Below are 57,671 nucleotides of genomic sequence, written 5' to 3'. Positions count from 1 at the left end.
ATAAAATGTTAAGTTTGTATTAAAAATTAGTTAATTTATTAAAACAAATATATTTTATTAAAACGATTTACAAAAACGTTTTAGTAATTTTTTTTGAAAAATATTTTTATAAATTAACATTATGAGTAAATAATTCTCACTCATTTTTAAAATACAACGCAAAATTCCCAGTAATTATTGCAGTTCTTTTATTTTACCGAATGTTAAATTTGTATTTCCTTTAACATAACAGTCACGCCTGGATTGTAGTTTTCTAATTGTTAAATTATCGGCTTTAAATTCAAAATCTATTTTTTGAGAAAATAAATAAAACCAAAAGCGGTGATTAAATAGTAGCATCACCGCTTGATTAATGACGTATGTTTTTTAAGTACTATTTCACTTAATCAGGTAATTCATCTATTGAAGAGGGTTCAATTCTTTGCTGAGCATTCATTAAATGCCTGAATTTACTCGAAGTTTCATAAGCCAGTTTTCTCACGCGCATGATATTTCCTAAAGGTCGATGTTCCGGCAGACAATGAAACGGGTTAAAACTCAGAACATCATCGGCATAAACACGTCGTTGCGGACTAAAAGTTTCCTGAGGAAAAAATACCAGCTTCGCAATAGGCTGATAAGGACTTATCTCCTCCGGCCATTGAACAGAAGCGTCTTCAACAGGCATTTTTTCAAGATCTGTACAAAGCTGTGCGCTCATTTCATATTCTGCTGTGTTTAACCGAAAAAAATCTGATATGATGGAAGTTAAAAAGGCGTTTTCATCAGCGTCAATAATTTCGTCATCAATTTTCTTTCCTGATAATTCCTTTACATTTCGACATAACGGTTTTACATTAATTTTAGCAACATAATCTCCGTAACGAAGTGCAGCCATACTAAAATAAGTATCACCTAAAATATGTGGGCCCGGAGCTCCTAACTCATTAGTATCATCTGCAAGTCCCACTTTTGCTAATACATTTTGCACCCCAACAGCGGCTTTTTGTGCTATCTTTTGAACAAATAATGTACTATCAGCCTGACTTTCTACCTTTTCCTGCGCTTTTAAATATTCATTTATTGTACCGGTTGGGATAATGGGATAATTAACCAGTAAAAAATCCTGTGTTACCGCCTGAGATAAATCTTCCAGAAATTTTTCGCCTTCAACTCCAATAATTTTTATTGCCATTCCTCTAAATGCCGACATTGTATCCGGAACTATTGAACCCTGCGCTGTTGAAAACCTTACAATTACAGGATATTTTTTTGGCTTACTAAATAATCCCTGCGCAAGATGTTCAGGCAAATTATCATAAATCTGTAATTCACCTTTCAAAATTCCGTGGCTTTTTGAGTGCGCGTCCCTTATTGCATGACGGTGTTTTTCGTACATCAGGCGGTTTACCCGCGCCATTGAATACACAATTTTTTTATTGATTTCTTCCTCGTCGGGTTGTATAACTTCTATAGAATTATTGTATCGAATATAATTGTGGGATTCTGTCATATTGAAATGATTTATTTTGTTCTAAAAATTAAAATAGAAAATATCTTATTCTGAATTTACTTTTTTACAGGATTAAAAATGGCCTGTTGCAGTGAGAATTTTTTCGAAGGCACGTTATTTCCTTCGGTTATTTCACTAAAATTAGCATTCATAATCCAGGTTTCATTACCGGACATTGCAGCAGTTGAAGGAAATGCAAATCTATCTTCAAACGATGTCGATTCAGCAACCTGAGCCCAAGTCCAGTTATCTGATGTTTTTAACTTAAAGATTTTATTTATTCCGCCGTTTTGAACCAATGTCAGCGTATTATTGTCGTTTAAAAGAAGTCCGTCAGCACTTGGGAAAAATTGGTCTATTTTTACTTTCGAAGTTTTCTCCGGATTTTTAATATCAATTTTTACAAGTGCGCCAGATCCATTATTGGCAACAATCAAAAAGCCTTGCGGATGAAATACAATCCCATTAGGACCAACTCCGGCGGATTTCAAAAGTTCACTTTTACTAAATACAGTTGCTTTTCCTGATGCATCAACTTTGTAAACCACATCTGCAAAACTATCCGTAACATAAACATTTCCATCCTTTTCAAAAGCAAGATCATTAGGAAAATGTTCTCCGGGAACCAATTGTGATAAATCAACATCCATTAATTTTTTACCAGATTTAATATCGATTGCAATCAATCTTGCCATCTTCTTTTTTGTATCCGGCGTACTAAATTTGCTGTAATTAGCATCGCCCGCGCACACAAAAATTCTTTTTCCGTCAGGATGAACTTTTACACCATAAGTCGATTTCAAGGTTTTATCAGTATAAAGTTCCGTATATTTTCCTTCTTTAGTCACTTTTCCTACTGTGCCAAGTCTTGCAGATGATACATAAAAAACATTTGCAGCCTGATCAAAAGTTACGCCTTCCGGATAAGCTTCCGGTGCTTCAAATTCAATTCGTTTAGTCGGTTCCTGCGCCCAGATTGTTTGAGCTAATAATAGGAGAATAATTATATTTTTCATTTTTTTTTATTTTTGTTTAAGGGCATAAATAATACCGTTTGCATCATCTGAAATGTAAACTACATCCTTGCCAATTGCTACACCGGCTGGTCGTCCAAATCGTTGATCACCAATTAAAAAACCGGTTAAAAAATCATCTGATCCGGTTGGGTTTCCTTTACTGTCAAATTTGATACGTTCTACTTTATAACCACTTGGGTTTTGCCTGTTCCATGATCCGTGCCAGCACACTAACGCATCGCCTTTATTAGCGCCGCTGTCAAAAAAAGCAAAAGCAATTGGCGCGCTGTGCGCAGTAAATTCCATCATAGAAGGCTGCGTTGTTTTTGCCCATCCTTCTTTAGTATTTCCAACAGGATCTTCCCTGCTTTGATCGACCACACGTTTACCATAAGCAAATGGAAAACCATAATTGCCGCCCATAACAATATGGTTTAGTTCTTCCGGCGGCCAATCATCTCCTTTTGTATCTCCTCCATTGTCAACTCCCCACATTTCTTTGGTTTGGGGCTGCCAGTCAAAACCTATCATATTTCGAAGTCCTGAAGCATAAAGAGTTCGTTTCCAGGTTTGCGGATCAACTTGTAGCATTGTAGCAGTTTCCTTATCGCTTTCCTTGCAATCATTACAAACGCTTCCCACAGAAATATATAATTTTCCGTCAGGACCAAAATCCATTGTACGATTGGCGTGTTGCCCTCCACTTGGTAAATCTTTTATTAATGTATCGGCAACTTTTCCTAAAGTTCCGTCAGCATTTAGAGCATATCGAAGCACTTTATTGTTGTTGCACAAAAACATATAATCATCCTTAGACGTGATTCCGTGTACGCCCGGAAAATCTGCGACCCGAATCATATCGTCAAATTTGCCGTCATTATTAGTATCTGTCAGCATTAATACATCGCCGGCATCTCTTCTGGTGACATACAATTGTCCTTTTTTGCCTATGTAAAGCATTCTTGGTTTACCAAGTCCTGTCGCTGCAACCGAAGCCTGCCAGCCATTTGCAGTTTTAAGACCCGAAGCCAGTGAAGAACTAAATTCTAAATGCGTAGGATAATTTGTAATGGTAACTTTTTTGGTATCTTCTTTGGGAGGAATTCCTTTCTGGCTATAGGACAGCATTGCTATCAAGCCAAATAGTGTTGCGAGAGTAGATTTACTTTTCATGAGTTATAAGTTGACAAAATAAAGTCGGTTTTAGATTAAAAATAACTCAAATCTATAAATCTATACTGAAAATATCTTACAAAATCTAAATTCCATTTTACAGGATTAACAGGTGATTTTTATTATTATCAATTCGATTTCTATGATAAAAAGCAATAGGTGTCCTGAGCGGAATTGAATGCGTATCAATTGGAGAGCGGGCTTCTCCCGAAGTCTCGGGACGCTCAGCCTGACATAGGATATAACAACTAAATTCAGCCTAAATAAATCCGTTTAGATCCGCGTTTTTGCGATAGCGAATCAGTATCATCCGTGGTGCATTAAAAAGCAACCATAATATTGTCATTTCGGCGCAGGAGAAATCACATTACAAGCTCGACAAAGATTGAATTTACGTTGCGGAGTTTCTAGTGTCATTTCGGCGCAGGAGAAATCATATTACAAGCTCGACAAAGATTGGATTTACGTTGCGGAGTTTCTAGTGTGATTTCTCCTCTCGTCGAAATGACAAATCTTCGATTTTGCGCGAGATTTATTCTGCATAATATCGTGCCTGCGATAAAAAAAAAGCGTAAATGTGATAATTTAATAACAAAAGCCAATTTTCTTATAAGAAAAAATTCTTCTATCGAATTAATTTTGAGGTTATTAATCAATATAAATATAAAACCATGGAAAATTTAAACAATTATAGTGCTGAAGATCTTCAGAAATGTCCTTATCACAGCCAGGCAAATAATTCAGATAAAGACAATGAACCTCGTGAAAATGCCAATACAGGAGATTGGGGAGATTTTGACGAAGATGATGAAGCAGGAACTGATCCAAATCGAAATGAAGGCGGAAATAATAATTCCGGAGGTGCCGGAAGTACAGGAAGTGCGGCAACCAACAGTTAAAAATTAAAAACTTTACTAACTACAAATTCAAATTATTATGAGTGATGATTTAAGCAACAGAGGTTCTCAGGACAGATCCAGAATTAATATGAACGAGCCGCATGAAGTTTACTACTGGACAGAAAAATTTGGTGTTACCAAAGAAGATCTACAGGCAGCAATTGACAAAGCCGGAACTAATTCAGTTCAGGCGGTTGAAGAAGTATTAAAAAGCAAATTTTAGTGCAAGAGTACATTTATTATAGTGCAGGATAATTTCCTGCACTTTTTTATAACCAAACTTTTCAATTATGCCTTGGTACAACGGTGATTTTCCTCCTTCGTATAAAAATCTGCCGGAGGAACTTAGAAAAAAAGCAGTAGAAATTGCAAACGCTCTACTCAAGAATGGCGTTGAAGAAGGTACGGCTATTGCTACAGGACTTAAACGCGCCCGTGAATTTTTTAATAGCCATAAATAATTTTTTATCAAAGAGATAGTAGACTATCTAAAATTCAAAAACCTGTAACGAAAAATCGCTACAGGTTTTTTTAAAACATCAAAAAATCAACAAATGGAGACCCTTATCTGCCACTTGTACCGGTCGAATCTGTTTTCACAGTCGTATTTCCTTTTTGTGTTGTTCCGGCAGAACCAGATCCGGTAGTACCTTCGCCAGTAGCGCCTGTAGTTCCTTCACCCACGCTGGTTGTATCTGAATTTGGCCCAACACTATCAATTTGTGTCTCTGTAGAATCTGCTTCATTGCCATAATTATCAGCTGGAGCGGTTTCGTTTTTTTTACATGAAAAAGCTATACTTATTAAAATAATGGCTAAGAATGTTTTTAGTTGTACTATTTTCATAACGAGTTTATTTGTAGTTATAGTTTCAAATATATTACCCTTGTCAATTCTTTATTTACATAATTTTCAAAAAAAATTACACAATTTCATGCCTCTAATATTATTATTCCTGATTTTATTTTTATGGGGATTAATATATTTTGTAATAGGAATTTTACAATATTTATTCAAAATACTATAACATATTGTTGCTAACTAGATTTAATTTCAGTACCAAATAATCATAATTTAAGAAAATGTACGAGATTAGAAATCTTATAGTTATAGGCGCTTCTGCCGGAGGTATTAGAGCAGTTTCAAAAGTATTAGCAGGATTTTCAAAAAATACTGATGCTGCAATTATTATTGTAGTTCATGTTTCGAAAAGTTCTAATGCTCAAAATATTGCCGACATATTACAACGAAATACTTCAGTAGAATGTCTGGTTGCAGCAAACTTGCTGGAAATCGAACAAGGAAAGGCATATATTGCCCAGCCAGATCATCATTTAATGGTCGATGGTCCGGTTATGATGCTTAATCAGGGACCGCATGAAAATAGATATCGTCCATCGATTGATGTTCTATTTCGTTCTGCTGCTGTACATTACACGAATCAGGTTATAGGCATCATCCTTACGGGAATGCTGGATGACGGAACTTCTGGAATGCACGCAATTAAAAGTTGTGGAGGACTTTGTATTATTCAGGATCCTCTGGAAGCAGAATTTTCAGATATGCCGCAAAGCGTTCTTAATAAAGTCGAGGTTGATTATATGGCGAACCTAAAAGATATCCCGTTTATTGTTGAGGATTTGATGTCGAAACCACTTCCATCAAAAGTAGACGTTCCCGAAGAATTAAAATTAGAGGCTGAAATAACAGAAAGGCTTATGAGCAATATAGACGACCTTAAAAAAATTGGCGACCGCAGTGATTTTGTTTGTCCGGATTGTGGCGGCGGACTTTGGGAAGTTAAAAACGATCCGTCACATCGTTATCGATGTTATACCGGACATGTATATTCTGAAAAAATATTGCAGGAATTACAGGATCAAAAAATTGAGGAATCTTTATGGGTTTCTATTCGAATGCTTGAAGAAAAACAAAATATGCTCCGTCTTGCTTCCGGAAGAAAAAATCTGAATGGCAATCCGGCACTTTCATCTTCTTTTAACCGAAGAATTGAAGATACAGAGCAACATATCTCACGATTAAAATCTTTGCTTAAAAGCATATAATTTCCGGAAATATCTTAAAAAATTCGGATTTCAATATTTACCAAAAAAAATAAAGCTGCTATTTAAGCAGCTTTATTAATAAGATGATTTATGTATCATCTTTGCTTGTAAATTCTCTTTTTGCAAGTCTTTCAACCTGTTTGTAACATCATTTATAATTTTTGATGTTCTATTAACTTTTCTTTTTTTAATACAAAGATTTACATCAGGATAATAATCCTCTATCATGTATTTCCGGTATTAATAATTTTGAGATGTTTGCGAGTTGCTTTTATCCTCAGCATCGTGTCCGCTTTGTTTTACAAGTTTATTATAAATACCAAGCAGTAAAAATGGTGCAGCCCATTGTCCTACAAATAAGGCGTTATGCTTTCTGCCCAGGCATTTTAACGTTAATGATGTTCCCATTGCTGCCAGTGATGCATATAAATATACATCTGACGGAATTTTTGATGTTTGCTCTTCAATAGCTTTTGCCGTAGCACCTTCTGTGTTTTCGTTGTCTAGTAACATAATATTTTTATTTAAAATTAATATTGGAAAATTAAAATATTCAACTGAGGAGTTTTTACAGAATTTACTTTAGGTTTTATAACATTATAAGAACATAAAAATCTGAATATCAATTAACAACATCATATTCATTTTAAATTATCAGTAAATGAATTTCAATAATAATAATAATAATAATAGATCTTTAAACAAAAAATGTGCGCAACTATTAATTGCACACATTTGTTATAAATTGAAAATTATTAAATAATTTGCAACAAAGGTCTTATTTGCATGCTTACAATATCACATCTTTTAGGCTGGGATAACGTATATAATATGCTCATTGCAATATCATCGGCGTCAAGCATTTCCATTTTTTCTATTTTTTCCCTTTGTTCTTCTTTCGTTCCGGGTTGCATGTCAGACATTACGGCTCCGGGTTCAATAAGGCTTACTTTTATCCCAAACGGATTTATTTCTTTTCGAAGTGCAGCCGTAAAACCGTTAATAGCCGTTTTTGTAGTTACATATATTGTACTTTCGGGATTACGGACTTCAGCGCTCATAGATCCTACATTAATAATATGTCCTGATTTTTGCGATTTCATTCTCGAAACCGCTTGTTGTGCAAAATCAATGTAGCCTTTAATATTAGTGTCAATTACATATTTCCAATCATCACTGTCCGTTATTCCTTGTGCAGATAATGCGGCGTTATTGATTAAAATGTCGATTCCGCCCATTTCAAGATCTACAATATCCAGAATCTTTTTAATATCATCTTCATTTGTAACATCGGCAGGAGCACCATATAATTCAGCATCAGGATAATTTGTAGTGATTTCTTCTAATGCCGCATTAAAATCTTCGTGATCACGTCCAAAAATAAGAACTTTTGCGCCAAGCGAAACTAACAATTCAGCAGTAGCTTTTCCTATTCCTGTTGTACCACCCGTTACAACGATATTTTTATCCCTGATATTCGATCCAAAGTATTCATTTAAATTTTTCATAAGTATTATTTTAGTCAATTAATAAAAACACTTTTTTAAAGTGCAATTTCTTGTGTATGTTCTATAACTGTTTTAGAATCTTGTTTTATTCTTTTTATTAATACAATCATTATTAGTGCAAGAGCCGTAATTATTCCAAAGGCAACTCTGATACTTGCCGCTTCAGAAATAAAACCAATAATGGGCGGAACAACCAAAAATCCCAAATAACTAATACTTGAAATTGAAGCTAATGTTCGCGCACTACCCTCTTTTGCTGATTTTCCCGCAAGACTTAAAATCAAAGGCGAAATACAGGAAATCCCAAAACCTGTCATTAAAAACCCAATAAATCCAAATATTGGATAAGGAACTAACACAACTAACAGAAAACCTGCCGTGAGCAAAATGGAATTATAATAAAGCATATTTTTTACCCCAATTCGATTCACTGTGCGGTCTCCGGCAAAACGCCCAATAGTCATTGCGACCATATAAATAGCAAAAGCACCTGTAGCCATCGCTTGTGAAGCGTGCATGGTTTTCTGGAAATAAACACCGCTCCAGTCATACATTGTATTTTCGCAAGCCATGCATATAAATACAATTATGGCGTAATGCAAAACTGATTTTTCGGGCAGGGAAAATAATGTTTTACTTTTTTTAGGCTGAGGCGGATCATCAATTGTATATTGATATTGATACAGCGTTAAAGCAATCATAGCAAGCCCAACCAACGGAAAATGCCATTTTATACCAATATCCATACTGACCAAAAAATAACCAAGCGCTGCGCCGGAAAATCCTGCAATACTCCAAATACCGTGAAATCTTGTAATAATAGATTCTGTATAATGGCGCTGAACACTTACAGCCTGTGCATTCATGCTAATATTTAAAAGATTTCTGGCTGATCCAAAACAGAATAAAATGATAAAAAGCTGCCAGACCTGAGATACAAATCCTGTAAAAAATAATACGCCGTTGAATGCCACAGATCCTAAAAGCATTATTTTTTTACTGCTAAATTTCCCTAACAGATAATTGGTAAGCGGCAAAGTACAAATGAGTCCAATAGGCATGGCAAATAATATGGTTCCCAGCATACTATCGCTTAAATCAAAAGTGGTGCGAATGGTTGGTATTCTGGATGCCCAGGCAGCATATCCAAATCCTGATATAAAAAAGAATATCGCATTTGCCGTTCGGTTTTTTTCCCGTGTTATATACTTGCCGTTTATTTGCATGCGTAAAATTTTTAAAAGATATCTTCCTGTAAATAAATATTTACATTCAATTACTTAAAATTAAATATTTGAATATCAGAGCTATTATAGTTTACAGATTAACTTTTATAATATTTTCAGTTTAGAGCTATAGAAAATTTTCTCATCAGGAAATGCTTTTTACCAGACAATTTTCACCATAGTATCGCCTTTTATATTATAATGCAAAACTGTTGCGCCCGAAAATGAAGGTTCGATTTCTTCTTTATTTTGGGTGACTTTTACATTTTTCGGAATTTTCTTTGGATAAATAATCTTGACATTACAGGAGAATTCCCCGCTTCCTAAAGTTTTGAATGTGATGGCGTTTTTAACCTTTCTAAAACCTTTTATCGGATAATCTGAAAATATTAAAAAGTCCTCTTCTTTGACTTTGCAATATTGTCTAGGAACCACGCCAAAAGCCACACCACCGCCATAAACTTCCTGACCAACCTGACCGCTTTTTTCCCAGCCTGTATAAAGATCTTCAAGCGGTATCCATAATTTTGGCTGGATTTCTCCTGTTTTCACTTCTTCAGACAGCATATTTTCCGGCAGTTTTGACGGATAATAATACGACATTCTGCTTAGGGAATATTTTACAAACTCAGGAATCAAGATTTTTAAAGATGGTAATATTTCAACATCTTCAGCTTTGATCATGTATTCCCTTAATTTAGCATATACCTCATGTTCCTCATATACGGCGCTATAAGGCGCATCATTAAGTGGAAAAACAGAAAAATAATTGGGATAATTTTTTCCGAAACCATATTCACAATTCCAAATTTGCATGTTTTTAAATAATCCCGCCAGACAGGCAAAACTCAAATCGAGATACATTTTTTCGCCCGTTATTTTATAAAGATCCAATAATGCTCCGGCAGAAAATGCGGTGTTATTTGCCTGATAAAAAATATCAAAACCACGGCCAATCAGTTTTTTTACTGCTTTTTTAGCCTCGCGCAAATAAAGTTCGTCTTTTGTTAATTCATAAACCAGAAGCATTAAGTGCGCATAAGAACCGGGCACATCTTTTTCACCTCCTTTACCTTCTGCGGTTTCTTTTTTAATCACTTCTAATGTGTCCATTTTATAAAAAACAGGCCATTCATAGTCAAAATGGTGCGCGACATTTATAGCAAACGGAATAGAATCAAGCAATAATTTTTTGGCAATTTTTTCCCCTTTTAAAGCAAGTCTGCTAAGATTCATTAACGGATGATGCAGGTACCAGGAATCCATTACCATTTTCTCTTTTTGCTCCTCTGATCCGTCCAGTTTATCATATAAAGCGGGTAACCAGCGATTAATTGTTTTAATATTAGGATCATAAAATGCCGAAATTCCTTTTTGCAGATCATCATAAAGCGGATGTTTTTCTCCGGTCCAGTCCATATATTCCTTCAATGGCATTAACACAGCAAGCTGAACCATGATTTCTGATGGTGTTTTGTAATCACACAAATAAGCATTCAAATACGGAACGCCATTTGTTTGCGTCCAGCATCCTTTGTTATGATATAAATCTTCCTGACATTTTTCGGCAATTTCCGTCCACTTATGATATTCAGTATCCGGATGAGGAAGCGATTTGTAAACTTCGCCTAAATTATTTAAAAATTGATGTGTAACCTGAATATCATCTTCGGCAATTTGGTCAGAAAATAATACATAAGCATCAGATAAAATAAAATCCTTATCAGCCGGCAAAGGCAAATTTTCTGTCAGCGGTAATTGAAAACCAATTTCCGGCCAGTCTCCTCCCACAGTTTCACCAACCGAAGTTCCCGTAGCTTCACAATATGCACTCATAGAACCCAAATCCTGAAAGTAAAATACAGATCCGGTTTTAGGTTTTGTCATACTCAGAAAAAGAAGTCCGGAACGCGCTCCTATTTGATGCGCGTGGATGTTTCCAAAGGTATTTTCTACGTTTCCATTTTCTGTTAAAGGCAAAATATCGCGTGGCCAAAACGGAATCATTATCGGAAAATCAGCTTTGAACGATGTTTTATAATGTAATAATGGAGATAAACCATTAGGGAAATCAATTGTTACCTCGTATTTCCCAATTCTGGTTGTCATGTTAATTACTACTGTCTGACCGTCATCAAATAAATTGGTCACTTCAAAACAGCTGTTTAAACCAAAAGCTGCCCTGAAAGCCATTTTTCCCTGATTGGGCCATAAAGTAACAATCCATAAAGAATCGCCGGTGTTGTATAATTGAAAGGTATAATCACGGAATTTTTTCTCCCACAAAACCGTGCTGTTTTCAAGATCTGACTGCGCGGTAGCGGTCCATGGTGAAATTGATTGCATGTGTTTTATAATTTTAATGGATTAATTTTTAACTAATTTTCTTTATAATCAATTCTGCTGCACGATCAGCAGCTTTGAGCACAATTTGTTCAGGATTACCTGAAAATACTTGCTTATGGCTAATATTGCCAACAGGTGTTATGATATATAAAAATATTGTGCCAACGGGTTTTTCCTTGGTTTCACTGCCTCCGGGAGTGGTTAAACCTGTAATTGCCACAGTTATTTTTGCATTAAAAAACTGAGCTGTTTGTTGCGCAAGAGCTTTTGTAACTTCCATAGATTCCGGCGTAAATTCCTTAATGAGATAATGAGGAACGTGCAGAATCTGTTCTTTTACAAAAACTTCATAACAAACAATTCCACCTCTTAATATGTCTCCGGAATTTTGCGTCAGGGAAAATTCTGCGCTTAATCTTCCTGCCGATGCACTTTCTGCAAAGGCAATATTCAATCCTTTTTCTGCAATAATTTTACTGCATTCTTTAATAATTTCTGATGGCATAATTTCGCTTTTTAAATCAATATTATTCTCCAGTTTCCATATGTGGCGCATCGACAGGCTTTGATTGCGATGAACCTATTTGTCGGAAATAAATAGACAGCATAATAATGGCAAAAACAGATAGAAATTCGCTTTGCCAGTTTTGAAATGATTCAAACCAAAATCTCGAATCTCCAATATAGTCTGAAGCTGTTTCTAAGGGAAGCCCTTTTAAGGAAAGTTGTTCGTTTTCATCTTTCAGACTTCCACAAAAATGTAAAATGAATGAGATAAAAAATAATAAAAACAAAATGATGGTTAGCGAATGTTTGTATATCGCTAAAATAAATCCGCCTTTTTTTACGGGCCACGGCGCATCCTTTCGATTTGGCGATGGTTCTCTGTCTACTTCTTCCTCTTTATCAAAATCCTTAGATTCTGATGAGCCTTTTTGTTGTAAAAAAATGGTAAGCACAACAAATAAAGCCATTTGCAAAAATTCACTTTCCCAGTTCTCAAAAGTTGACTGAACAAAATGTCCGGAAGTTAAATAAGGAAATAACGAAATGGCAGATGAACCTTCATCAATAAGTTCCTTATTATGTTCTTCAAATCCAAAAATTATCTGTCCAAATAATGTTGCTATAAAGAGCAAAAAAAAAGTAATAGAAAGGCCATTGTTGCGTAAGAATGTTTTCATAATAATATGTTTTGATAACTACAAATTTGTAATCTTATAAAGACATTTCCTTACATCATTAAACATATATTTTATAGAATTATAATTCTGATAAATAATTAGCCCAAGTTTAAAAAAGTCCAAGTATCTATTCCTATTACATTTAATTACAGCAGGTTATAATCTTGTAATATTGATCTTATAATTATGTAAGAATTTTATAAAGGTGAAAAGTAAATTTGAGAACCTTAAAAATCAGCTATTGGGAATTTGAAAATTCTACCATAAGTTTTTAAGTAAAACAATAAAAAAACACAAGACATATGGAAAATTTACAAGATGAAAAACAACGGGATTTGTCCATCAATAAATCTGATGGAACCAACAAATTTTTAACTACTGACCAGGGTGTCAAAATTAATGACGACAATAATTCACTAAAGGCTGGTGAACGTGGTCCATCTTTATTAGAAGACTTTATTTTAAGAGAAAAAATTACGCATTTTGACCATGAAAGAATCCCGGAAAGAATTGTACATGCAAGAGGTTCAGGAGCTCATGGTTTTTTTGAAGTTACAAACCCAATACCTGAATTAACAAAAGCAGGATTTTTGCAGGAAGCAGGACTTAAAACTCCGGTTTTTGCAAGATTTTCGACCGTTGCAGGTTCGCGTGGTTCTACAGATTTAGCACGTGATGTTCGCGGATTTTCAGTAAAATTTTATACTCAGGAAGGAATTTATGATTTAGTAGGAAACAATATTCCCGTGTTTTTTATTCAGGATGCAACAAAATTCCCTGATTTAATTCATGCCGTAAAACCTGAACCACATAACGAAATTCCACAAGCAGCATCGGCACACGATACCTTTTGGGATTTTATTTCGCTAATGCCGGAGTCTATGCACATGATTATGTGGGTAATGTCTGATCGTGCCATTCCCAGAAGTTACCGTATGATGGAAGGATTTGGCGTTCATACTTTCAGATTAATTAATGAAGCCGGAGAATCTACGTTTGTAAAATTTCACTGGAAACCTAAATTAGGAACTCATGCTGTAGCCTGGGATGAAGCTCAAAAAATTTCAGGAAAAAATCCTGATTTCCACAGAGAAGATTTATGGGAAGCTATAGAAATGGGGAATTTCCCTGAATGGGAATTAGGCGTACAAATAATCCCTGCCGAAGATGAAAACAAATATGATTTTGATTTACTGGACCCAACAAAATTAGTTCCTGAAGAATTAGTTCCCGTAACGATCATAGGACGAATGGTTTTAAATAAAAATCCTGATAATTTCTTTGCAGAAACGGAGCAAATTGCTTTTCATCCCGGACATGTTGTACCAGGAATCGATTTCTCAAATGATCCGCTTTTGCAAGGGCGTTTATTTTCATACACAGATACTCAATTATCAAGATTAGGAAGTCCTAATTTTCATGAAATCCCAATTAACCGAAGTGTTGCGCCGGTTCACAACAATCAACGTGACGGACATATGCGTCAGGAAATCAATAAAGGTCGTGTGAGTTATCACCCAAATTCACTTGGCGGCGGATGTCCTTATCAGGCAAAAATTAGCGAAGGCGGTTTTTCAAGTTTTGGAGAACGTATTGATGCACATAAAATCAGAGAAAGAAGCGAAAGTTTTGATGATCACTTTGGTCAGGCCAAATTATTTTTCAACAGCCAGACATCAACAGAAAAAAGCCATATTATAAAAGCACTTCGTTTTGAACTTGGAAAAGTAGAAACTACTGCGATTCGATTAAGAATGCTGGGATTACTTTCACAAGTTGATATGGAGCTGGCAGAAAAAGTTGCAATAGGACTTGGGGCAACCGTTCCGCCAGTATTAGAAACACCGTTAAATCATGGTGTATCGCCAGAGAATCTTACCGAAGGCAAACATGAATCGAAAACTGTAGATCAGTCTGTAGAATCATCAGATGCTTTGACGATGCTTAAAAACCCAACAAATTCACCTACTATCGCATCACGAAAAGTAGCTGTAATATGCGCAGATGGTGTCTCTGAAGCCAGCGTTATGAATATTAAAAATGCACTTTTAAAACAAGATGCAAAAGGCTGTATTATTGCGCCACATCTGGGATCTGTACTTACTGACAGTGACGGAGCTATTCACGTTGATTTTAGTTTTCTTACAGCATCATCAGTATTATTTGATGCAGTTTATGTAGCTGATGGTTTGGGTATTAAAGTACTAATTGACAATGATGATGTAAATGAATTCCTAACAGATGCTTACAAACATTGTAAAGTTATTGGTGCTGATGGTCAGGCAATAAACGTAATCAATGCGGCTCCATTTGCTTCAAAAATTACTAATGATGACGCGGGAATTATATTAACCGGCGATGCAGCTTCTGATGCATTTGCGCAGGAATTTATTGCAGCTATGGGAAAACACCGTATCTGGGATCGTGAAAAAAACTTATATAACTAATAGAAAAAATCAAACCTTATGAAAAATTCAGAAAAACCAAGTGCAACAAAAGCTGGCAATACTAATGGCAGCGTTCCTAATAATGCCAGTGCTATTGTAGAACCTGCCAGCGATGCAGCTACAGAATTAAGAGAATTATTTATTGACAGCCTTAAAGATATTTATTGGGCCGAAAATGCTTTAGTGGGCGCTTTGCCTAAAATGGCTGCCAACGCAACTTCTGCAAGTCTGGCAAGTACTATTAAAGAACATCATGCAGTTACGCAAAACCAAGTGGCTCGTTTAGAGCAGGTATTTGAAATTGTAGGAGAAAAAGCCGAAGGAAAAAAATGCGAAGCTATGGCAGGACTTTTAAAGGAAGGCGATAGTATTCTTGAAGAAACTGTTCCCGGAGCAGTTCGCGATGCAGGTATTATAGCGGCTTCGCAAAAAATTGAACATTATGAAATTGCCACTTATGGTACTCTTGTGGCCTTTGCCAAAACACTTGGTGAAAATGATGCAGCTAAATTGTTGACGCAAACTCTTGCCGAAGAAAAAGAAGCGGACTGTTTACTTAACGATGTGGCGCTAAACGCGATCAATATTGTAGCAGCTGAATAGTGATTTAATCTTTATTAATTTTACTAATTATTAATTCAACAAAAAACATCTGTATCATCTACAGATGTTTTTTCATTTACTAAACAAAAATGTATAAAGAAGCTTTGCCTCCGCTTATAAATAATTCGAGCAGGATATTAATTCTTGGAACAATGCCTGGCGATCAATCGATTGCTAAACAGGAATATTATGGCAATAAAGGCAATCATTTCTGGAGAATTATGTTTACTATTTTCAACCAGGATTATAGTTTGAATTATGAGGATCGCAAGAATTTATTAAAGTCTCATCAAGTTGCTTTATGGAATGTTCTTGCAAATTGTATCAGAATTGGCAGCAGCGATTCTAAAATTAAAAATGAAGAAGTCAATGATTTCGAGAATTTTCATCTTCAATATCCTGATATCAAATACATCTTTTTCGAAAGTAAATCTGCGGCAAAATATTATCAGAAATATGTAAAACCAAAAGAAGGTATTTCATATTATATCATGCCATCAACAAGTGGACTGAATGCGGGAATTCCGCTTTCGGAAAAAATTGATTGCTGGAGAAAATTAGCCGAAATAACGTTTGACTAGTACTTCAGGCAATAAGATGGCTTTAGCCAAATATTGGATTTAGGCTAAAGCCATTCAGATTGATTTTATATAAACTCCAGCTAAAGCTGGAGGCAACTCAAACTAAACTTTACGAGAAAAAATATAGCATCACAATTGTCCCACAGGGAATACACATTTTAATAATTATTATAAAATCAAATCACCATTTCAATTTTTAAAAAACCTTTTTTTCATAAATGACTTTAAAAAAAATACACGCCATGAAACTTAAAACTATGAATATATTCAATAAATGTCTCGCTGTTGGTATCTTTGGAATATCCTATATTGGTTCAGCGCAACAAATACAAACCGACCGTCCTAACGAAACCGAAAATCCCAGTACAATAACGCCAAAACGTTTGCAAGTGGAAAGCGGATTTTCCTTTGAAAAAGAAGACGATGAAAAAACCTTTAACGTTCCTGAAATTGTATTTAGATACGGAATCTTCAAAAATGCCGAAATCCGGGTTGAAACTGCGCTTAAAACTTTTGATAAGGAAAATGAGGATAATAAATTTGGAATTGAACCTGTTAAAATTGGAGCCAAATATCATATTTTAGATCATAAGGGAAAAGCAATTCCAGATGTTTCTTTACTTGCCCGTGTCAGTATTCCCTGGATGGCGGATAACGCTTATCAGGAAGAGAAATACAGTCCCGAAATAAGATTACTTGCCCAAAATACACTTTCAAAAACATGGCGTTTGGGTTATAATTTAGGTGTTAAATGGCTGCCCGAAAATTTACAGCCGGAATATATTTATACCCTTTCTGCAGATCATTCTCTTTCGAAAAAATTTAAGGTGTTTGTTGAAGCTTATGGTTTTACCGAAGCGCATCATCACGCCGATAATAGTGCCGATGCAGGAGTTTTATTTTTGGTTACCCAAAACTTACAATTAGATCTTATGGCAGGAACCGGCATCATGCATTCGCCTTCAAAAAAATTCGCTGAAATTGGCGTCTCATTCCGAATTTAAGTTCGTCACTTCACAATAAATAAAAAAACCAGCGTAATGCTGGTTTTTTTATTTATAAGCTACTTATTTTATATCGGAATTATGACTTTGGCTTAACAGCCATTTCCCATTTATTTTCGCCACAAAAATCACATTTCCCGCTTTCGGTATTTTCATTTTTAGCAGTATTGCCACAACTTAGGCATGCTTTAATGTGGTTATCAAAATCTATTTCTTTTCTAAAATCTTCATCTGTAGCAGGCAAAATGCATAATCCGGGTTCTTCTTTGTTGTTGTATAATACTATCGAAAAAACTCCTTTGGCTTCAAAATAAACACGTTGAACGGTTCCTAAATTTATAATACCTTTTTGCCGAAGGGCTGCAAAAAGACGCTCGCGGGTGATCCTGCTTTTTTTCATTTCAGGAATTATCATCCTCTTATCTTCTACCAAAGTTGATATTTCATCTAAGAGTATTTTTTCTGCCTTAGAACTTCTTGATGTCAAATAAGCCTGAAGTAATTGTAAAGAAATAATTATAATTATAACCAAAATCGACGGCAAAAGTCCTCTTTCCGGTGTATGAATTGCAACCCCAACGGAGGCTCCAAGTGTAACCAGTGTAACCATTTCGCCGCGACTCAGCATGGATTCCATACGCCTGCCTAACAAACGTAATGAAAAAACCAGAATGGCATATATAATGAACATTCTGAAAATCACTTCAAAAATAAATTCAGGCGGCACCTCTCCTAAAAAAATGCGGGTCCAATCGGTAATTTTTATATCTTCCTTATCCATTTTTCACAAATTCTTTTGAAGCTGCAACCCAATGTTCATGCTGACATGTGGGACATTTTTCATTATAATTCTTTTTTACAACAGTCCCGCACCACGCACAGGCAAGATGGTCTTCATCTTTTATACTAATTGTGTCTATATCTTTTAAGGGAATAATGGATAAACCCGGCTTTACCTCTTCATTTTTATAAATACTGAGTGTTCCAGATGATTCACTATAAGCCCTTTTAATCTGACCTAAATGCCGGATTTCTTTTTCCCGCAGAATTTCAAATAATTGCTGTCTTGAAATAAAATGCTTTTCTAATTGCTTTACATTTATTATAGCATCTTTTACCAATATGGTCGCTTTTCCCTGCATTAATTCTTCCCATTTTCTACTTACAAAAAAGCTATAAGTTAAACTTCGCTGTAAAAGTAATACGGTAAATAATACCACCAAACCTAGTACAATTCCGTGTATTGGCCCGTGCATAGGCATTGCAACGATTGCACCAAGCGTAATAAATACTGCTCTTTCTGTAATGGTTAATATTGAATTTGTGCGTTTTCCTAATAATCGAACTACAAACATAAGCGCACAATATAAAATAATGCTCCGGATGGATACTTCTATAAGTATTTCCGGAGGAGCGTTTCCAAATAAAATTCGGTACCAATCTGTAATATCAATATCATCTTTATCCATTGATTATGATTTAGTTAAAAATATAACAAGTATAAATTTGCTAAGTTTTAGAACTTTTATTTTATAAGATCACAATTCATAATTATATAATTTACATTCTTTCAATTACAAAAACGGACTTTTTTTTATATATAATCTGAAGTAAAAAAAATCTCTCCTGCTAACTTCTCCCAAACCTAACAGGTTTTTAAAACCTGTTAGGTTTATCGTTTCAAAGACAAACTGCTTATTTTTTAAATAAAAAAACCTGTAACAAATTGCTACAGGTTTTCAACCAGGAATTAATAAGTAATCAACTAAGTAAAGTATAAAAAAGCAATTGTAAGATGACTGTATAATTATCTGCCTTTTGTCGTTGTAGTATCAGTAGCTGATCCGGCAGATCCATTACTACCTGAAACACCAGTTGTTCCGTCAACGCCCGTTGCTCCGGTTCCCACTGTATCAGTACTTACTGCGGTTGTATCAACGGTTTCTACTGCTGTAGAATCTGCGTATTGATCTGTTGTCGCAGCATCATTTTTTTTGCATGAAAATGCAAGTCCGGCAACTACAACTAAAAGTGCCATTTTGGTTTTGAATAATGTTTTCATAATTTTAATTTTAATAATTTATAATATCTTAAATTCAAAAGTAAAATTACAAGTAATAAAATTATTACATAATTACCGCAAAAGTTTATACTTATAACATTTTTACACTCCAATTATAAGTTTTATTATTCACCCACAATTTAGACGTAACGGTAAGTTAACTGAAGTTGCGATCGAGACTGAAAACAGCGAAGGCATCAAAGTAGAATCTGAACTGATCTCGTTTAAAATTCTTTTTAAATAATCCAAACAAGTTGAAGATCAAAAACTTAAACATGGAAATTATATAAATAAAATTGAAAATTATATAAAAAGATATTTACAGGCATAATTATGTTTGCGAAAAATCGTATAAATTTAATCTGTATTTAATGAAGGCAATTAATATATCTTCAGTTTTTTCGCTCCTTTTCATCTCCATTTTACTTGTTAGTTGCAGTGGGCATTGTGATGACGAAGATTATAAGCAAGAACGGCAGAAAAAAAAAATCGTACAAAACGATTCATTGGCAATCAGGAATTTAGAATAGATAAAACCCGTTCGAGACAAATTCTCCATTTTTAATCCCTTTAAGATTTATCTTATTTATTATTAAAGTACTTGTATATCGTTTTCAGGAAACATTAAAATTTACCCCCAATTCAATCATTTAACTAAATTAAAAATTATGAGATACAGAAACATTTTGCAAATTGACGACGACGATGACGATTGCGAATTCTTTCATGATGCGCTTTTATGTATATCAACAGCAAATTATACTTCGTTGCACAATCCTGTTGACGCATTGAATCAATTAACGGCAAAGCAGATAAATCCTGATATAATTTTTCTGGATTTGAATATGCCAATCATGACAGGTTTTGAATTATTATCAGAATTTAAAAAAAGGGATATTATCCAAAATGTGCCTGTAATTGTATTTTCTACTACTGAAGCAATACAGGATAAAAAGAAAGCAGCAATCTTGGGTGCCGCTGATTTTTTCACGAAACCAACAAGTTTAACTGATCTAAAAAATTTACTTCAGCGAGTCATTTAATTTGCAATTAGTTATTAGAGAATTTATAGTATCGAAAAAAGCCTGCATTCCACAGGCTTTTTTTTTATTTAAAATATATTCCGAATTCAGCAGCATTCTTTTTGAGATTGTTTTATAAGTAGCTGATAATTATATAAATCGCGAATTAAAATGATGCAAACATATATTGCTATAAGATTTTACTTTTGAAATAACTTAAATATATGACATCATGAAAAATAAAATCTCTAACTCAGAAAATGCAGAAAAAAATAACGATAATAAAAAAATTGTCGATAATAACAGTTCAAACGAATCATCAAAAAATACTGAATCACGTGCTATAAAAAAAATTCCGGCAAAAAACAACAATCAGGAATATCCACTTGGTAATTAGGATTTATCTTTCGCAGATTTTTTGTGAACGTTTAAAAACATAAAACATAACTATCTGATAATTATAGAATTATTCGGGATAATAGTATAACCAATCTCTGTTTGACTCGAATAGATTTGTAGTATAATTAAAAAACAATGTTATGGACACTTCCTATCACAAAAATAGTACTGCAACCAGCGCGAGAGCTTCAGACAAAAAATCCGACACGAAAACAACGTCTGCAAGAAGCAATGAAAAATCGCATGATACAACAAAGAAAACAGTGCAAACTCAAAAAAACTAATTTTAAAATATCTTATTATGACAGCAGAAAATAATAAATTTTACGGACAGGAAAATGGCAATTTTCCAAATTCAGACCATCAAAGTATCGATTTAAATGAAAACCCATATGATTCTGAAAACCTTGATAATGAATCAGACAGCGAATTAAAGGATATAACGGAACAAGACATTGAAAATGATCTTAGAAACAATGATCCTTCTGAAGGATTTGAAACCGAAATTGATACTCCGGACAACGATGAGTTTGAAAGTGATAAATTTGAAACGGATGAATTAAATCAGGATAATTCGGTTAACAAAGAATTTGAAATTGGAGAACTTAGTAACGACGAAATCAAAAACGACGAAGTCAACAGGGATGAGATCGATAATGAAGAATTCGATAAGGACGAATTTGGTCAGGGAAATTTCTAAAATTTAATTATCTGATATAAAAAAAACCGTTAATAAAATGACGGTTTTTTTATGGGCAATTTTTAAAATATTTTAAAAAAGTAATCTGTATTTTACACTTCGATTCTTCCCCATAAAAGTACTTTTATGTTACAGCCATAATGTCGCAGATTGGGTGTAAACCAGCTAAATTAATTTTTCCTGCGTTGTAATTTAATTCCTTTATTTTGACAATTGCGTTTTTTAAAACCCACTCGGCAATGCATATTATTTTATCAACGTCATTCATTTGGCAGAGAAAATAGTTTGAGAATAATTTATAAAAAAAAACCTGTGCCATTTGATCTGACACAGGTTATAAAGGCTTATAATTCTTCCTCTTCATCATCGGCAGCATCAAAATTAATCGAATTATAAGCCGTATCAGTTAATAAAGTATCTGCTTGTTTTTCTTCTTCAAGTGTTGCTTTTAATAATTCAACAGCTTCTTGTTCTCCTAATGTTTCGGCAAAAGCTGCTAAAGTTCCGTAAGTGGCTATTTCATAATGCTCAATTTTTTGAGATGCCGCAATAATTCCCGCGTCACGAACTGCGCCGGCTTGCGTTTCTTCCATAATGCCTTCGCCTTCTTTAATAAGTCCTTCCATAGCATCACATTTTTTTGCAGCCGCTTTTTCACCTAGAATTTCAAAAACTTTTTCAAGTCTCGTTACTTGTTCTTCGGTTACAATTAAATGGTCATTAATGGTTGCAATAAGATTTTCTGAAGTTGAATTTTTCGCCATTTTAGGAAGCGCTTTTGTCAGTGCTTTTTCTGCCCAGTAAATATCCTTAAGTGAATCTATAAATAGTTCTCTTAATCCTTCGGCAGCTGATGGTTTTGCTTTTACTTTTCTACTTGTTCCTGATGTACTGCTTTTAGTGGCGGTACTCTTTGCAGTTGTTGTACTTTTTGTTGCAGTTTTCATAATTTAAATTTTTAAGGTTATAATTCAAATTTAAAAAAGCTGCCTCGGTATTGTTTACAAAATTGATTTTTAAATTTTACATGATTCACATTTTCAAACACTTACCATTATTTATTAAATACGAAAGCTCTTTATCCAAATAAAAAAATCTGCAGCAAGTGCAGATTTTATTCTAATTTTGATTTCGGCAAAAGCCGGATTATTGCCACGGATCAAGAACTACTTTCACGCAGCCATCTTCACGCTTTTTAAAAATATCATAAGCATGTGAAATCTCAGATAACGGAAGTCTGTGCGTAATAATATCGTCTAGTTGTACTTTTCCCTGCACGACATATTCTAAAAGTTTATCGATATGTTTGTGTGCCGGCGCCTGTCCGCCTTTTAGGATAATTCCTTTATCAAAAAATTGTCCTAACGGAAAATTATCATAATTCACCGGATAAACACCTAATACTGATACAATACCGCTTCGTCTAACGGCGCTCATACAGGCTTCTAAAACTTTAGTAGATCCTTTTTCAAAATTAATTGTTGCCTTAATTCTGTCACCAAGATTTCGATCCGGTTCAAATCCAACTGCATCAATACATACATCGGCACCACGTCCCTGAGTCATATCGCGAATTTGCTCAACAACATCTTTGGGTCCGTCTTCCCATAAAATAGTAGTCGCACCTGTCGTTACTTTTGCCTTATCTAATCGAAATTGAAGTGTATCAACAATAATAACCTGCGAAGCTCCGCGAAGCCAGGCACTTTTAGCAGCCATAATTCCCACTGGTCCAGATCCAAAAATAGCAACCGTTTCACCGCCTTTCACTTCTCCCCAATCTACTCCCGTATATCCTGTTGGAAAAATATCGGTAAGAAACAATAATTGTTCATCGGTTAAACTATCAGGAACAACTCTGGGTCCGTAATTCGCATATGGAACACGAACATATTGTGCCTGACCTCCATCATAACCTCCGTACAAATCGGTGTAGCCAAAAAGTGCGCCTCCTTTTTCTGTTAAAATTCCACCTTCGGGACCGTAATTTTCAGGATTACTGTGTTCGCAATTTCCGGGAACATCATGATTACAGAAAAAACAATTTCCGCATGCAATAGGAAACGGCACTACAACCCTGTCTCCTCTTTTAAGATGTGTCACCGCTGATCCGGTTTCTTCAACTATTCCCATAAATTCATGTCCCAAAACCATAGGTCTGGGTTGTGGCAAACCGCCCGAATAAATATGAAGATCTGATCCGCATATTGCCGTCGATGTTACCTTTAATATAATATCATCCTGGGCTTTTAATTTAGGATCATCAACCGTATCGTATTTTACAGAACCGGGCCCGTGTATCACTGCTGCTTTCATAATAAGATTTTTTAAATTAATAGAAACGCTAATTAACTCATCTTTAGAATCATAATCTTACACTTTACCTCATATATCTTACATATAACAAACGTTAAAGTCGTTTATCAATTTATTTCTGAAAAAACCAAATAAAAAACTACGCTGAAAATGCTATCCTTTCTTAAGGCTTTAAAAATCAATACGTAGCAAAATGTAATTTTGTAACAAAGGCAGATAATTATATAAATTTCTTACGATTAACCAATATACATTTGGCTCAATAAAGTGACAAAAACCCCGTACACTTTTAAATTTTTCAATCACGTATTAAGTAATAAATTAAAAAAATCATTGCCATGTTAACAAATTTACGCCCGCCACAGAAAAACAAATCCGAATTTTCAGCTTCTCAAAAAACCGAAGCTGCTATTGGATATTCAACAGCACAAAAATATGATATGGTCGTTTTCTGTCATCTTAGATGGCAGTTTGTATACCAGCGTCCACAGCATTTGATTAGCCGATTGTCTAAAAATGCAAAAATTTTATTAATCGAAGAGCCAATAGGTTACGACAACCACGATGAAAATTCCGGTAATTTATTGGTCATAAATGATAACCTTCATATTTTACAGCCCAAAGTAAAAGATATTGAAGCCATTGCGATCATACTTCCTGAATATATCAGTAATCTTAATCCTTCTGTGGGATGGTTTTATTCGGCATCATTTAGTCCTTTATTAGATGTTTTTGATTTTGAAACCGTAGTTTTTGACTGCATGGATGAATTGACTTTATTTAAAGGAGCGCCAAAACAATTAATAGAACAGGAAAAATACCTGATGGCAAATGCTGATATTGTTTTTACAGGCGGAAAATCCTTATATGAATCCAAAAAACAACATCATGATAATGTGTATTGTTTTCCGAGTTCTGTAGATCAGCCTCATTTTGCGCAAGCTCTTAACGGAATTGAGGTTCCGGCGGATATTGCAAATTTACAAGCTCCGGTAGTTGGATATTTTGGTGTAATCGATGAGAGAATCAATCTTGAATTATTACACGAAACTGCTAAAAAATTACCTAATGTTTCCTTTGTAATGATTGGTCCTTTGGCTAAAATTGATCAATCAGATTTGCCTCTGGAAGATAATATTTACTATTTAGGAATGAGATCTTACAACGAACTTCCTAATTATTTAAAAGGATTTGATATCGCAATGATGCCTTTTGCCATTAATGATGCGACAAAATATATAAGCCCAACTAAAACGCTTGAATATATGGCGGCGGGAAAACCTATAATTTCTACAAAAATTACTGATGTGGTCCGCGATTACAGCATTTGTGTAAATCTTGTTGAAACTGCTGATGAATTTTGCGAAGCCATCACCTATTTGTTTGACAAAAGAGATCAGCTTTCTATGGAACTGGAATATTTTGACATTCTTAAAAAAACTTCGTGGGACGCTACGGCAAACAAAATGGAGTCTATCATTAAAACTTTTGCACAATGAAAAATATCGATATTTTAATTATCGGCGCGGGAATTTCCGGAGCCGTTCTTGCCGAAAGATACGCGTCAATAGGCAAACGTGTTTTGATTATAGAAAAACGAAATCATATTGCGGGAAACTGCTACGATTATATTGACGAAAACGGAATTTTAGTGTCTAAATACGGCGCTCATTTGTTTCATACTAATGAAGAAACAGTTTGGAAATATGTCAATCAATTCTCAAAATGGTACAATTGGGAACACAAAGTTGTGGCTCGCGTTGATGATAAAACCGTTCCAATTCCTGTAAATATTACTACGGTCAATGAACTTTTTAATACCAATATCAGCTCTGAAGAGGAGATGAAAAACTGGCTGGAGGAAAACCGAACCGCTATTGAATCTCCTTCTAACGGTGAAGAAGCAGTTTTAAATCGTGTTGGTCCCGTTTTGTATGAAAAAATGTTCAAGCATTATACTAAAAAACAATGGGATAAATATCCGGCTGAACTTGATGCTTCGGTTTTAAACCGAATTCCCGTGCGTTATGATTATGACGATCGTTATTTTTCGGATACGTATCAGGCATTACCGGAAGGTGGTTATACGCAGCTTTTTGAAAATATACTGAAACATCCTAATATCGAAATTCTTTTAGAAACTGATTATTTTGATGTTAAAGATCAATATAAAGGATATGAAAAACTGTTTTATACCGGACCAGTTGATCGCTTTTTTCACTTTAAACACAGTCTTACCCAAAAACTGGAATACCGTTCTATAAATTTTGTGAGCGAAACTGTTGAAGCCGAATTTTTTCAGGAAAACTCGGTTGTAAATTATCCGGGAACTGAGGTTGATTTTACCCGAATTATCGAATACAAACATTTTGGAAACCAAAAATCAGATAAAACTACTGTTGTGCGCGAATATACTGTTGATGATGGCGAACCGTATTATCCGGTTCCGAATCCTCGTAACGAAGAAATTTATGCGCGCTATAAAACCGAAGCAGATCAACTTGTAGATGTTCATTTTGTGGGCAGACTTGCTAATTATAAATATTTTAATATGGATCAGGCTTTTAAAAATGCTTTGGATCTTTTTGAAACTCTCGAAAATAAAGACACGATCAATTATAAAACTGCCGGTTAATGAAAATTTTCAACACTTTTTTCATCGGTGGTTATGAATGTGCAGATCATATTAACCGCTCCGGCGAAAGAATTAATCTTTTACAGGAAACCCAGCACGATATCAGGGTTATCGAGGATTATGAGGCACTTTGTAAACTTGGCATAAAAACCGTTCGCGAAGGTATTTGCTGGAGCAACGTCGAAAAATCAGCTGGGATTTTTGATTTTTCTGAAGTTTATAATCGCATGAAAGCTGCGGAAACTTTCGGAATTCAGCAAATTTGGGATCTCATTCATTTTGGTTATCCCGATGGATTATATCCGACGCATCCACATTTTTGCAGTCGTTTTACCGCTTTGTGTCAAGCATTTGCCACTTTTTATAAACAAAATGCTAAACAGGATTTGTATGTCGTGCCTATCAATGAAATAAGTTTTCTTTCGTGGCATTCCGGTGATGTTCGCGGCACGGTTCCTTTTGCTGTAAACAGCGGTTGGGATATTAAATATCATTTGTGCAAAGCGGCTATTTTAGGAATTAAAACTTTAAAAGAAGCTGATCCTGATTGTGTTATTGTATTAGTTGAACCATTGGTTAAAATTCATTGTGACGAAAATACGAGCGCAGAACATGCAAATGAACTAAACGGACATCAATTTCAGGCGATGGATATTATTGCGGGAAGAATGTGTCCGGAACTTGGCGGATCTGAGGAATATCTGGACATTTTGGGATTCAATTATTACTGGAATTGTCAATGGCGCGTGAACGGTGAAACGCTTGACTGGCCTGAAACAGAACCTTTAAGAATGCCAGTTTCTGATTTACTTCAAATTGCTTACGATAGATATCGCAAACCTATTTTTCTTTCTGAAACCGGGCATTTTGGCTCAGGCCGGGTTCCGTGGATTGAAGAAATTACATCAGAATGTTTAATCGCACGAGAAAACGGCGTCGATTTTAACGGAATTTGTATTTATCCAATAACCGACAGACCGGATTGGGACGATTTAACCAGTTACAGCAATTGCGGCATTTGGGATTTAGATGCTTCAGGTAACCGAATTGCAACGCAGGAATATATTGATGCCGTTATTGAAGCTCAATCCCAATTTAGAAATCCGGCGAAAATCATGGATTTTTTCCTGAACTTATTTAAATAATATTAATACCAAATTAAGATGAAAGTCATAAAAACAAAAATCGGAATTACATTTAGCGCCTTTGATTTACTTCACGCCGGACATGTAAGAATGCTGGAAGAAGCAAAATTATATTGTGACTATTTGATCGTGGGTTTACAAACTGACCCAACAATTGACAGACCTGAAAAAAATAAACCTACGCAATCTGTCGTAGAAAGATACATTCAGCTTAAAGCGTGCAAATTTGTCGATGAAATTATTCCGTATGCTACAGAGCAGGATCTTGAAGATATTCTTCAGGCTTTGCCTATTGATGTGAGGATTTTAGGCGATGAATATAAAAACGCAAATTTTACCGGACGCGAATATTGCGAGAAAATGAAGATTCAGCTTGTGTTCAATAAACGCAATCATCGCTTTTCAAGTAGTGGGTTAAGAAAAGAGGTTTACCAATGTGAATGCCTAAAAATTGTCAACGATTAATGATTATAAAATATGATACATACAGATACTGAAGTACGCTTTATAAGTCCGGAAAAAGGATACGGACTTGTTGCTGTAAAATTTATTCCAAAGGGAACAATCACGTGGGTACAGGATGAACTTGATCAGGTATTTTTGCGTGAACGCACTTTGGATTTTAATCCTTTTACTAAAAAATATCTCGACACTTACTCCTTTACCAATAAAAATGGCGATCAGGTTTTGTGTTGGGACAATGGCAAATTTGTCAACCATAGCTTTAATCCAAGTTGTTTTAGCACGCCATATGATTTTGAGATTGCGATCCGGGATATTTATCCGGGCGAAGAACTTACAGATGATTATGGTTATTTGAATGTTGAAACTCCGTTTGACGTTATCGATGAAGGAACTGAACGAAAAACCGTTTATCCGGATGATATTTTGCGTTATCATGCACAATGGGATGCGTTAATCAGGGAAAATGCGCCTTATGTTTTTGAGGTTAATCAGCCGCTTTTGAATTTGATTACTGATGAAACCTGGAATGAATTCAAAAATGCCGTCGCCAATCCTGAAAAAATGCGTTCTATTTTAGACTGTTATTATGATCCCAAAATTCATTCTGACAGTACTGTTTAATTGTTATTTTTTTTATCCAATTAATAATCAGATAAATAAAAATTGCGAAGTGATAATTACATAATGATTCTGTCAAATTTTATAAAACATTTATTTAATGTCTTTCTAATTTTAATTTGTAATTGTATTTCATTATAAATCAACTACATGAATGATTCACAATGGAAATAATCAGAAAAAAATAAAAGAAAAACTTAAAATATAACGCGATGAGAACAGATTATATAAACTACGAAGAACCTATTTCTACAGATGATACTCCTTTATATGTAGAACAATATGAACGTGATCATATGGATTGGCAATATAAATCGACGAGGGAACAGCTTTTATGCTGGGGCGAAGAATCGAATTATCTTGATAGTGAATTTTCTAATGAGCTTGAAAATACGGATCAGGGAAATCTGGACGACACTGATTATGATGATGCTTTAGACGAAGATCCTACCGAAGAAGAAGATGAAGAAGATGATGATCCGTATGAAGATTTTGAAGAGGATGAAACCGATGAGGAAGATTTTGAAAAGGAAGATTTAGATGATGAAGATTTGAATGATGAAGATCTTGAATGAATCTAAAGATGACTTTGATGAAATATAACTAAATAGAAAAATTTAGAATACTTCTTAAAACCATTAGCTAAAACTAATGGTTTTTTATTTCAATAGAAAATTATTAAAATATGCAAAATCAAATTTATATAGGAACGTCAGGCTGGTCTTATAAACATTGGCGTGGCACTTTTTATCCTCAGGAAGTTAAGGTTAAAGATCAATTTAACTATTATCTTGAAAATTTCAATACGGTTGAAATTAATAATACTTTTTATAATCTGCCCGCGCAGGAAACTTTTTTAAACTGGAAAAAAAATACACCTGATGATTTTACTTATGTAATTAAGGCAAGCCGATATATTACGCACATGAAAAAACTTCATGATCCGGCTGCAAGTATTGTGCAGTTTATGGACAGAATAATTTTATTGGAAGAAAAATTAGGTGCCGTTTTATTTCAATTGCCACCTTTTATGAAACCTGATCTTGTTTTGCTGGAAAATTTTTTGATCGCTTTGCCTAAAAAATTCAGATATGTTTTTGAATTCCGAAATATTGCCTGGTATACACCGGAACTTTATTTAGTTCTCAAAAAATACAATTGTGCATTTTGCATCTATGAATTGGCGGGACATATTTCTCCTTTAGAAATCACGGCAGATTTTGTGTATCTGAGACTTCACGGTCCTGGCGATAAATATCAGGGAAGTTACTCTGATGAAGCTTTGAAAAATTGGGCAAAACAATGCAAAAACTGGTTAAAAACAAAAGATGTATTTGTGTATTTTGATAATGATCAAAACGGTTACGCCCCTTTTAATGCCTTAAAATTAAAGGAATTTCTTGATTTTTAATAATTCATGAAATTTGTTAAATTATTACGTATTACTTATCGTATTAAAAGCGTCAAAAATCTTAAAAAAGGCGAAACATTATCATCGAAGCTAAATCATGTTTAACTCTTTAATAGAAAAAATCTATATGGCTGTAATAATGTATTATCCGCACAATTAGCATTTTATAGCTGTCAAATTAATAATTTCTTCAAAAAAATGTCATCGAAATCGATAAAGTCATTTTAATCCCAACAATAATACATTTTGTTAATGTTGTGTTAACATTATACAGTTAAATTGTTATAATTTTGCCAAAAACAATAAACCAATAACACTAAAAATGAAGAAAATTATTTTTATTATGATTATCTTTCTATCAGCCTTAGGTCATGCTCAAGTTACGAGTTCGGCTATGTCAGGAACTGTTAGAGCAAGTAAGGGAGAAGCGCTTCCGGGAGCCACTGTTGAAATAGTGCATAAGCCAACCGGAACAAAATACTTTTCTACTACAGATTTTGACGGGGGATATGCTGTCCAGGGTTTAAGACCAGGTGGACCATATACGGTTAAAGTAACTTATATAGGTTACAAAACAAGTGAAATTACAGACATTAACGTTGGTTTAGGTAACAACTTAACTGTAAATGTAAAAATTGATGAAGAACAAAATGCTCTTCAGGAAGTTGTAGTTTCAACAAAATCAAAAGGAAATTTCAATAAAGGGAGAACTGGTGCTTCGCAACAGTTTTCAAATAGAGAAATTGTTGCTGTTCCTGTATTAGGAGCCCGTTCAATTAACTCTGTTACAAAATACAATGCTAATGCTGGTGCCAACGGAACATTTGGTGGTCAGGATTCAAGATTGAACAACTTTACAATTGACGGTTCTGTATTTAACAACGGATTTGGTCTTGGATCAGATTCACAAGCCGGAGGAAGAACTGGTTCTACTGCAATTTCATTAGATGCAATTGAGCAATTACAGGTAAATATTGCTCCTTATGATATTCGTCAATCCGGATTTTTAGGTTCTGGTATTAACGCTGTAACAAGAAGTGGAACTAATGAATTTGAAGGATCTGTTTATACTTCTACAAGAAGTAATAAAAAAGATTTTATTGGTACACATGCTGGTGATGTAACAATCAAACCAGGAAAGTTTGAAGAAAAAATATTAGGAGCCCGATTTGGAGCACCAATTATCAAAGATAAATTATTCTTCTTTGGAAACTTTGAAACTATTGACAATACAAGCCCTGCTACAAGTTTTACTTCTACGGGTTCTCCAAATCCAAGCGGTCAGAATTCACTTCCAACATATACGGAAATGCAGACTCTTTCTACTTTCATGCAGGATAAATTTGGATACACTACCGGTCCATGGGAAAACTATGATTCATCAAAGGAATCAAAAAAATTCTTAGCCAGAATTGACTGGAATATCAACGATAACCATAAGCTTACAGCGCGTTATGTATATCACGATTCATCTTCTGATCAGTTAACTTCTAACTCAAACTCATTAGGTTTTGGTAACAGAACGAATAGTGGATTAGCAATGTCTTTTCAAAATAGCGGATATACTATTTTAGATAACACAAGATCTATTGTATTAGAATTAAACAGTAAATTAAGCAATTCATGGTACAATAACTTCATTGGAGGTTATGATAAACAAATTGAAGACAGAGGTTTAATTGGTGGTGGTTTATTCCCTACAATTGATATCAAACAAGGTGCTGCTACTTATATTTCAGTTGGTTTAGATCCTTTTACTCAAGGAAACAAACTTTCTTACTCTACACTGCACTTTACAGATAATCTTACTAAAACTATCGGAAAACACTCTTTAGTATTTGGTGCGAATTTTGAATATTTCAAATCAAGCAACTTATTCTTCTCAGGTTCAAACGGAGTTTACGTTTTTAACTCTTTAGCTGATTTTTATACTGCTGCAAATCAGTCAGCAGCAAATGGTGGTGCTCCATCAAGTGTAACTCTTACTTCGCCTGCTCGTTTCCAGTACAAATATTCTGCTTTACCGGGAGGTGCTGAACCAATGCAAATATTAAAATCTAACAAATTAGATTTATATGCTCAGGACGAAATGAAATTAAGCGACAGGTTTAAAATTACTGTTGGTTTAAGAGCTTCAAGAATTTGGTATGCTGATACAGCATTAGAAAACCCTACAGTTACAGCTATGACTTTTGCTAATGGCGCAAAATTCAACACTGGTACAATGCCGGATGCAGCAATCTTATTTGAACCAAGAGTTGGTTTTAACCTTGACTTAAATGGAGATTCCTCAACAATTATTCGTGGAGGTTCAGGAATATTTACTGGTAGATCTCCAGGGGTATATTTATCAAACCAAATTGGAAACAACGGTGTTCTTACAGGTGTTGTAGATGTTAGTGGTGCTGCTTTAGTTGCAGGTGGATATGGTTTTACACCAAATCCGGCACAATATTTTACTCCGGCTACACCAACAGCTCCATCCACTTATGACTTGTCATTTAATGAGAAAAAATTCAAATCTCCACAGGTTTGGAAAACTACAATGGCTATTGATGAAAAACTTCCTTTTGGATTCGTAGGTACTGTTGAAGGTATATTGCAAAAAAACATCAATGCTATCAATTATTACAATGCTAACTTTGATGGACCTGTGGGAACTTTCGCAGGAACTGATAACAGACCAAGATATTCACGTAATGATCCTGGAACACGTGTAAATGATAACGTTTCAAACGGTATTGTTTTAGCAAATACTGACGCAGGATATTTTTATTCTACAACTTTTAAATTAGAATACCCTTACCAAAAAGGTCTTTGGGGATCATTTGCCTATACACACTCTAACGCTACAGACTTAATGTCTCCGGGATCTGTTGCTTCAGGTTCATGGACAAGTGCAAGATCTGTAAACGGAAATAACAACCTTGAAATTTCTAATTCAAATAACAATACACCAAATCGTTTAGTTGGGGTTATTGGGTACAGAATTGAATATGGTAAAACTCTTGGAGGTGCAACTTCTATCAACTTAGGTTATATTGGAGAACAAGCAAGTCCATTTACTTACTCTTATAGTGGAGATATGAATGGAGACAGAGTTAGTGGTAATGATTTACTTTATGTACCAAATAGCGCATCTGAGCTTCGCTTTGCTCCTCTCACAGTAGTAAGTTCTCCTGTAGGTGCACCTGTAACTACAAAAATTTATACAGAAGATGAACAAAGAGCTGCATTTGATGCTTACATCAATCAGGACAAATATCTAAGTACAAGAAGAGGACAATACGTTCAAAGAAACGAGTCTACTTTACCAATGTTACACAGATTAGATTTATCTGTTACTCAGGATATATACATCAGAATCAAAGGTAAAAAGAACAGTTTTCAATTTAGAGCTGACATCCTGAACTTTACAAACATGCTTAATAAAGATTGGGGAATTTCTCAAAGAGCAACTAATCCAAATGTATTAGCATTCTCTTCTGCTTCAACTGGTAATGTGCCAATTTATACAATTGCTACACAAACAGATCCTAATGGAGCGAGATATTTGATTAAAGATACTTACCAAAAAAATTCATCAACATTTGATGTTTGGCAAGCACAATTTACTCTTAGATATACTTTTGGAAACTAAATTCCTGCCTTTCTTATCATAAATAAGAATTACAATAATAGAAACCGTCTCAAATCTGAGACGGTTTTTTTTATTTGTACAAAGTATTACCTATAATATTTCTAGTTAAGAATTTCATATACAATGGCTTCTACTGCTCCTGTTGCTGAATTGATAACGCCAATATCTGTTTTAACTTCGGACATTCTGACCCAGACACCGCCGTAAAAATCACCAAAACCAAATGCTCCCCAGATTAGTTTGTGCGGAGTCCATTCGTTTTCTTCATTTGGCGCCATAAATCCCAGCGAATCGCTAAATTCCTGTGCAATAAAAAAGCCGTTTTTTGAAGCTGTTTCCAATATTTCTTCCCATTCATTGTCACTTTGAAACTTACCTATAAAAACATCTTTCCCCTGATATCCTCTTGCCGCTTTTATCACAAATTTATCCTTATTGTTTTTTAGCAAATCAAAAAGATGAATCTCTTTACCTTTAAAAATTGTTGTTTTATTTTCAACCGGTGAAGTCCACGGAATATTTTTAAGCATTAGTTCATTATCTTCCGGCGAAAATTTTCCTGCCTGAGCTAATTCACGTAAAATAGCCAGATTTCGTTTATCGCCCAGCATTCTAAGTCCTACATGATCCGGAAAGTAAATTTTATCCATTATAAAAGCTCTGAAAATTTCAGGACTAATTTCGACATCCAGTGATAAAAATATTACTCCATGAATGGTTTTATCTTTTAGGCATAAGTCTCCGTTTACCAGCTGTAATGAATTTACATCGGCAGTATAAGCGTTTCCTTTTAATCCCTTTTTCTTCAATTCCTTTTGGTATAAATCATCAAAAAAACTTATATGCTTATTTTTTTCAGCATCTTCAATATCTCTGATATCTATAAATAAATTAAGGGTATCATTTTGTTTGCCAACTTGTTTTATAATTTGCTCAATTAGATATTTCATGTATATCTCCAGCGTATTTCGTGTTTTATAATTACAGGATTTATCGTCATCACACAATTCAGGATGATTTCGCCTAATTACAGATTCCAGGTTATGTACCTGCCATCCACCTAATGAAGATCCCATATTAACCTCTAAAATTTTAAATCCGTCATCTGTATAAGTCAAATCTAATCTGGAGCCAATTTGAACGTTCTTATCGTGGCACATCATTCCAAATTCTGCCAGTATTTCGTTTCCGTCAAAATAGAAATCAGCGATTTTTTTTGTGTCGTTATTAAAATATAAGGACGGGATTTTATGAATTAATTTTGGAACTTTATATGAAAGTTCTCTTAACTGTTCTGTCATTTCCTTATTTATAAGAATTGGCCACGCCGTGACAGGATATTTATAATCTTTAAAAACTTCAGGAACCGAATCATCATTTGTATTTATTCGTGATGGAAATTGATTGTTATTTCTAAATTTTGAAGTTTTATTTGAAAGGATGGTATATTCTTCGGTCATATTTGCTATCATGATAAAATATTTTTTGTTTTTTTATTTTTGTTTTTTTCTTAAATATATATTGGGAATTTATGCTGGTAATTATAGTATTCCCCAATAAAATAAATAGGTCGCCAGTATTATATTTGAAAAGATTACGGAGAAAATAGCTTCTTTTTGATTTGTTTTTTTAATCGTAAAAAGGAAATATATCAGTGATAAAACCAAGCAGCCTGAAAACCCAAAAACCAATGAAAAAACATATTTGAAGCTTTCCGGTAAACCAAAGGCTAAAATGAAAAAATTTTGTTTTGAAACATTTATTATCGCCATAATCAGACTTACAAAAAGCCCTAATCCTATTACAGATGTGATAATCAGGAAAATTCTCATTATTTTATCCTGTATTGTGGTATATCGTCGTTTTATTAGTTTTGAAAAATACATTACAACAAATGCCATCATAATTACTAATGCAATTACCAAAGGAAATAAAAAGACCGGATTTAGTTCTCCAATACTGGTTCCGGCTCTTGAAATGCCTTTATTAATGATAACTCCAGTGACAAGTTTGACTGATTTTGCTTCTTTAAAAGCATCAATATTCAATTTTTGTTCCGGATGATCAATGAACTTTTCGGCTACTTCGCGCCCAATCTCGGTAAAACTTGGTACATGACCGTAAGTATTGGCTTCAACATTATAAGCGTTACTAAATCTTGCAGCCACCATTTTTCCATTGGTTTGAGGAGTAATTGGGTCGAACTCGCCAGAGAAAACCAAAACCGGATATTTGCCGGATGCCAGATTTGAAAGATCAAAGCTTTTCATTGATGCTTTGCTCCTGTTTTTATTCCACGCTTCACATACTTTAAAATCAGATTTGTAGAACGAAATTCCACCACTTAAACCTTTATAACTTGCCGCATTTTTTTGATATTGTGCAAAATCATTATTAGGCAGCGCTTCATTACAGCTAATGCAATAGTAAACTCCGTAATCCATTTCGAGTAAACTTGAAAAAGCACTCACAAGATTTCCTAATGATTCACCTTTTCGTTGATGAAACTGATAAATTAAAACCGGAATTACTTCTACCAGTTTTTTATTGTACAAAGCTTGCTGAATCGCTACTTTAAAATCTTCGGCATTATAAGTAAATGTTCCGGAAGGCACTATTTCCTTATCGACCGTAACCGTGAGCGGATTTTTCTCTAAATCAGCAATAACTTCATAATATGTTTTTTCTAAATTTGGATATTCCTTATTATAGTTCACATCATTTTTACAGATTTCAAAAATTTTCTGTAAACTGTTCATATAATTGCTGGTATTATTTACGTAATAGGTTGACATATCATAAATAGCAGAATCCAGTACTAGCGATTCTATATCTTTTGGATATGTACTGGCGTAAACCTGAGCAACATAAGTTCCATAGGATACACCATATACGTTCCATTCTTTGTATTTTAATACTGATTTTAGCGCATGAATATCGTTCGCAACAGAAGAACTATTGTAGGAATCAATATTTATTCCTCTGTTTATAAGATCCTGTTTGCATAACATTGCAGCATTTGCTTTTTGCTTTTCATCTTCTTCTTCAGATTGATTTTTAGCAAGAATCTCTAAAAACTTTTTACCAAGATCTTCAGATAATCTTGGTTTACATAATCCTGTTCCGCGGATATCAAACACAATAATGTCGTTGTTTTTACGAAGCGGATGGTTTATCCATGCCCAAATATTTGCAATTCCGTCTGCACCTGGTCCTCCCTGAATAAAAACTACTGCTTTAGAACTTTTTACATTTGAGGTCTTTTTTAAAATTGTAACTGCGATTTTTATCGTTTTGCCATCATTTGCTCCCCAAGTTTCCGGAACGGTCAGGTAACCCCAAACCATTTTATTAGGATCAGAATCTTTAAATTGCGCTAAAAGAGGAGAACTTTTTTCGAAAGTTACATTTTGCGACTGTGCATTACTCAGAAAATTTATCAATAAGAAAATTATAATGATGCTTGTTTTTATTAGTTTCATACTATTTTTTTTGAATGTTATTTTTATAATTTCAACTTAAAAGTTTAATCCTATCTCGACTTTTCTTTCCTTTTCAAACGGCAATTCCATGTCTATAGAATGCAAAGGAATGTCTGGATATTGGAGAATTTCGGTTAATAATTTCTCGTATTTAAGCTGCATTAGTTCAATAGTTTCTGTACTATAATTTTGGGCTGCATAGCTTATATTACTTTCCAGATTTTCTTCGTTTGCAACAAAAGTCATTAATAACGATAATCTGCTATACAACTCATTTACAGTAATTTTTTGTAAATTAAGTGTGTCATTTACAGCAATATTATTGTAGTCAAATGATGGATTTTGCAACACAAACAAAGCGTCTAACCTTAATTTACTTTGAATTGTTGCAGGTATATCCTGATGTTCATCAATTAGTAATAAGTTTTGATGCGTTTGACGAATTGTTTCCATAATTGTCTGGTCAGCATTTATGCGGGTTCTCAATGGCAGCGTTTTTACAAACATTCCCAATTGATTGTGCAGTTCTGCGTGTGTTCGTCCTGAATTTACAGTTCCTACACAAAAATCTTCTTTACCATACATTTTGTAAATCAGTATGTTAAAAACACTCACCAAAAGCGTGTGAAGCGATACTTTATGTTCTCTTGCAAAAGCAATTAATTGAGCATTTTTTATTGATTTATAAATAAAATGATGCATTGCGCCCAAATGTTTTTCTTCTAATGGTTCATAATCATATGGCACACTATTATTCCAGGCATAATGTTTTAAATAAGTATTCCAGAATAAAAGTTGTTTTTCATTGGTGCTTTTTATTTGTTTTTGATGCCAGGAAGTATAATCTTTAAACTGAAACTTCAATTTTTGATCCTCTATTATACTTTGTTTCTCTTTTTCTCTGTATCGGTTTACAAACTCTGTAATTAAAATTTCCAGAGACCATCCATCCATGATAATATGATGCGTCAGGAAAACTAAATAAGAAATACCATCATTCTGGTGAAATAAAGCAATCCTTAAAAGAGGTTCTTTTTCCAGATGAAATGCTTTGTTTATGTACTCTTTCAACGCTTTTCCCATTTCGTTTTCTTCATAAAGAAAATTATGAGTCACAATACTTGTCTCTTGCTGATTCGAAATTTTTTGATAAGGAATCCCTCCTATTTCAATAAAATTTGTTCTTAGTATTTCGTATTTTTTTTGTATTTCCAGAAATACCTGATCTAAAACAGCTTTATTGATTTGACCTTCAATTTTAAATACCGAAGACATATTGTAAGCAATTGATTTCTCTTCTTGCTGAGAGGCAAGCCAAATTCCGTATTGCGAAGGAGTAATTTCATAATATTGTTTTTCATCGGCTTGCTCAATGTCAATATCTAATGTAATCTCTTTATTTTCAAGATATTTAGATAGTGTTTTTACTGTTGGATGATCAAAAATATCTTTTAGAGTTATTCTGTAATGCAATTGCTCATTGATACGATTTATCAATTTTACAGCATTCAGGGAATGACCTCCTAAAGCGAAAAAATTATCTGCTATACCAATTTCTCCTTTCAACTCTAGTACTTCTTTGTAAAAACTATGAAGGCTAATTTCTAATGCAGTTTTTGGAACTTCATTTGAAGATGCCGTTTTTACAATGCTAATTTCACGCAATGAAAGCTCTTTTCGATCAATTTTTTTATTGGGCGTTAATGGATATTCATCTACTTGCATTATGGCATGCGGTACCATATATTCCGGTAATTCTTCTCGTAAAGTACTTATGATAACCGAAGGATTAAATTCTTTATTTTCCCTCATTATTACATAAGCAATCAACAAAGCTTCCTGTTCTTTCGTTTTTTGGGCTACAACTACAGATGACTCAATATTGCTAATTTGATTTAATCTGGTTTCGATTTCTCCCAGTTCAATACGATATCCTCTTATTTTTACCTGATTATCATTACGTCCTAAAAATTCTATTTCTCCTTTTTCATTCCATTGTCCTAAATCACCGGTATCGTATATTTTTTTATTTTTTTCAAATGGACTTTGAATAAATTTTTCATCTGTTAATTCCTGATTTTTAAAATAACCCTGCGCTAATCCGTCACCACCAATATAGATAGTTCCGGCACTGCCAATAGGAAGAAGCTGCAAGCGTTGATCAAGTATATAAATCTTAGTATTGTTAATGGGTTTACCAATATTAGAGGCTTCTTTTCCTTGTGTTATTTTTTTACAGCTGGACCAGATTGTTGTTTCTGTTGGTCCATACATATTCCATAATTCATCATTGGTTTCCAGTAATTTTTGTGCTAAAGTTTCACTTAATAAATCTCCGCCACATAAAATTTTCAATGCTTTGTTTCCTTTCCATCCTGCATTATAAAGCATTTGGAAAAAGCTTGGAGTTGCCTGAATTATCGTTGGTTTCAATTCCTGTAATGTTACAATAATCGCTAAAGGATCAACCAATAGTTCCTCGTTTGCAATATAAAGCGATGCTCCGGTGATTAGTGGAGTAAAAAACTCAAGTATCGAAATATCAAAAGACTGCGTTGTAACAGAAAACAAATAATCATTATTTTCTACTTTAGGTTTCTGGTGTATACTAATTAAAAAATTAAGTAATGATTTATGACTGATCGCTACTCCTTTAGGATTACCTGTTGATCCTGAAGTATAAATAATATAAGCTGTATTTGCCGAAAGCGGATTTTGTAATACACTTGGTTTTACATCTGTTTCCTGATGCAATACTGACTCAATATCTATAATTTCACTTGTAATGCCTATTTTTTGTTTTAAATCATGAGTAGAAATAATTTGTTTTACCTGGCTGTGGTCAATAATATATTCCAGACGATCTTTGGGAAAAGAGGGATCTAAAGGAATATAGGCATTCCCGGATTTTAAAACTCCTAATAAAGTCACCACAAGATTTGCAGAACGATTCATTAAAACTGCAACTTGTCCTGACTTATCTTTATTTATAGTTTTTTGAAGATAAACAGCAACCTTGTCCGAAAACAAATCCAGTTCCTGATACGTATATTCTGTTTTGTGATCTCTTAAAGCAATTTTTTGAGGAAATCTTAACACTTGTTCCTTGAAAGAATTTAATAATGTGGCTTCGTCAGCATAATCAAATTGGGTATCATTGAATTCCTCCAGTAATTGTTGTTTTTCGATTGCTGTAATGTATTGATACTCTGAAAGTATTTTTTTAGGATCTTCGATTACCTCTAAAAGCAATGTTTCAAAATGTGCTGCAACTCTTGCAATATCTTCTTCGTTAAAATAATTTACATTGTAATCAAAGTCAATTTTTACATCCTCGAACTGGTCAAATTCACGAATATAAATAGCCAGGGAAACGCGTTCTGAATGATGTGAAAGTGGAATTACTTTTGTTTCGGTATCAATAAAATGATCTGCATAATTTTGTTTTTCATAAGATAATGTAATGTTAAACAGTCTTTGATTTTCCTGAAACAAACCCAGCGCCTTAATCAGTTTTCCTAAAGGAAATCTTTGATGACGGTAATCCTGACGCAATTGTTGTCTGATGTTTTTAATCAGTTCTTCAAAATTATCTTCCATGCTAAATTGCAATCTTAGCGGAGAAACTCCCATGAACAATCCCACGGTTTTTTTGAATACAGATTTTCCACGATTTAGCACCGGAAGACCAATAGTGAAATCGGTATTTTGGTGTTTTCTTCCAAAATAAAGATATAAAATCCCTAAAATCACATGAAAAGTTGTAGATCCCAAGTCTTTGCTTACTTGCTCTAATTGATTGTAAACTTCACGTTTTATGGTAATTTCTTTTCTTTTGCTTTTATTGGATTTCTCTGCAATTTGTGTTTTTTCTAATAACTGTTCCGGAAGTTTTTTAAATCTTTCTGTCCAGTAATTCATGTCATTTTTATAATCTTCAGATGAAAAATAAAGGGCATCATCATTTGCAAAATCCTGATACGTATAAGGATACCCGGATGTAACATTCCCGAAAATCGCAATTTCATTGTAGTTTTTCACCAATCGCTGGAACATTAAGGATGTTCCCCATCCATCTGTAATAATATGATGGTAAACAGAAAACAAATAATGTTGTTTATCATTTATCTTTATCAGGATAAACTTGTGCAGCATTTCTTTAGTATCTAATTTAATAGAGATCTGAAATCTTTGCTGCATGAATTCATTGGCTTCGGCATCTGCATCTTCACCAAAAGAAAAATCCATAAATTCTAAAAATGAATCATGCTTTTCCAAGGTGTGAATCGTAACCTCTTCTTTGGATTGATTGATAATAGTCCTGTATGAATCGTGCTGATTAATTAGGGCTATATATGCTTGATTCAATATTTCATATGAAATATCTCCTTTAATAGAAATCTTTGCTCCTATATTATAAATAGGGTCACCTGAATACATAAGTTGCTCAAAATAAACATCTTGCTGAGGAAGTGTAAGTTTCATGTTAATAAAATTTAGGATAAGAATCCCTTCAAACTTCAAATTAATGAAGTTTGTAAGATTATCTCCGGTTAAAAAATTTGCTTAAATTATGCCCAAATATTCTCGGCCAATTCTTCTTTGGTAGTTGTTTTTATCTCTTTTACGATAGTACCATAATCAAATTTTATGATTCTGTCTGCTAAGTGAAAATAGGCGTCGTCATGGGTAACTGCTATTATTGTTTTGCCTTCTTCCTTGAATTTCGGTAAAAGGAATTCATAAAAATATTTTCTAAAATGCGGATCCTGATCAGCAGCCCATTCATCTAAAACCATAATAGGTTTGTTTTCTAATAAGTTAAAGATCAATGACATTCGCTTGCTTTGCCCTTTTGAAAATTTTCTTCTGATGGAACTGTCTTTATCATCCTGGATAATACGGTCCATTTCCATTGTTCTTAATAAATCTGTATATTGATTATTGTTTTCTAAAGTATAATTGTCATAATTTTTAGAAAATAAATGATTATCTGTAAATACTGCGGCAATTAAATCCTGGATATTTTGTTCGTTACTGCCGCTTTGTTTTCCATCTATAATTATTTCTCCATCTGTAGGTTTATAAAGCCCGGTTAGTAAATTTATAAAGGTACTTTTGCCTGAACCGTTTCCTCCTACTATAAAAATGGTTTCTCCTTTTTGAATATTCAGGTTTATTGGACCCAATTCAAATGTTGAATCTTCGTCTTTACTTGGATAAGCAAATCCAACATTGTTAAATTCTACTGATTCAAAATCATGCAGGGCAACTTTTTTATGTTCTGTTTCGTCTTCAGAAACTTCAAAATCTTTTGTGAATTTTGCAATTCTTGTATTAGCTACAAAAAATCGGGTATAGAGTTGTTGCAGGTTGATAATATTATTGATTGGTCCTGATATAAATAAAATAATTACCACGTATGAAATAACATCTTCTCTTGAAAGTAAACCAACTGCGGGCAATACAAATAAAATTACTGATACGACAAAGTACAATCCGTATTGACTGATTAAATTTATAGACAGGAATACATAATTTATATTAAAATCTAAATTCATTGCTTCATCTCTGTTTGGGATTATGAATTTATTCATTAGATTATCTCTTCTTAAAAAGTTAATTTTCAACTCTTTAAACCCTCTAATAACATCATCTACAGATTTATAATATCCGTCATTATATTCTCTTAACTGATTTACTTTTTTAGACATTGTATTCATTACAAAAAAATAACAGGCGCCTACCATAACTATAAGTGCTACCACTATTAATGCCGAAACTAATGAAAGTGTAAACATATAAATCAGGCAAAGTATAAGCATAAGCAGTGAATTGATGGTGTGTGTAACTGTGTATGGCAATAAGGAAAAAGTCCTTAAATCTTCAACCACAGTATAAAATCTTTGTGATCCGTATTGTTCCAGTTTTAATAGTGGAACGCTAAGTATTTGCTTAAAGATTTTTTTCTCGTTTTCATAAAGCATATTGAATGAAAACTTATTCAGTTTTTTTTGAAAAATTACATTCAACAAATAGGTATATACCAGGATCGATGTGAATACAATCCCCATATAGTCTTTAAGAAATGCCTTATTGCCTGCCATAACATTGTTAATGATATAGACTATCGCAAATGTTAATAAGGTATTTGGAATGGCATATAACAGTAGATAAAAAATATCTTTCTTTTTTATTTTTAACATCGTAATTTACTTTTAAGTTAGTTTTAGTTTTAATTCGACCCTTTCTGCGTCGATTTGATAGATTCTTTTTTCAATATCTGTTGACTCAATATTGCCTTCAAAAGTTTCAATTATCTTTAGCAGCAGCTTTACTATTTTTACTGCCAGAGATTGTTTTTTTTCAACATTTTGGTTTGTTGACAGCGTTTCGTTAAACATAAAGTTAAGGCTGCCTAAGATATACCTGAACTTCATGGACAGGTTTTCTGAAATTAGAATATCATTAATAATGATGGGTTCTCGATCGTCTATATTTTGAATTGTAGTCTTAATATCAAATATATAGACATACCCATCTTCAACACAATACACTTCTCTTATATTATTATCCATATCTTTTTAAATTTTAATTACTAAAGTTTATATGTAGGAAAGCAAAATTTGCTTTTTAAATTTCTATTAGATTCTGTTTACTTATTGAAAAAGATTTTTTTAATACTCCGGCTACTTCGTCCGGATGATTGTATATAAAAAAATGATTGCCTTTTAAAACATGATATTGAAAATCTGCAGCTGTAAATGTGTTCCAGTTTTCAATTTGCTGGCAGGTTTCTTCTTCCGTTCCCATAATGGCATAAATTGGAGTATTGATTACAATTCCTTTTTCTGAGAAGGGATCTTTTTCAAGACATTCAAAATCAGCTCTTATTATTGGTGCAAAAAAATCATACAATTCATCATCTGTAAGCACTTCTTCAGGGATTCCGCCAAGTTCTCTCAACTCTGCTTTAAATTCAGAATCACTTAATAAATACCGTGGATAATCTTTTTTTCTTTTTACACCCGGACCAGCATTTCCTGTCACAATTAATTGTTCCGGATAATGTCCCATTTTTTCTAATCTGGAAACTACCGTTAATCCCAGCGTGGCTCCCATACTATGCCCGTAAATAACAAAGGGAGCTCCATTTCTTAACTTTACAATTTGATTGCAATAATCCTCTATTGCTTTTTCTTTTGTTCTAATTAGATTTTCATTCATTCTTTTGCCTCTTCCGGGTAATTCAAGAGCAATAGGCATGATGCTGTAATCAAGTTTTTTTTTAAGAAAATCAAACGAAAATGAACTGCCTCCCGCAAAATGCAGAAGAAATAACTGGTTTTTCATACTATTGATATTAATTAATTGCTTCTTTTTCTTTCTTCCTCATTACCAAAATTTCTTTTTTCAGATTTGATCTTATCATTTCCAAACATATAATTCAAAGAAATCCTGAAATATCTGTTGCTTGGATATGAAATGTAACTTTGATGTACACCATTAATTTCTGAAGACATTTTTCTTGAGCTTGAGTTAAAAACATCAAATACTCCGGCAGATAGATTTAAATTCTTTAATAGCGATTTGTAAGTAAAAGCTATATCGACAGAAGATGCTTGCGAATATTTATATAAATTGTCATTGTATGGAGAATTATACCATAAATTAACTTCCCCAATAACTTTTCCGTCTTTGTCAAGCGTAAAAAGATTATTGATGGAACCATAAAATTCAAAACCATTTTTAAGTGGTGCATCTATAGCTGCATTTGTTTTTTTTGAAACAGAATAATTTAGGAATAAGGTATTATCTGTTTTCCACCATGAAAAAATTGGTAATTGATAACTTTCTGTTAATGAGAATGCATAATTGTTATAAAAATTTTCTTTTACAATTAATTGTTCCTGCGTTTTTTCGTCCAGATCAAAAATAATTCCAAAAGCATTTGTCTTAGCTGTGAACGCTAATTTAGTATTCAAATTTTCCTTGTATGTATGGGATAATTCAAAATTATCTATAAATGCAGGTTGTAAATTAGGATTCCCTTGTGACGATATTTTACTGTTAACAAAATAGCGCAACGGATTTAATAATGAATAATTAGGGCGTTCGATTCTTCTTCCATAATTAAATACATAAATATTATTGTCGTTTTTTTGATAGGATAAAAATACAGATGGAAAAAATTTAAAATATTCATTATTATTTATCTGATTCAATACTTTTGATTCTCCTTTTGTTATTGTATACTCTGTTCTTATACCTAACTGGATTTGTATTTTATCATTAATTTTTTTTGTTCCGTTTGCGTACAAAGCTTGTATATTTTCCTGATAATCAAAATTATCTGAAAGTTCCGGATTAAAAACAGGGCTTCCTGTTATCAGGTCGTAGCTGTTTGTGTTATATTCAGTATTTATAAAACTTATTTTAGTACCATATTGAAAATTAGCAAATTTAGTAGGATGCTCAAAATCAATTTTTGTATTATAATTTATGATACTTTGATTTGTTTTGGTATCATTAGCAAAGTCAATATTTGAAAAATTATAATTTGCATCATATCTGTTTGACAATATATTATTTGCCATATCCTGATCATATTTTAAAATATCAAAATTCACTACAAGCTTTTTTCCAAGCGTATCCATTTTATTTTCAAGAAATAAATTCAGTAAATGATTGTTTTTACGGCTGTCAAGTTTTCCTTTGCCTTTTAAATATCCATCAATTTCATTATTGAAATTATACAGTTCTGTGGTAGAATTGTCATCAGTTTTTGTTTTTACAAATGATCCTGTATATTGCATTCCTATTTTAGTATTCTTACTTACATCATAGTCAAATAAAAACCTTGGCGAAAAAATTTTATCATTTTTCTCTTGCTGGGTTCTTAATTTTAGAGGCTCATCTTTAAAAGCAATTTCTATGCGCTGATCTATATAAGTCAATCCTGTGTCATATCCTGTACTCAATGTAAGATTGACTTTATTCTTTCTATAACTGAAATTATTATTGAATGATTGTTTGCCAAATTTAGCCTGAATATGGGTTAGGGAAATATTATCGCTCCAGGCATCCTTTTTTGATTTTTTGAAAATAATATTTACAATTCCGCTATTTCCCTCTGCTTCATATTTAGACGATGGATTCGCAATGATTTCAATTTCTTTAATATCAGTTGCAGACAATGTGGCAAGAAAATTTTTAAGGTCTTCACCAGACAGCTGAACCATTTTACCTTCTACCATTACCTTGACACCACTTTTACCTAACATAGAAATTTGGTCGTTTTTCAAAATCAAACCAGGCGTTCTTTTTAAGGCATCAAATGCATTTCCTGTACTTGCGATTGGGCTATTCTGAACAGAAAAAATAGTTTTGTCCAGTTTCCTTTTTATCAGATTTCCTGAACTTTTAATTACTACTTCTCCTAATATAGTTGCTTTTTTTTCTAAAAGAATGGTTTTTAATTGCAAGTCATCTTCTACAATAAATTGTTGAATAAAAAGCTCATAATCTTCATGATTGATTGTTATGGTGTAAGTTCCTTTGGAAATAATGAACTCAAAAGAACCATCTTGCTTTGTATTCACTTCCTTAACAATCTGGTTATTATGATCAGATAAAACCACATTTGCATTAGCGATCGAGACGGCATCATCTTTTATCACTCCGTTTACTTTTACCTGAGAAAAAGAATAAAAGGGCATTATGATTATAAGTAATAATAGTATATTTTTCATTTTTTATTTTTTATTTATTTAAGCTTTTCTTAATTGCTATCTGGATTATATCCTCTCAGTTTTGATGGGCTGGTATGTTAATATTATAGAGTTATTAAAAAATAATTCATGCTGTTTCTGTTTAAAAAAACAGCATGAATATTAATTTCTACAATAAGGCTTTTGCACCTTAAAAAGTATTGATTTGGGAATTTTGATTAATCTCAAGGTCTTTCAATAGTTCTTCTATAAAGCCTACCAGAGAAATCATATTACTCGTGTTTTCATAAATGTCTTTTGGGCACATTAACCTGAAGTAAACGCCATCCTGATATATCTCACATTCAAGATTGATTCCGTAAAAAACAAGGAGATCATCATAGTAAATATTTAGTTTTTCATTACGTGCATTCTTTGAACTTACAGAACCTTCTTTTATATATAGATTAAGATAACCGCTCATATTTTCATCTATATCATATTCTGTAGCATCTAACATATCCTTTCTAATTGTTTCATAAGGCACACCTTGATATGTCCTGTTTTTAAGATAGGCAATGTAAATTTCCAGAATAGATTCTAAATCCAGATTCAAATCTCCCTTTGTATATGAAATTGGCAGAGCATTATCAGTCACGCCCAGTATGTTGTTTACATTCATACCTTCTACTTCCTGCTCTCTTCCATTTACCATAAAACTATAGAGCATTCTATTTTCGAGATTAACAGTATTCAATATCATTTCATAAAAACCAATGAAAAAAGCACTCACCGGAAGATTATTCTTTTTCGCTAGTCTTTTGATATTTATAAATCTATCATCCGAAATAACAGTTTCCTGAATTACGTTTACTTTTTCTTTACCCGGATTGATTTGATTTTTATACAAAGGTGTTTCTTGTAAAGTAACTTTCCAGTAATCTCTTTCTTTTAAACCTTGGTCAGACAACAGGAACTCCTCTTTTTTTATTATAAAATCAAATGGATGGTAATAATTACTTTGTTTACCTTCTCCCTGGAAATAATTACAGAGCTCCACGTAAATTCTGTTTACAGAATAATGATCTAATAGTGAATGATGTATCTTTAAGGTAATCATTGCATTTCTGCCAGTTGAATCTTCTTCCAGAACAAGACATCTAATGAGAGCTCCATTTACTAAATCAAAAGGTTTATCTAAAAATTCATTTGTTATTTTTAAGACCTGTTTTTCTTTCAATAAAGAAACTTCTTCAATCAATATTTCTAATGCCACATCATTAGGATGTATATATCTCTGCATCACATTGTCATCAATTGTTTCATATTTCAGACTCAAAGCAGGAAACCCTAAAAGAAAATTCCTAAAGTCTTTTTCAAAAGTGTTTTTATTAAAATTATACATTGTATCCCTCATTGTCACACAGGCATATTCGTACTTATAGAATCTTTCCTGGTTAGGAGATAATGCTACCAAATCACCATAAGACCATTCGGAACCTATTTTTTTGTAAGGCAGATTCTCAGAATTCAAACTTACTTCTGCAGATTTTAAAGCCAGAACTTCGATCAGGTTTTTCAGCTGATTTTCATATGCTTGTACCAGTCTTTGTATAGTTTCTTCTGAATATCTTTCTGATGAATATCCTATAGACATATTTAGGCTTCCTGAAACCATCATTCCTGAAACATCCAGTAAAATGTTACTTTTTATATTGTTGATATCTACAGAAGTCCCTACATTTTCTGAAGCAAATTCAAAAATTACCTCATCTTTAGATCCTCCGGCATTGGAACCAAAATCTCCAAGATAATTGAATTGAATACTTGGAACCAAATACGATTCAAACGACGCATCCAAATAATTTAAAATACCGTAACCAATTCCTTTGTTTGGAATTTTACGCAAAGATTCTTTTACTGACACCAATACCTGATCAGCGGAAATGTCCAAAATAAACGGATAAACACTTGTAAACCAACCTACGGTACGGCCAATATCTACTCCGTCAATTATTTCTTCACGACCATGTCCTTCCATCTTCACTGCACTTTTACTTATACCAAAAACTTCTTCGATCGCTAGACCTAAACCTGTTAAAAGCAAATCGTTAATTTCTGTTTTATAAACGTGGTGCACTTTAGTCTGCAATTTATCAGTCATTGAATTGTCCAGTACAAAACCAGTTCTTTTATCAAGGCTGGAAGTTTTTACCTCATCTATGTAATCTGAAGGAAGCTGTGAAATCTCAGCCTTTGAAACAGCATCCCAATACGGTCTTTCCTCTTGCATTTTGATACTTTTTGCAAAATCATTTTGTAAAGAAGCCCAACGTTGGAACGAATCTGTTTTTAGTGGAAGTTTCGTTGTAGTTCCTGATTGATAAGAAAGGTACAAAGTCGATAAATCTTCGAGTAAAATACGCCATGAAACACCATCAACAACTAAATGATGAATAATGAGTGCCAAACGATCTCCATCTGAAAGTCTGAAATGACCTACATGAAATAAAATTCCTGAACTAATATCAAAGCTGCTTTGCAATGCTTCTCCAATATTTTTTAGTGCTGTCAGTTCATCTGGTTCTCCTCTTAAATCATGAAAACCAACCTTATAATGAACTCCATTAGCATCTTCGTTATACTGTGTCCATCCTTGCGATTCTTTGTTATAAACCATACGCAGAGCATCGTGATGCAATACAAGCGAAGCAATACAATCTTTTAATACAGCTGTATCAAGTTCCTCTTTACTTTTGAGTATTATAGCCTGGTTGTAATGATTTTTGTTTGGCAGATTCTCACTTTCAAAAAAGTAATGCTGGATAGGTGTTAATATTACTGTTCCTTTAACCTCTGATTGGTCAACAACAGCTATATTTACTTCAACTAAAAGTGCTAAATCTTCTAATATTGGATTTCTTAATATCTGATCTACTTTTAGCAGATGACCGCGTTGTTTTAATTTAGATATCAATTGAATCGACTTAATCGAATCTCCTCCCAGATTATAAAAACTGTCTTTTATACCTATTTTTTCATATTTCAAAACTTCAGACCATACAGCTGCCAAAACTTTTTCTTGTGCAGTTCGAGGCGCAATGTATTCAGTTTTAATCAAATCTTCTTCTGTAACATCCGGAAGGTTTTTTTTGTCTATTTTACCATTCGTTGTTAATGGCATAACATTCAGTTGGATATAATAACCCGGCAACATATAATCAGGAAGAACTTTGCCTAAATCTGATTGTATTGCTTTTTTATCCAGAACAATATCTGTAACATAATATGCTACTAGAAATTTATCTCCATCTTTAATATGAGGAACTACCACGGACTGTTTTACTCCGTTTATTAAAGATAAATTTCTTTCGATTTCTCCTAATTCAATTCTATGACCTCTAATTTTTATTTGATCATCTACTCTTCCTAAATAAACCAAATTACCATCTGGCAGCCATTTTCCAATATCTCCGGTTTTATATATACTAGTTCCTTCTTCAAATGGATTGGCTATAAATTTCTCTGATGTTAATTCTGGACGGTTCCAATATCCTCTGGCTAAACCTGATCCTCCTATACAGATTTCTCCTATAACGCCCTCCGGTTGTAAATTATTAAACTCGTCAAGAATATAAATAGCTGTGTTTGCTACAGGGCGTCCAATCAGGATTTCTCCTTCTGCATACTGTGGTTCGTATGTGGTACAGCCTACTGTCGATTCTGTAGGACCGTATTCATTAACAATTCTGATAGCCGGATTTAATTTTTTCAATATTCTTACATGATCTTCCTGAAGTTCTTCTCCTCCAACTATAGCAAGCTGAACTTTAGTTGATCCTAAATCAAGATTCCCTAAAACACTTATATGAGCAGGAGTTAATTTAACACACGACATTTCGCTGGTAAAGTAGTCCTCTAATAAACTTTGAAACGAATCATTTGATCCTAAAACATTTAAACATCCACCACTTATTAGCGGCAAAAAGAAACTTGTAATCGTTAAATCAAAAGACAACGAAGTAAACAATCCAAAATCAGTATTGTTAAGGTTTTTATCTAAATAATAATCTCTGGCCCAAACAAGATAATTAGTCAACGAACTATGTTCAATCATTACTCCTTTAGGCAAACCTGTTGATCCTGAAGTATAGATTATGTAAGCTAAATCTGCTGGAACTATATTAATTTTATCTAAAATCAGATTTCCTTCCGATGGACTAAATTGTGTGTCAATTGATAAAACATTTCCTTTATAGAAATCCAGATCCTGTAAAAAAGAAGATTGTGTTATTAATAACGTCAATTTTGTATCTTCTACTATAAAAGCCTTGCGATGACTTGGTAATTCTGAATCTATCGGAATATAAGTTCCTCCTGATTTTAAGATTCCTAAAATAGCGATTACCAACCATTCACTTCTAGTTAAATGGATACCAATTTTATCGCCGATAACAATATTATAATTGTTTTTTAGCGAATAAGCCAGATCATCTGACAACTCATTAAGTTCTTTATATGTGATTTTTCTGTTTTCAAAAATGACCGCAATATGATCAGGTGTTTTAGCTGCCTGCTCTTCAAATAATGCTACTATTGTTTTTTCTCTTGTATACGAAACGGTAGTATTATTAAAATCAACTAAAAGATGTTGTTTTTCTTTGGTACTTAAATAATCAATCTGCAGAATTTTACTTTCAGGCTGATTTATCATTTCGCTAATTAACTGCTCAAAATGAGTAGTTATTTTTTCTACAAAAGACAAATTGTAAATGTCAGTATTATAATTAATTCCAAGTTTTAAACTATCTGCTTCTATGAATGTAAAAACCAAATCAAACTGAGCTGTTTTAATATTAGCATCGTACTCATAAACTTCTAATCCTGATAATTTGTCATTCTCAAAATCATTAAGTTTCGACTGGCTCTGAAGCACAACCATAACATCAAACAAAGCCGATCTGCTATTATCACGTTTTAGTTCGAGTTTATCGACCAGTTCATCAAAAGGATAACCTTGATGCTCATAACCACTCAATATCACTTCTTTTTCATGACGTAATAAATCAAGAAAAGTGAAATCTTTATTAATTTGCGTGCGCAGAGCTAAAGTATTCAGGTAAAGTCCTATCTGATTTTCTAAATCCGGATGTTCTCTTCCTGCAATTGGAGAACCAATAATGATATCCTGTTGCCCTGTATATCTGCTTAATAGCGTATTAATTCCTGCCATTAATGCCATAAATAACGTAACATCTTGTTTTTTGGAAAAAACTTTTAGTTTCTCTAAAAAAGTATTTGAAAATTGGTGATTTAGAAAATCTCCGTTATACGTTTTTACCAAAGGACGTTTTTTATACCCGGGTAATTCGATTACAGGAAGTAAACCTGAAAATTGATTTAGCCAATATTTTTCAGAAACTTTGTAAAGATCTTGTTGTAACTCCTGATTTAACCATACTGCATAGTCTTTATACTGGATTTTTAATGCCGGCAGGTTTACTTCTTTCGACTCAATCAGTGCATTGTAAATCGTTACAATCTCCTTTACCAATAACTCTGATGACCAGCCATCTCCAATAATATGGTGCATGGTCATAAAGAATACATATTCCTGGTCTCCAGATTTTATTAGCGAAACTCTAAGCAAAGGGGCGTGTTCTAAATTGAAGGCGATAGCATTTTGTTGGGCAATATAATTCGTTATAGCTGTTTCTTTTTTGTTGTCTAAACTGAAATCAACATAGTTCAGGTTAAAGTTTAAATCATCTACAGAGGTTATAAACTGATGTACTTCGCCGCTTCCATTTAATTGGAAAGAAGTACGCAAAACTTCATGTCTGTTGATTAAGAAAAGGAAAGATTCTTCAAATTTTAATACATCCAAATCCCCTTTAAGTTGTAAAGCAACAGGCATATTATACGCCAAAGAGGTATCTTCGAACTGGCTCAATACCCAAAATCTGTTTTGAGAAGCAGTTAAAGGATATGATTTTTGTACCCCTGCTTTCTCAATCGGAATGTATTGACCTTCTATTAATTGTTTGGATAAGAATGCTATTGTTGGGTTTTCAAAAAATATTTTTATTGAAACATCCAATTTTAATTCTTTTTTAATTCTATTGATCGCCTTTACAATCAATAAACTATGTCCTCCCAATTCAAAGAAATTATCCGTTATTCCTATTTTATCAAATTTTAATATTTCCTGCCAGATTATTGCCAGTCGCTCTTGTACCTCATTTTGTGGTGCAACATATTCATTTTGTATAGCGTCTTCTCCTGATATTCCAGGTAATGCTTTTCTGTCTATCTTTCCATTCGATGTTAGTGGAATTTGAGGAAGCTCTACAAAAAAGCCAGGTATCATATATTCAGGAAGCTGATTCTTTAAATATTGGCGTAAATCTGAATGATTTATTTCTGATGTTGGAACATAATATGCTATAAGCACTTTGTATTCATTTATTTCCTTAACATCAACTACGGTCTGCCTGATAGCATCTGAATAATGTAGTAAAGCGGTCTCAATTTCTCCCAGCTCAATACGATGACCTCGTATTTTAACCTGATCATCAATTCTACCCAAGTAATCTATATTTCCATCTGGCATCCATCTGCCTAAATCCCCGGATTTATATAAATCCGTTCCTTTTTTAAATGGGTTTTCGATGAATTTATCCGCCATTAAATCTGGACGGTTTATATATCCTTTGGATAAACCTGAACCTCCAATGTAAATCTCTCCAACAATTCCTTTTGGCTGCAGGTTTTTGAACTCATCCAGGATACAAATAGTCGTATTGGCAATAGGTTTTCCTATTAAGATGTCCTGTTCAGGCGAAGTTACTTCATATACAATACAGCCTACAGTGGTTTCTGTGGGTCCGTATTCGTTATAAATGCGCATTGAAGGGTTCAGCCTTTTTAAAATCTGTATTTGTTTTTGGCTTAATGCCTCACCACCTACAACGGCAACCTGTACATTACTTGACTCTATGTCAGCATTTTCCAGGGCGCTGATATGCGCCGGTGTAATTTTTATACCTGATATATTACTGCTAAAATAAGTTTTCAGGATATCCAGAATATCTGCATTTGGGTCAAAAATCTTCAAACATCCACCACTTATAATTGGCAAGTACAAACTTGTAATGGTTAAATCGAAAGATAAAGACGTGAAGAGTCCAAAATCAGTATTTGCTAATTCAGAATTTAAATAATGTCCTTTTCCCCATTCCAGATAATTTAGCAAAGAACCGTGATTAATCATCACACCCTTAGGATTCCCTGTAGATCCAGAAGTATAAATAACATACGACAGACTATCGTATAAATCCTTAATACCAACATTTTCTTTTGAATACGTATCATAAATTGTTGTAAATAATCCCAAAAATGAATCGTCAATTACGATTTTACAACCGCTGTCTTTTTCAATATATTCTATTCTGTTTTCAGGATAGGCCGGATCTATAGGAACGTAAGCACCTCCGGATTTCAAGACACCTAAAATCGAAACAATAACTTTTTCACTTCTGTTTAATTTTATACCGATGATATCGTTTGTCTTGATCTCCCAATTCTCCAATAAATAATGAGCAAACTGATTTGCTTTTTCATTAAGTTCCTGGTATGTTAATTCAATAGCATTAAAACGTACTGCAATAGCATCCGGGGTTTTACTTACTTGTTGCTCAAATAAATCCACTATCGTTTTATCGTTTGAATATTCAAAAAAAGTATCGTTAAAATCTACCAAAACTTCTTGTTTTTCCTGATCTGATAAATAATCTATTGTACTAAGATTAGCTGTATCACCTTTACTGAATGCTGCTGTTATTTTTAAAAAGTGAGAAGCAAGATTATCAATTAGCGTTTCATCCAAAACTTCAGCGTTGTAACCCAAATCCATTTTCAGGGTATTGGCCGATGGTATCGCAACGATATTGAAATCATAATTAGTCTGCTCAAAAACAGTTACATTCTCTACATACAGATTCTGGCTATCCGCATTCTCTGTAGCATTATCCACTGCTTCCTGAACAAAATAATTCTCGAAAGTAAGTAAGCTTTTTATCAGTTCAGTTCCTAATTCACTTTGGGATTGTACTTCGGATAAATTAGTATAGTGATGTGACGCGCTTTCAATCGCTTCTAACTGAATTTGTTTCAATAAGGATTTCGGTGTATCTTCATTGGAGTATTTCAACCTTACCGGAATGGTATTGATAAACAATCCAACCATGGTTTCTACACCCGGTAATTCGCCAGGTCTACCTGAAACTACTGCGCCAAAGACCGCATCCTGCGTATTGTTATATCTCGAAAGCAAATAACCCCAAACACCCTGAACAAATACATTAAGTGTCACGCCTATTTCCTGACAGTAACTCATAACGTTTTGATACAACTCTCCTTCAATATCAAACTTAAGGTGTTTGATTTCGAAGCTTGTAACGCTTTCCTTTTTTTGTTTAAAAGGAAGGTCAGTAATGGTTTCAAAACCTTTTAGGTAATTCTTCCAGTAGCTTAATGATTCTTCCTTGTCTGTTTTCGACAGCCATTTTATATAGTCTGAATATTTTAATGGGCTCGGTAAATTCACTTGTTGATTCGCTGAAATAGCACTCAAAATACTGCTGAAATCGTTAATAAGGATACTCATGCACCAGCCATCCATCAAAATATGGTGGTAGCTCCAGATAAATACATAACGGTTTTTTTCAATCTCAACAATTTTCAGTCGCATCAGCGATGGTTCTTCAAAATCAAATCCCTTGTCCCTGTCTTCTGTTTTTAGTCGCTCAATATAGGTTTCAACACTTTCACTATCGGCTTTTTCCATTTTCTCATATGAAAAATTACCTGATATTTGTTTGTGAACAATTTGCAAAGGCTGATCTCCATAATTATTGCTGAATGAAGTTCGCAGGATAGCATATCTTGAAATTAAATCATTAAAAGCCTTTTGGCTGTTTTCAATAGACAATCCCTCTGCGTTTACTACATAAGCCATTTGTTCAAAATACACAGGGCTGGATTGATCCGTAAGCCAATAGTAATAAAAACCTTGCTGCAGTGGGGATAATTCATAAATATCTTCTACATTATTGTCTTTATTTATCTCTTGTAATTCTTCAAAAGACAAAGTATTATAAGTTACATCTGAAGGGGTTATAGCAGAGTGTTTTGTCTCTGAGAGTTGAGTAATGAGTACTTTTAGCTGATTCTCATAGGCACGTGTAAGTCTTTCTATGGTTTCTTCTGAATATCTTTCTGATGAATATCCTATCGACATACTCAAACCTCCTGCAACCATCATTCCTGAAATATCCAGTAAAATACTGCTTTTGGTATTGTTGATATCCACAGAAGCCCCTATGTTTTCCGAGGCAAATTCAAAAATCACCTCTTCTTTAGATCCTCCGGCATTGGAACCAAAATCTCCAAGATAATTGAATTGAATACTAGGAACCAAAGACGATTCAAACGGTGCGTCCAAATAATTTAAAATACCATAACCAATTCCTTTGTTTGGAATTTTACGCAAGGATTCCTTAACTGAAACCAGAGCATGGTTACCGGAAACATCCAGAACAAAAGGATAAACACTGGTAAACCAGCCAACAGTGCGACCAATATCAATGCCGTCAATGATTTCCTCACGCCCATGTCCTTCCATCTTCACTGTGCTTTTGCTTACGCCAAAAACTTCTTCTATTGCAAGGCCTAAACCTGTTAAAAGCAAATCGTTGATTTCTGTTTTATAAACATGGTGCACTTGGGTTTGCAGTTTATCGGTCAGTGAATTCTCCAATACAAAACCATTTCGTTTGTCAAGACTGGAAACTTTTACTTCCGTTTCGTAATCTGAGGAAAGCTGAGAAATTCCCGCTTTCGAAACAGCATCCCAATACGGTCTTTCCTGTTGCAGATTGCTGCTCTTGGCAAAATCCTGCTGCAAGGAAGCCCAGCGTTGGAAAGAATCCGTTTTTAACGGAAGTTTCACTTCAGTTCCCGATTGGTAAGAAAGGTACAAAGTCGATAAATCTTCCAGTAAAATACGCCATGAAACCCCGTCAATAACCAAATGGTGAATGATCAGTGCCAGACGATCTCCGTCTGAAAGCCTGAAATGGCCTACATGAAATAAAACTCCCGAACCGATATCAAAACTGCTTTGCAATGCTTCTCCAATATTTTTTAGTGCTGTCAGTTCATCTGGTTCTCCTCTTAGATCATGAAAATCAATTTTGTAATGAACCCCTTTCGCATCTTCATTATACTGCATCCAGCCTTGTGGCTTTTCTTTATAAACCATACGCAGCGCATCATGGTGGGACACAAGGGAAGCCAAACAATCACCTAAAATCTTTGTGTCAAGTTCCTCTTTGCTTTTCAGTACTATGGCTTGATTGTAATGGTTTTTATTTAATATCGTTTCGTTTTCAAAAAAATAATGCTGGATAGGTGTCAGTACAGCTGTTCCTGTAACCTCTGACTGATCTACAATAGCAG

General features: G+C 33.7%; 44 protein-coding genes (1 of these 44 running past the window's edge). 20 read left to right on the top strand and 24 right to left on the bottom strand.

Going from position 1 to position 57,671, the window contains the following annotated elements; translation table 11 throughout:
• The 4 genes from ACHZDT_RS02565 to ACHZDT_RS02550 all read right to left on the bottom strand — a co-directional run.
• On the bottom strand, positions 1-2 hold a 2-nt sliver of the coding sequence (locus ACHZDT_RS02565; protein WP_394773099.1) for a LacI family DNA-binding transcriptional regulator. Its footprint begins 1,012 nt before the window's first position; just 2 of its 1,014 coding nucleotides fall inside the window; the start codon is cut by the window's left edge — 2 of its three bases fall inside, at positions 1-2; the stop codon falls past the left edge of the window.
• A gap of 380 nt (positions 3-382) precedes the next feature.
• Positions 383-1,492 (bottom strand): catalase family protein, encoded by a 1,110-nt coding sequence (locus ACHZDT_RS02560; protein ID WP_394773098.1) that lies wholly within the window; start codon positions 1,490-1,492, stop codon positions 383-385.
• Positions 1,493-1,548: 56 nt separating this feature from the next.
• Positions 1,549-2,508, bottom strand: a complete 960-nt coding sequence (locus tag ACHZDT_RS02555) for an SMP-30/gluconolactonase/LRE family protein (protein WP_394773097.1) — start codon at positions 2,506-2,508, stop codon at positions 1,549-1,551.
• Between the two features lie 6 nt (positions 2,509-2,514).
• Complete coding sequence (locus tag ACHZDT_RS02550) at positions 2,515-3,681, bottom strand: PQQ-dependent sugar dehydrogenase (protein WP_394773096.1); 1,167 nt, start codon at positions 3,679-3,681, stop codon at positions 2,515-2,517.
• Between the two features lie 671 nt (positions 3,682-4,352).
• On the opposite strand from ACHZDT_RS02550, the gene ACHZDT_RS02545 reads away from it, so the two are divergent.
• The 3 genes from ACHZDT_RS02545 (at position 4,353) to ACHZDT_RS02535 (ending at position 5,041) form a co-directional block, all read left to right on the top strand.
• Positions 4,353-4,580, top strand: coding sequence for a hypothetical protein (locus ACHZDT_RS02545; protein WP_394773095.1), 228 nt, complete (start codon positions 4,353-4,355; stop codon positions 4,578-4,580).
• Positions 4,581-4,617: 37 nt separating this feature from the next.
• Positions 4,618-4,803, top strand: a complete 186-nt coding sequence (locus tag ACHZDT_RS02540) for a DUF3606 domain-containing protein (protein ID WP_394773094.1) — start codon at positions 4,618-4,620, stop codon at positions 4,801-4,803.
• A gap of 67 nt (positions 4,804-4,870) precedes the next feature.
• Positions 4,871-5,041 (top strand): hypothetical protein, encoded by a 171-nt coding sequence (locus ACHZDT_RS02535; protein WP_394773093.1) that lies wholly within the window; start codon positions 4,871-4,873, stop codon positions 5,039-5,041.
• A gap of 103 nt (positions 5,042-5,144) precedes the next feature.
• Here ACHZDT_RS02535 and ACHZDT_RS02530 read toward each other — a convergent pair whose 3' ends face one another.
• A complete protein-coding gene (locus ACHZDT_RS02530; RefSeq protein WP_394773092.1) occupies positions 5,145-5,426 on the bottom strand; it encodes a hypothetical protein in 282 nt (93 codons plus the stop codon).
• 236 nt (positions 5,427-5,662) lie between these two features.
• On the opposite strand from ACHZDT_RS02530, the gene ACHZDT_RS02525 reads away from it, so the two are divergent.
• A complete protein-coding gene (locus ACHZDT_RS02525; RefSeq protein WP_394773091.1) occupies positions 5,663-6,646 on the top strand; it encodes a chemotaxis protein CheB in 984 nt (327 codons plus the stop codon).
• Positions 6,647-6,886: 240 nt separating this feature from the next.
• Here the strand turns inward: ACHZDT_RS02525 and ACHZDT_RS02520 are convergent, their stop codons facing one another.
• From ACHZDT_RS02520 to ACHZDT_RS02495, 6 genes are all read right to left on the bottom strand, one after another.
• Positions 6,887-7,159 (bottom strand): hypothetical protein, encoded by a 273-nt coding sequence (locus tag ACHZDT_RS02520; protein ID WP_394773090.1) that lies wholly within the window; start codon positions 7,157-7,159, stop codon positions 6,887-6,889.
• 242 nt (positions 7,160-7,401) lie between these two features.
• The gene (locus tag ACHZDT_RS02515; RefSeq protein ID WP_394773089.1) at positions 7,402-8,154 is read right to left on the bottom strand and encodes an SDR family oxidoreductase; all 753 of its coding nucleotides are present in this window, start codon (positions 8,152-8,154) and stop codon (positions 7,402-7,404) included.
• A gap of 35 nt (positions 8,155-8,189) precedes the next feature.
• Entirely contained in the window at positions 8,190-9,380 is a 1,191-nt protein-coding gene (locus tag ACHZDT_RS02510; protein ID WP_394773088.1) for an MFS transporter, read from the bottom strand.
• A 159-nt stretch (positions 9,381-9,539) separates the two neighbouring features.
• Positions 9,540-11,726: a hypothetical protein gene (locus ACHZDT_RS02505; protein WP_394773087.1), complete on the bottom strand. Its 2,187-nt coding sequence runs from the start codon at positions 11,724-11,726 to the stop codon at positions 9,540-9,542.
• A 28-nt stretch (positions 11,727-11,754) separates the two neighbouring features.
• Positions 11,755-12,231: a CinA family protein gene (locus ACHZDT_RS02500; RefSeq protein WP_394773086.1), complete on the bottom strand. Its 477-nt coding sequence runs from the start codon at positions 12,229-12,231 to the stop codon at positions 11,755-11,757.
• A 22-nt stretch (positions 12,232-12,253) separates the two neighbouring features.
• Positions 12,254-12,910: a DUF6766 family protein gene (locus tag ACHZDT_RS02495; RefSeq protein WP_394773085.1), complete on the bottom strand. Its 657-nt coding sequence runs from the start codon at positions 12,908-12,910 to the stop codon at positions 12,254-12,256.
• A gap of 302 nt (positions 12,911-13,212) precedes the next feature.
• Here ACHZDT_RS02495 and ACHZDT_RS02490 point away from each other — a divergent pair, with 302 nt between their 5' ends.
• From ACHZDT_RS02490 to ACHZDT_RS02475, 4 genes are all read left to right on the top strand, one after another.
• Positions 13,213-15,357, top strand: a complete 2,145-nt coding sequence (locus tag ACHZDT_RS02490; protein ID WP_394773084.1) for a catalase — start codon at positions 13,213-13,215, stop codon at positions 15,355-15,357.
• Between the two features lie 18 nt (positions 15,358-15,375).
• Positions 15,376-15,960 carry a ferritin-like domain-containing protein gene (locus ACHZDT_RS02485; protein ID WP_394773083.1) on the top strand — a complete coding sequence of 195 codons (585 nt, stop codon included), beginning with the start codon at positions 15,376-15,378 and terminating at the stop codon, positions 15,958-15,960.
• An 89-nt stretch (positions 15,961-16,049) separates the two neighbouring features.
• Positions 16,050-16,541, top strand: coding sequence for a DNA-deoxyinosine glycosylase (locus ACHZDT_RS02480; protein WP_394773082.1), 492 nt, complete (start codon positions 16,050-16,052; stop codon positions 16,539-16,541).
• A gap of 242 nt (positions 16,542-16,783) precedes the next feature.
• Positions 16,784-17,545, top strand: a complete 762-nt coding sequence (locus ACHZDT_RS02475) for a transporter (protein ID WP_394773081.1) — start codon at positions 16,784-16,786, stop codon at positions 17,543-17,545.
• Positions 17,546-17,624: 79 nt separating this feature from the next.
• On the opposite strand, the gene ACHZDT_RS02470 is transcribed toward ACHZDT_RS02475, so the two are convergent.
• The 3 genes from ACHZDT_RS02470 to ACHZDT_RS02460 form a co-directional block, all read right to left on the bottom strand.
• Positions 17,625-18,326, bottom strand: a complete 702-nt coding sequence (locus tag ACHZDT_RS02470; RefSeq protein WP_394773080.1) for a DUF421 domain-containing protein — start codon at positions 18,324-18,326, stop codon at positions 17,625-17,627.
• Entirely contained in the window at positions 18,319-19,014 is a 696-nt protein-coding gene (locus tag ACHZDT_RS02465; protein WP_394773079.1) for a DUF421 domain-containing protein, read from the bottom strand. Before ACHZDT_RS02465 ends, ACHZDT_RS02470 begins: the two co-directional genes overlap by 8 nt.
• Positions 19,015-19,352: 338 nt before the next feature.
• Positions 19,353-19,607, bottom strand: coding sequence for a hypothetical protein (locus ACHZDT_RS02460; RefSeq protein WP_394773078.1), 255 nt, complete (start codon positions 19,605-19,607; stop codon positions 19,353-19,355).
• Between the two features lie 668 nt (positions 19,608-20,275).
• Between ACHZDT_RS02460 and ACHZDT_RS02455 the strand changes: the two genes are divergently transcribed.
• The 4 genes from ACHZDT_RS02455 to ACHZDT_RS02440 all read left to right on the top strand — a co-directional run bounded on the left by ACHZDT_RS02455 (position 20,276) and on the right by ACHZDT_RS02440 (position 21,728).
• Positions 20,276-20,650, top strand: coding sequence for a response regulator (locus ACHZDT_RS02455; RefSeq protein ID WP_394773077.1), 375 nt, complete (start codon positions 20,276-20,278; stop codon positions 20,648-20,650).
• Between the two features lie 211 nt (positions 20,651-20,861).
• Positions 20,862-21,026, top strand: a complete 165-nt coding sequence (locus ACHZDT_RS02450) for a hypothetical protein (protein WP_394773076.1) — start codon at positions 20,862-20,864, stop codon at positions 21,024-21,026.
• Positions 21,027-21,168: 142 nt separating this feature from the next.
• The gene (locus ACHZDT_RS02445; RefSeq protein ID WP_394773075.1) at positions 21,169-21,312 is read left to right on the top strand and encodes a hypothetical protein; all 144 of its coding nucleotides are present in this window, start codon (positions 21,169-21,171) and stop codon (positions 21,310-21,312) included.
• Between the two features lie 17 nt (positions 21,313-21,329).
• Complete coding sequence (locus ACHZDT_RS02440; protein WP_394773074.1) at positions 21,330-21,728, top strand: hypothetical protein; 399 nt, start codon at positions 21,330-21,332, stop codon at positions 21,726-21,728.
• Between the two features lie 344 nt (positions 21,729-22,072).
• Here the strand turns inward: ACHZDT_RS02440 and ACHZDT_RS02435 are convergent, their stop codons facing one another.
• Complete coding sequence (locus ACHZDT_RS02435; protein WP_394773073.1) at positions 22,073-22,675, bottom strand: ferritin-like domain-containing protein; 603 nt, start codon at positions 22,673-22,675, stop codon at positions 22,073-22,075.
• Between the two features lie 199 nt (positions 22,676-22,874).
• Entirely contained in the window at positions 22,875-24,044 is a 1,170-nt protein-coding gene (locus ACHZDT_RS02430; RefSeq protein WP_394773072.1) for a zinc-dependent alcohol dehydrogenase, read from the bottom strand.
• Positions 24,045-24,382: 338 nt separating this feature from the next.
• Between ACHZDT_RS02430 and ACHZDT_RS02425 the strand changes: the two genes are divergently transcribed.
• The 8 genes from ACHZDT_RS02425 to ACHZDT_RS02390 all read left to right on the top strand — a co-directional run bounded on the left by ACHZDT_RS02425 (position 24,383) and on the right by ACHZDT_RS02390 (position 33,958).
• Positions 24,383-25,543: a glycosyltransferase gene (locus ACHZDT_RS02425; RefSeq protein ID WP_394773071.1), complete on the top strand. Its 1,161-nt coding sequence runs from the start codon at positions 24,383-24,385 to the stop codon at positions 25,541-25,543.
• Positions 25,540-26,679 carry a UDP-galactopyranose mutase gene (glf, locus tag ACHZDT_RS02420; RefSeq protein WP_394773070.1) on the top strand — a complete coding sequence of 380 codons (1,140 nt, stop codon included), beginning with the start codon at positions 25,540-25,542 and terminating at the stop codon, positions 26,677-26,679. Before ACHZDT_RS02425 ends, glf begins: the two co-directional genes overlap by 4 nt.
• Positions 26,679-27,824 carry a hypothetical protein gene (locus ACHZDT_RS02415; RefSeq protein WP_394773069.1) on the top strand — a complete coding sequence of 382 codons (1,146 nt, stop codon included), beginning with the start codon at positions 26,679-26,681 and terminating at the stop codon, positions 27,822-27,824. Before glf ends, ACHZDT_RS02415 begins: the two co-directional genes overlap by 1 nt.
• An 18-nt stretch (positions 27,825-27,842) precedes the next feature.
• Complete coding sequence (locus ACHZDT_RS02410) at positions 27,843-28,289, top strand: adenylyltransferase/cytidyltransferase family protein (protein WP_394773068.1); 447 nt, start codon at positions 27,843-27,845, stop codon at positions 28,287-28,289.
• A 12-nt stretch (positions 28,290-28,301) separates the two neighbouring features.
• On the top strand, positions 28,302-28,910 hold the full coding sequence (locus tag ACHZDT_RS02405) for an SET domain-containing protein (protein WP_394773067.1): 609 nt from the start codon (positions 28,302-28,304) through the stop codon (positions 28,908-28,910).
• 209 nt (positions 28,911-29,119) lie between these two features.
• Positions 29,120-29,482 carry a hypothetical protein gene (locus tag ACHZDT_RS02400; RefSeq protein WP_394773066.1) on the top strand — a complete coding sequence of 121 codons (363 nt, stop codon included), beginning with the start codon at positions 29,120-29,122 and terminating at the stop codon, positions 29,480-29,482.
• A gap of 110 nt (positions 29,483-29,592) precedes the next feature.
• The gene (locus ACHZDT_RS02395) at positions 29,593-30,318 is read left to right on the top strand and encodes a DUF72 domain-containing protein (protein ID WP_394773065.1); all 726 of its coding nucleotides are present in this window, start codon (positions 29,593-29,595) and stop codon (positions 30,316-30,318) included.
• A gap of 322 nt (positions 30,319-30,640) precedes the next feature.
• Positions 30,641-33,958: a carboxypeptidase regulatory-like domain-containing protein gene (locus ACHZDT_RS02390; protein WP_394773064.1), complete on the top strand. Its 3,318-nt coding sequence runs from the start codon at positions 30,641-30,643 to the stop codon at positions 33,956-33,958.
• A 101-nt stretch (positions 33,959-34,059) separates the two neighbouring features.
• Here the strand turns inward: ACHZDT_RS02390 and ACHZDT_RS02385 are convergent, their stop codons facing one another.
• The 8 genes from ACHZDT_RS02385 to ACHZDT_RS02350 all read right to left on the bottom strand — a co-directional run bounded on the left by ACHZDT_RS02385 (position 34,060) and on the right by ACHZDT_RS02350 (position 57,630).
• Positions 34,060-35,430: a hypothetical protein gene (locus tag ACHZDT_RS02385; protein ID WP_394773063.1), complete on the bottom strand. Its 1,371-nt coding sequence runs from the start codon at positions 35,428-35,430 to the stop codon at positions 34,060-34,062.
• A 69-nt stretch (positions 35,431-35,499) separates the two neighbouring features.
• Entirely contained in the window at positions 35,500-37,440 is a 1,941-nt protein-coding gene (locus tag ACHZDT_RS02380) for an alpha/beta fold hydrolase (protein ID WP_394773062.1), read from the bottom strand.
• Between the two features lie 36 nt (positions 37,441-37,476).
• Positions 37,477-41,925 (bottom strand): amino acid adenylation domain-containing protein, encoded by a 4,449-nt coding sequence (locus tag ACHZDT_RS02375; protein WP_394773061.1) that lies wholly within the window; start codon positions 41,923-41,925, stop codon positions 37,477-37,479.
• A gap of 86 nt (positions 41,926-42,011) precedes the next feature.
• A complete protein-coding gene (locus ACHZDT_RS02370; RefSeq protein ID WP_394773060.1) occupies positions 42,012-43,646 on the bottom strand; it encodes a cyclic peptide export ABC transporter in 1,635 nt (544 codons plus the stop codon).
• A 12-nt stretch (positions 43,647-43,658) separates the two neighbouring features.
• Entirely contained in the window at positions 43,659-44,018 is a 360-nt protein-coding gene (locus ACHZDT_RS02365; protein WP_394773059.1) for a hypothetical protein, read from the bottom strand.
• 55 nt (positions 44,019-44,073) lie between these two features.
• The gene (locus ACHZDT_RS02360; protein ID WP_394773058.1) at positions 44,074-44,793 is read right to left on the bottom strand and encodes a thioesterase II family protein; all 720 of its coding nucleotides are present in this window, start codon (positions 44,791-44,793) and stop codon (positions 44,074-44,076) included.
• Positions 44,794-44,807: 14 nt separating this feature from the next.
• Positions 44,808-47,192 (bottom strand): TonB-dependent receptor domain-containing protein, encoded by a 2,385-nt coding sequence (locus ACHZDT_RS02355; protein WP_394773057.1) that lies wholly within the window; start codon positions 47,190-47,192, stop codon positions 44,808-44,810.
• A gap of 169 nt (positions 47,193-47,361) precedes the next feature.
• Complete coding sequence (locus ACHZDT_RS02350) at positions 47,362-57,630, bottom strand: amino acid adenylation domain-containing protein (RefSeq protein WP_394773118.1); 10,269 nt, start codon at positions 57,628-57,630, stop codon at positions 47,362-47,364.
• Between the last annotated feature and the right edge of the window lie 41 nt (positions 57,631-57,671).

The sequence above is a fragment of the Flavobacterium sp. genome (assembly GCF_043722275.1).
In the GTDB taxonomy this organism is placed as follows: Bacteria; Bacteroidota; Bacteroidia; order Flavobacteriales; family Flavobacteriaceae; genus Flavobacterium.
Note: the sequence above shows the minus strand (reverse complement) of the source record. Positions and strands in the feature narration are given on the sequence as shown.

Bases quoted from the DNA above. Each gene is read 5' to 3' on its own strand.
- ACHZDT_RS02560 (WP_394773098.1), bottom strand. From the start codon at position 1,492: ATGACAGAATCCCACAATTATATTCGATACAATAATTCTATAGAAGTT.
- ACHZDT_RS02555 (WP_394773097.1), bottom strand. From the start codon at position 2,508: ATGAAAAATATAATTATTCTCCTATTATTAGCTCAAACAATCTGGGCG.
- ACHZDT_RS02550 (WP_394773096.1), bottom strand. From the start codon at position 3,681: ATGAAAAGTAAATCTACTCTCGCAACACTATTTGGCTTGATAGCAATG.
- ACHZDT_RS02545 (WP_394773095.1), top strand. From the start codon at position 4,353: ATGGAAAATTTAAACAATTATAGTGCTGAAGATCTTCAGAAATGTCCT.
- ACHZDT_RS02540 (WP_394773094.1), top strand. From the start codon at position 4,618: ATGAGTGATGATTTAAGCAACAGAGGTTCTCAGGACAGATCCAGAATT.
- ACHZDT_RS02535 (WP_394773093.1), top strand. From the start codon at position 4,871: ATGCCTTGGTACAACGGTGATTTTCCTCCTTCGTATAAAAATCTGCCG.
- ACHZDT_RS02530 (WP_394773092.1), bottom strand. From the start codon at position 5,426: ATGAAAATAGTACAACTAAAAACATTCTTAGCCATTATTTTAATAAGT.
- ACHZDT_RS02525 (WP_394773091.1), top strand. From the start codon at position 5,663: ATGTACGAGATTAGAAATCTTATAGTTATAGGCGCTTCTGCCGGAGGT.
- ACHZDT_RS02520 (WP_394773090.1), bottom strand. From the start codon at position 7,159: ATGTTACTAGACAACGAAAACACAGAAGGTGCTACGGCAAAAGCTATT.
- ACHZDT_RS02515 (WP_394773089.1), bottom strand. From the start codon at position 8,154: ATGAAAAATTTAAATGAATACTTTGGATCGAATATCAGGGATAAAAAT.
- ACHZDT_RS02510 (WP_394773088.1), bottom strand. From the start codon at position 9,380: ATGCAAATAAACGGCAAGTATATAACACGGGAAAAAAACCGAACGGCA.
- ACHZDT_RS02505 (WP_394773087.1), bottom strand. From the start codon at position 11,726: ATGCAATCAATTTCACCATGGACCGCTACCGCGCAGTCAGATCTTGAA.
- ACHZDT_RS02500 (WP_394773086.1), bottom strand. From the start codon at position 12,231: ATGCCATCAGAAATTATTAAAGAATGCAGTAAAATTATTGCAGAAAAA.
- ACHZDT_RS02495 (WP_394773085.1), bottom strand. From the start codon at position 12,910: ATGAAAACATTCTTACGCAACAATGGCCTTTCTATTACTTTTTTTTTG.
- ACHZDT_RS02490 (WP_394773084.1), top strand. From the start codon at position 13,213: ATGGAAAATTTACAAGATGAAAAACAACGGGATTTGTCCATCAATAAA.
- ACHZDT_RS02485 (WP_394773083.1), top strand. From the start codon at position 15,376: ATGAAAAATTCAGAAAAACCAAGTGCAACAAAAGCTGGCAATACTAAT.
- ACHZDT_RS02480 (WP_394773082.1), top strand. From the start codon at position 16,050: ATGTATAAAGAAGCTTTGCCTCCGCTTATAAATAATTCGAGCAGGATA.
- ACHZDT_RS02475 (WP_394773081.1), top strand. From the start codon at position 16,784: ATGAAACTTAAAACTATGAATATATTCAATAAATGTCTCGCTGTTGGT.
- ACHZDT_RS02470 (WP_394773080.1), bottom strand. From the start codon at position 18,326: ATGGATAAGGAAGATATAAAAATTACCGATTGGACCCGCATTTTTTTA.
- ACHZDT_RS02465 (WP_394773079.1), bottom strand. From the start codon at position 19,014: ATGGATAAAGATGATATTGATATTACAGATTGGTACCGAATTTTATTT.
- ACHZDT_RS02460 (WP_394773078.1), bottom strand. From the start codon at position 19,607: ATGAAAACATTATTCAAAACCAAAATGGCACTTTTAGTTGTAGTTGCC.
- ACHZDT_RS02455 (WP_394773077.1), top strand. From the start codon at position 20,276: ATGAGATACAGAAACATTTTGCAAATTGACGACGACGATGACGATTGC.
- ACHZDT_RS02450 (WP_394773076.1), top strand. From the start codon at position 20,862: ATGAAAAATAAAATCTCTAACTCAGAAAATGCAGAAAAAAATAACGAT.
- ACHZDT_RS02445 (WP_394773075.1), top strand. From the start codon at position 21,169: ATGGACACTTCCTATCACAAAAATAGTACTGCAACCAGCGCGAGAGCT.
- ACHZDT_RS02440 (WP_394773074.1), top strand. From the start codon at position 21,330: ATGACAGCAGAAAATAATAAATTTTACGGACAGGAAAATGGCAATTTT.
- ACHZDT_RS02435 (WP_394773073.1), bottom strand. From the start codon at position 22,675: ATGAAAACTGCAACAAAAAGTACAACAACTGCAAAGAGTACCGCCACT.
- ACHZDT_RS02430 (WP_394773072.1), bottom strand. From the start codon at position 24,044: ATGAAAGCAGCAGTGATACACGGGCCCGGTTCTGTAAAATACGATACG.
- ACHZDT_RS02425 (WP_394773071.1), top strand. From the start codon at position 24,383: ATGTTAACAAATTTACGCCCGCCACAGAAAAACAAATCCGAATTTTCA.
- glf (WP_394773070.1), top strand. From the start codon at position 25,540: ATGAAAAATATCGATATTTTAATTATCGGCGCGGGAATTTCCGGAGCC.
- ACHZDT_RS02415 (WP_394773069.1), top strand. From the start codon at position 26,679: ATGAAAATTTTCAACACTTTTTTCATCGGTGGTTATGAATGTGCAGAT.
- ACHZDT_RS02410 (WP_394773068.1), top strand. From the start codon at position 27,843: ATGAAAGTCATAAAAACAAAAATCGGAATTACATTTAGCGCCTTTGAT.
- ACHZDT_RS02405 (WP_394773067.1), top strand. From the start codon at position 28,302: ATGATACATACAGATACTGAAGTACGCTTTATAAGTCCGGAAAAAGGA.
- ACHZDT_RS02400 (WP_394773066.1), top strand. From the start codon at position 29,120: ATGAGAACAGATTATATAAACTACGAAGAACCTATTTCTACAGATGAT.
- ACHZDT_RS02395 (WP_394773065.1), top strand. From the start codon at position 29,593: ATGCAAAATCAAATTTATATAGGAACGTCAGGCTGGTCTTATAAACAT.
- ACHZDT_RS02390 (WP_394773064.1), top strand. From the start codon at position 30,641: ATGAAGAAAATTATTTTTATTATGATTATCTTTCTATCAGCCTTAGGT.
- ACHZDT_RS02385 (WP_394773063.1), bottom strand. From the start codon at position 35,430: ATGATAGCAAATATGACCGAAGAATATACCATCCTTTCAAATAAAACT.
- ACHZDT_RS02380 (WP_394773062.1), bottom strand. From the start codon at position 37,440: ATGAAACTAATAAAAACAAGCATCATTATAATTTTCTTATTGATAAAT.
- ACHZDT_RS02375 (WP_394773061.1), bottom strand. From the start codon at position 41,925: ATGAAACTTACACTTCCTCAGCAAGATGTTTATTTTGAGCAACTTATG.
- ACHZDT_RS02370 (WP_394773060.1), bottom strand. From the start codon at position 43,646: ATGTTAAAAATAAAAAAGAAAGATATTTTTTATCTACTGTTATATGCC.
- ACHZDT_RS02365 (WP_394773059.1), bottom strand. From the start codon at position 44,018: ATGGATAATAATATAAGAGAAGTGTATTGTGTTGAAGATGGGTATGTC.
- ACHZDT_RS02360 (WP_394773058.1), bottom strand. From the start codon at position 44,793: ATGAAAAACCAGTTATTTCTTCTGCATTTTGCGGGAGGCAGTTCATTT.
- ACHZDT_RS02355 (WP_394773057.1), bottom strand. From the start codon at position 47,192: ATGAAAAATATACTATTATTACTTATAATCATAATGCCCTTTTATTCT.